Origin of the sequence: Streptomyces sp. NPDC101152 (assembly GCF_044768275.1) — a bacterium.
GTDB lineage: Bacteria > Actinomycetota > Actinomycetes > Streptomycetales > Streptomycetaceae > Streptomyces.
The window spans coordinates 454,397-509,942 of the sequence record NZ_JBIWPO010000001.1; the positions used below are offsets into that span (position 1 = coordinate 454,397).

Below are 55,546 nucleotides of genomic sequence, written 5' to 3' on the forward strand. Positions count from 1 at the left end.
ACGTCTCCGCGTTCATCCCGACCAACGTCATCTCCATCACCGACGGCCAGTGCTTCCTGGAGTCCGACCTGTTCAACGCCGGCCAGCGCCCGGCCCTGAACGTCGGTATCTCGGTCTCCCGTGTCGGTGGCTCCGCCCAGCACAAGGCGATCCGCCAGGTCTCCGGCCGGCTGCGCGTCGACCTCGCCCAGTTCCGTGAGCTGGAGGCGTTCGCCGCCTTCGGTTCCGACCTGGACGCCGCGTCGAAGGCCCAGCTGGAGCGCGGTCAGCGCATGGTCGAGCTGCTCAAGCAGCCGCAGTACCAGCCGATGGCCACCGAGGACCAGGTCATCTCCATCTGGGCCGGCACCACCGGCAAGATGGACGACGTGCCGGTGGGTGACATCCGCCGCTTCGAGAAGGAGCTGCTTGAGTACCTGCACCGCAAGGAGCAGGGCCTCATGACCTCCATCAAGGAGGGCGGCAAGATGTCGGACGACACCCTGCAGGCCATGGCCGACGCGGTCGCGGAGTTCAAGAAGCAGTTCGAGACCGCCGACGGCAAGCTGCTCGGCGAGGACGCTCCGGCCGCTGCCGCCAAGTGACGTAAGGAAGGGACCTGACTCATGGGAGCCCAGCTCCGGGTCTACAAGCGTCGCATCCGATCCGTCACCGCGACCAAGAAGATCACGAAGGCGATGGAGATGATCGCCGCCTCGCGCGTCGTCAAGGCGCAGCGCAAGGTGGCGGCCTCCACGCCTTACGCGACCGAGCTCACCCGCGCGGTCACGGCCGTCGGTACCGGTTCGAACACCAAGCACCCGCTGACCACGGAGGCGGAGTCGGCGACCCGCGCCGCGGTGCTGCTCCTCACGAGCGACCGCGGTCTGGCCGGCGCCTTCAACTCCAACGCCATCAAGGCGGCGGAGCGGCTCACCGCGCGCCTGGAGGCCGAGGGCAAGGCGGTCGACACGTACATCGTCGGCCGCCGCGGTATCGCCCACTACAACTTCCGCGAGCGCGTCATCTCGCACTCGTGGACCGGTTTCACGGACGAGCCCTCGTACGCGGACGCGAAGCAGATCGCGGGGCCGCTCATCGAGGCCATAGAGAAGGACACGGCGGACGGCGGGGTGGACGAACTCCACATCGTCTACACCGAGTTCGTCTCGATGATGACGCAGACGGCGGTCGACGGCCGCCTGCTGCCGCTGCGCCTCGAGGACGTGGCCACCGAGTCCTCCGCGGCCGGCACGGACACGCCCGCGAAGGGCGAGGCCCGTCCGTTGTACGAGTTCGAGCCGTCGGCGGAGGACGTCCTCGACGCCCTGCTGCCGCGCTACGTCGAGAGCCGTATCTACAACGCGCTGCTCCAGTCGGCTGCCTCCAAGCACGCCGCCACCCGCCGCGCGATGAAGTCGGCGACCGACAACGCGGGCGAGCTGATCAACACGCTCTCCCGCCTTGCCAACGCGGCCCGCCAGGCCGAAATCACCCAGGAGATCAGCGAGATCGTCGGTGGCGCGAGCGCCCTGGCCGACGCGACCGCGGGGAGTGACAAGTAATGACGACCACTGTTGAGACGGCCGCTGCCACGGGCCGCGTCGCCCGGGTCATCGGCCCGGTCGTCGACGTGGAGTTCCCCGTCGACGCGATGCCGGAGATCTACAACGCGCTGCACGTCGAGGTGGCCGACCCGGCCAACGCCGGCGAGAAGAAGATCCTGACCCTCGAGGTCGCCCAGCACCTGGGTGAGGGCCTGGTCCGGACGATCTCCATGCAGCCCACCGACGGTCTGGTCCGCCAGGCGACGGTGACCGACACGGGCGCGGGCATCAGCGTCCCGGTCGGTGACTTCACCAAGGGCAAGGTGTTCAACACCCTCGGTGAGGTGCTGAACGTCGACGAGAGCTACGAGGGCGAGCGCTGGTCCATCCACCGCAAGGCCCCCGCGTTCGACCAGCTCGAGTCGAAGACCGAGATGTTCGAGACGGGCCTGAAGGTCGTCGACCTCCTCACCCCGTACGTCAAGGGCGGCAAGATCGGTCTGTTCGGTGGTGCCGGTGTCGGCAAGACCGTGCTGATCCAGGAAATGATCATGCGTGTCGCCAACCTCCACGAGGGCGTCTCCGTCTTCGCGGGCGTCGGCGAGCGCACCCGTGAGGGCAACGACCTCATCGCGGAGATGGAAGAGTCCGGCGTTCTGGACAAGACCGCGCTGGTCTTCGGCCAGATGGACGAGCCCCCGGGCACCCGTCTGCGCGTCGCGCTGGCCGGCCTGACCATGGCCGAGTACTTCCGTGACGTCCAGAAGCAGGACGTGCTGTTCTTCATCGACAACATCTTCCGCTTCACCCAGGCCGGTTCCGAGGTCTCCACGCTGCTCGGCCGTATGCCGTCCGCGGTGGGTTACCAGCCGAACCTGGCCGACGAGATGGGTCAGCTGCAGGAGCGCATCACCTCGACGCGTGGTCACTCGATCACCTCGATGCAGGCGATCTACGTCCCCGCGGACGACCTGACCGACCCGGCCCCGGCCACCACCTTCGCCCACCTCGACGCGACGACGGTTCTCTCCCGTCCGATCTCCGAGAAGGGCATCTACCCGGCCGTGGACCCGCTGGACTCCACGTCCCGCATCCTGGACCCGCGGTACATCGCGCAGGACCACTACGACGCCGCGATGCGCGTCAAGACGATCCTGCAGAAGTACAAGGACCTCCAGGACATCATCGCGATCCTCGGTATCGATGAGCTCGGCGAGGAGGACAAGCTCGTCGTCCACCGTGCCCGTCGTGTGGAGCGCTTCCTGTCCCAGAACACCCACGCCGCCAAGCAGTTCACCGGCGTGGACGGCTCGGACGTTCCGCTGGACGAGTCGATCGCCGCGTTCAACGCGATCTGCGACGGCGACTACGACCACTTCCCCGAGCAGGCGTTCTTCATGTGCGGTGGCCTGGAGGACCTCAAGGCCAACGCCAAGGAGCTCGGCGTCTCCTGAGCCCTGTGCTCGTGTGAGGGGGCGGGCGCGTCCCGCCCCCTCTGTCACGCCCACTAGACTTGTAACCAACACCCGGCGAAACCGTCGGGTGGTGACCCGAGGAGCCCCCCCTTGGCTGCTGAGCTGCACGTCGAGCTGGTCGCTGCCGACCGCCAGGTCTGGTCCGGTGAGGCCCGTCTGGTCATCGCTCGCACCCCCTCCGGCGACATCGGCGTCATGCCCGGTCACCAGCCGCTGCTCAGCGTGCTGGAGTCGGGTCCCGTGACCATCCGTTTGAGTGATGGTGGGACGGTCGTCGCCGCGGTGCACGGCGGTTTCATCTCCTTCGCGGACAACAAGCTGTCGCTGCTGGCGGAGATCGCGGAACTCGCGGACGAGATCGACGTCCAGCGCGTGGAGGCGGAACTGGCACGCGCGAAGGCGGAGGGCGACGACGCCGCCGAGCGCCGCGCGGACGTACGACTGCGTACGGCGGCGACGAGCTGAAGCCGCGCGAGACTGTATGACGTCACTCAGCCGCGGTCGGCACCGGAGCAATCCGGAGCCGACCGCGGCTGAGGCAGATATAGGTGTTTTTTCCGTTCCGTTACCTATTTTCGGTACCTAGGAGACGAGGAGGTCGGTGTCGATGGTCCTCGCTCTGACTGTGTGCGGAGTCGTCGTGGCCCTGGTGGTGCTGGGGCTCTTCGTCTTCGGGCTGCGCCGCAGACTGATCCAGCGCTCCGGGGGCACCTTCGACTGTTCCCTGCGCTGGGACGTTCCCGAGAAGACCGACACCAGCGGCAAGGGCTGGAGCTACGGAGTCGCCCGCTACAACGGCGACCGCATCGAGTGGTACCGCGTCTTCTCCTACGCCTACCGTCCCCGCCGCGTCCTGGAGCGCGCCGCGATCGAGGTCGCCGGCCGCCGCCTCCCGGAGGGCGAGGAGGAACTGGCCCTTCTCTCCGACGCCGTCGTCCTCACCTGCCTGCACCGGGGAACGCGCCTCGAACTCGCCATGAGCGAGGACGCGCTGACCGGTTTCCTCGCGTGGCTGGAGGCAGCCCCGCCCGGACAGCGAGTGAATGTGGCGTAGCCACATTCACTCGCTGGGTGGGGTCCCCCCGGACGAAGTCTGGGGGAGCGTCAGCGTGGCTTGATTTAGAGGTTATCGCTGATGGCGCTCACCAGCTCTCCGTTGCTGGTGTCGCCGCTGAACTCCCAGAAGAACGCGCCGCCCAGGCCCTGGGACCTGGCCCAGTTCATCTTCCCGGCGATCGTGCTCGGTGTGTCGTAGGACCACCAGTTGCTGCCGCAGTGGGCGTAGGCCGTGCCCGCGACGGTGCCGGTGACCGGGCAGGACGTCTTGAGGACCTTGTAGTCCTCGATGCCCTGCTCGTACGTTCCCGCCGCGGCCCCCGTGGCGGTGCCGCCGGGCGCGTCCTGGGTCACGCCCGTCCAGCCGCGGCCGTAGAAGCCGATGCCGATGAGCAGCTTGCTCGCGGGCACGCCGATCGCCTTGTACTTGGCGATCGCGTCGGCCGTGGTGAACCCGGCCTTCGGGATGCCGGAGTACGAGGTGAGCGGGGAGTGCGGGGCCGTGGGGCCCTGCGCGTCCCAGGCGCCGAAGAAGTCGTACGTCATCACGTTGAACCAGTTGACGGAGTTCGCGGCGCCCGCGTAGTCGGCGGCCTCGATCTTGCCGCCGGCCGAGCCGTCGGCGGTGACGGCCGCGGTGACCAGCTTGCTCGTGCCGAACTTGGCGCGCAGCGCGGCCAGCACGTTCTTGAAGGCGGCGGCCCCGCTGGTGTCGCAGGACAGGCCGCAGGCGTTCGGGTACTCCCAGTCGATGTCGATGCCGTCGAAGACGTCGGCCCAGCGCGGGTCGTTGACGAGGTTGTAGCAGGAGTCGGCGAAGGCGCTGGGGTTGGCCGCGGCCTGGGCGAAGCCGCCGGACCAGGTCCAGCCGCCGAAGGACCACAGCACCTTGAGGTTCGGGTACTTGGCCTTCAGCTCACGCAACTGGTTGAAGTTGCCCCGCAGCGGCTGGTCCCAGGTGTCGGCGACGCCGCTGACGGACTGGTCGGCGGTGAACGCCTTGTCGTAGTCGGCGTAGGAGTCGCCGATCGCGCACTGGCCGTTCGTCACGTTGCCGAAGGCGTAGTTGATGTGCGTGATCTTCGCGGCCGAGCCGGAGGTCACCAGGTTCTTGACGTTGTAGTTGCGGCCGTAGATGCCCCACTCGGTGAAGTAGCCGAGCTTGACCTTGTCGCCGGTGGGCGGGGGCGTGCTCGGGCCGCCGGTGGTGTGGACCGCGACCGCGCCGCTGGCCGGCCCGGTCTGGTCGGCGGTGTCGCGGGCCTGGACGGTGTAGGAGTAGTCGCTGCCCGCGGTGAGGCCGGTGTCGGTGTACGAGGTCGTGGTCACGGTGGCGACGACCTTGCCGTCGCGCAGGACGTCGTAGTTCTTGACGCCCTTGTCGTCGGTGGCGGCGCTCCAGCTCAGCTTTACCGAGGTGTCGGTGATCGAGGACGCCGTCGGGGTGCCGGGCGCGGAGGGCGGGTTGTCGCCGGGGACGGTGGTGCCGCCGTCACAACTGCCGCCGTTCAGGGTGCAGTTGCTCGGTGCGCCGGAGCCGGTGCCGTTGAAGCCGAAGGAGACGGAGGCGCCCGGGGCGAGGGTGCCGTTGTAGGACTTGTTCTTGGCGGTCCAGTGGGTGCCGGAGCTGGTGACGTCGGCGTCCCAGGCCGAGGTGACGGCGGTGCCGGAGGGGAAGTCCCAGGCGATGGTCCAGGAACTGATCGCCGTGGAGCCGGTGTTGGTGACGGTCCACTTGCCCTCGAAGCCGGTGCCCCAGTCCTGGGTCTTGGCGTAGGTGGCCGTCGCGGTGCCCGCGGCCTGGGCGGAGCTCGCGAGGCCGACCAGTCCGGCCAGCGGGAGCAACAGGGTCGCGAACCCTGCCGCGGCTCGGTGTCTGAAGCGCATGACGCGCCTCCTTAGGGGGAGTTGGGGCGTGACTGAGCCTTCACGCCCACGGTGCCGCGAGAATAGAAAGGTCTGGACCACGGGTCAAGAGGTCTGGACCAATCGCTGTGGGCGACCTCTAGATCCCCAACTCCTGTGCCAGTACGGCGGCTTGGACCCGACTGCGCAGATCCAGCTTCCCGAGCAACCGGCTGACGTGCGTCTTCACCGTCGCCTCGGCCATGTCGAGGCGGGACGCGATGGCCGCGTTGGACAGCCCCTCGCCGAGACAGGCCAGCACTTCACGCTCGCGCCGGGTGAGGACGTCGAGCACCGCCGGGTCCCGCGACGGCCGTACCGGCCTGGCGGCGAACTCGGCGATCAGGCGGCGGGTGACGGCCGGGGCGACGATCCCTTCTCCGCGCGCGACCGTCCGCACCGCGTCCAACAGGTCCTTCGCCTCCGTGCTCTTGAGCAGGAAACCCGCGGCGCCCGCGCGCAACGCCCCGAACACGTACTCGTCGAGATCGAAGGTGGTCAGGACGAGAACGTCCGCGAGCCGCTCCTCGACCACCGTCCGGGTCGCCGACACACCGTCCAGACGCGGCATCTGAACATCCATCAGGACCAGGTCCGGCCGCACCTCCCGCGCCAGCGCCACCGCCCGCTCGCCGTCCGGCGCCTCGCCCACCACCTCGATGTCGGGCGCGCTGCGCAGGATCAGGACCAGCCCGGCGCGGACGGCGGACTGGTCCTCGGCGACCAGGACGCGGATCATTCGACGGCTCCTTCGGCGAGGGGAAGAGCGGCGTGCACGGCCCACAGCCCGCCGTCGGGACCGGCCTCGAACGTGCCGCCCAGCAGCGCGGCCCGCTCCCGCATGCCGGTGAGTCCGGCGCCGGACCCGGGTGCGCGCGGGCCGCCCCGCTCGCCGTACGGGCTGGTCACCCGGATGTCGAGGTGGCCGTCGCGCCGGGTGAGCGTCACCGTGACCCGGCCTGGGCAGGCGTGCTTGAGGGCGTTGGTCAGGGACTCCTGGACGATGCGGTAGGCGGCGAGTTCGACGGGGGTGGGTACCTGGCCGTGCCCGGCTTCGAGGGCGACGTCGAGGCCGTTGGCGCGGGCGGTGTCGACGAGGGCGGCGAGGCCGTCGAGGGAGGGGACCGCGCTGGGCTCGCCGTCGCCGTCCCGCAGGATGCCGATCAGCCGCCGCATCTCCGAGAGCCCTGCCACGCTGTTCTCCCGGATGACGGACAGCGCCTCCTCCGAGGTGCCCGGTTCGTCGATCGACAGCGCGGCCGTGGAGTGGATGGCGATCGCGGAGAGGTGGTTGGCGACCAGGTCGTGCAACTCGCGTGCCATCCGGGCCCGTTCGGCGGCGACGGCCTGCGCCCGGTCCATCTCCGCGAGCAGCGCGGTCTGTTCGGCGCGCAGCCCGGCGGCCTCGGCGGCGTCACGGTGATTGCGGACGATCCAACCGGTGGCCGCCGGCGCGAACGCCACGATGCCGGTCACCACCCCGATCAGCAGCGCCTGGGGCACCCGCCACACCGCCAGCGGCACCAGCGAACCGGCCACCGTGAGCAGCCCGGTGATCCACGGGATGCGCCGCGCTGAGGCGGGCGAACCGTACAGGACGGCCGCGTACACCAGGTCGGTGAACATCAGCACCGTGGCCAGGCTGCCCTGGGTCACCACGTCGGCGCAGACAGCGGCCGTGCCCGTCAGCAGGGCGGTGCGCGGGGCGGTGCGGCGCAGCAGCTCGCACGCGGCCGTCACGGTCAGCGGCAGCAGGATCGGCCAGGGCCCGTCGAAGAGCGTGACCGGGTCGGAGGCCGGCCGGGTGGTGGAGCCGATGCCCGTCAGCAGCAGCCCGCCGAGCAGCCCGCCCACCGCGACGAACACGTCGAAGCGGTGTGGTCGCGGCAGTCGGAGGGCCATACCCCCATCCAACACGCCCCGCCCACCGCCCGCCTGCTCCCCGGGAACGGTCCCCGACTGCATCTTTCGATGTACCGCGACCTCCTCAGCGACGACGACGAAAGTCGCCGCGACCGCCGGGAGCCTGGAGGTAGGAGGGAAGGAGCGGATCGTGGTCGTCGGGCTGGTCATCGCGTGCGAGGTCGCGTTCTGGGTGCTGCTGGCCGCCGGGCTGGCCGTGCGCTATCTGCTGAAGTGGCGCCGCACGAGCGTGGCCCTGCTGCTGTGCGAGCCGCTCCTCGAGCTGGTCCTGTTCGCGGTGACGGCCGAGGACCTGAGGAACGGCGCGAAACCCAGCTGGGAGCACGGCCTGGCCGCCCTCTACATCGGCTACACCGTCGCCTACGGCCACTACACGATCCGCTGGCTGGACGGCCACGCCTCCCATCGCCTGGCCGGCGGCCCCCGCCCGCCCGGGCCACCCCGCTACGGCCTGCCCCGCGCCCGCCACGAGGCCGCCCTCTGGCTGCGCACCCTCCTCGCCGCGGCCATCGCCTGCGCCCTGCTGCAGGCGGCGATATGGTACGTCGGCCCCGGCGACACCTCGTCCCTGCGTGCTTTCCAGTGGGCGGCCCTGCGGGCCCTGGCCATCCACGGCCTGATCGCCCTGACGTACCTGCTCTGGCCGAAGAAACAGCCGCCCGCCCCGCGCAGGACCGTACCCTGACCGGGCGGTGAGTGAGGGAGAGGCGCATGGGTGAGGCGGAACGGGCCGGGGCCGTGCTGGTCGTGGACGACGACGCGGCCATCCGGCGCTCGCTGGAGCGCGGGCTCAGGCTGAGCGGATTCCGGGTCCGCACGGCGGAGGGCGGGCGCGAGGCGCTGGCGGTGATCCAGGAGACGCCCCCCGACGTGCTGGTCCTCGACGTGTCGATGCCCGGCATGAGCGGCATCGAGGTGTGCGAACGGCTCCGGGCCGACGGACTGGACCTGCCCGTGCTGATGCTCTCCGCGCTCGACGAGACCGCCGACCGCATCGCCGGGCTCCAGGCGGGCGGCGACGACTACCTGGTCAAGCCGTTCGCCCTGCAGGAACTGGTACTGCGCCTGCGCGCGCTGCTGCGCCGCCGGCCGCCCGCGGGGGAGGTGCTGCGGGTCGCAGGCCTGGTGATCGATCCGGGCGCCCGCACCGCCGAGCGCGACGGGCGGCCGCTGGAGCTGACCCGCCGCGAGTTCGAGCTGCTGGAGGTGCTGGCGCGCAACGCCGGGCTCGTCCTGACCCGCGACCAGCTGCTGGAGCGGGTGTGGGGCTACGACTTCGACGTCCGTACCGACGCCGTCGACACGTTCGTCAGCTATCTGCGCCGCAAGCTGGAGGCAGACGGGCAGCCCCGGCTCGTCCACACCGTGCGCGGCGTGGGCTTCGTCCTGAGGGAAGACCGGTGAGGCTCTCCACCCGCATCGGGCTCGCCGTCGGCCTCACCGTGCCGCTGCTCGTGCTGGCCTCCGGCTGGCTGCTGCTGCGGCTGGTCAACCACGACCTGCACCACGCCGAGGACCAGCACCTGCGCACCCGCGCCACCGCCATGGTCCCCGAGGCCCGCGCCCTGCTGCGGGCCAGCGTCAACGGCCGGCCCAAGGTCGCCGACACCCGCGAACGCCTGCTGTTCAGCGCCGCCCTCGACGTCGGCGTACGGATGATCGGCCCCGACGGCACCTTCAGCGGCGGCCCCCAGCCGGACGCCTCGGTGCCGTTGCCCGAGGGCACCACCGGACCGGTCACCGTCCGGGCCGCGGGGGAGAGCTGGCGGGCGCTGGCCCGGCCGATCAGCACCCCGCGCGGTTCGGGCACCCTCTGGGTCTTCTCGCCCAACGCCGCCGACCAGGCCCAACTCCGGCTCGTACGGCATCGGGTGGCCGTGACCACCCTGCTCGCCGTGCCGCTGTCCGGCCTGCTCGCCTGGGGCGTCGCCACCGGCGCGACCGGCCCGCTGCGCCGCCTCGGCCGCCGTACCGCCGGACTCGACCCGCGCACCAGCCCGGCCCGCCTCTCCGACCAGCCGAGCGGCGTCACCGAGGTCGACGAGCTGGCGGCGACCCTGCGCACCGTCCTCACCCGCTACGACGAGCAGGCGGCCCGCACCGCCGAGGCGCTGGACACCGCCCGCTCCTTCTCCTCCGCCGCCGCCCACGAACTGCGCACCCCGCTGATGAGCATGGGCACCAACCTCGACATCCTCGCCGCCCACCCCGACCTGCCCGAACCGGACCGCACGGAGGTCCTGGCCGACCTGCGCACCGAACACGCCCGGCTGCTGAACCTCCTGGTCATGCTGCGCGAGCTGGGCCGCGGCGACCTGGTGGAGGCGGAGGCCTTCCGCACCGTGGACGTGTCCGAGGCGGCCGACGCCTGCGTGGCCGAGGCCCGGCGCCGCGCCCCCGACGCCCGGATCGACCTCGCCGCGGAACCCGGGGCGACGGTGCACGGCTGGGAACCGGGCCTGCGCCTGCTCCTGGACAACCTGCTGGCCAACGCCCTGGCGCACGGGCGGGACGCGGCGGGCCGGGCGACGGTGACGGTCGGCGTGCGCAGGACCGGCGACGAGGTCGTCGTCACCGTCGACGACCAGGGCCCGGGGGTGCCTCCCGAGGCCCGCGCCCGGATCTTCGAGCGCTTCCAGCGCGGACCCGACAGCTCCGGTTCCGGGCTCGGCCTGACCCTCGTCGCCCAGCAGACGGCCCTGCACGGCGGGAGCGTCACGGTCGAGGACGGCCCCTCCGGCGGGGGCGCCCGCTTCGTCGTGCGCCTGCCGTCCACCGGCGGCCCGCTGCCCGCGCACCGCGGCTGGCTGATCGACACAGCCGGGACAAACCGGTCACAGAGTTTCCCCAAAGAGGCTCCCTAGCCTCCCCGGCAGGCGGACGGACGCAGGGGGCCGTCCGCGGAACGGAGGCTGAGATGTACGTACGACGACACCGGCGCACGCTCCTCGTGGGAGCGGCCGTGGCGACGATCCTGGCGGGCGGCACCGGGGCGGCGGTGGCCGAGAGCACCCCGGCGCCCGCGCCCACGGCCAAGTCGGCTCCGGCCGGGGACGGGGCGAAGGCCCTGTGCAAGCGGGCCCCGAAGATCGAGCACCGCATCGACCGGGCGCTCAAGCGCCTGAACGCGGGCGCCGACCGGCGCGGCTCGATCGCCCGGCTGCAGCAGCGCGTGGACAAGGCGAAGGCGGCAGGACACAGCGAGATCGCCACCTATCTCCAGGACAAGCTGACCTTCCGCAAGTCGCTGGTGACGACCCTGCAGCAGCGGCAGAAGGACCTGGCCGGCGTGCAGACCTGGTGCAAGGACAACAACGGCGGCGCGAGCTGATGCGCCCGAGGCTCGCGGCCGCCGCGGTCGTGCTCCTCGTGGGGCTGACCGCGGGCTGCGCGCACGACGGCGGCACGCCCCAGAAGGCGGCCGCCACCCCCTCCGGCTACTCGGAGATGCAACAGAAGGTGGCCGCGGCCGAGTCCGCCGTCGCACAGGCGGACAAGGACGCGGCCCAGGACCACTGAGAGGAGGGCCGGGCGGGGAGCGCCCGGACTCAGCGCTCCCCGCCCGGCGTCCACAGGACGTCGCCGACGTCCTTGTTGGCCGTGCGGGCCAGAATGCTGCATCTTCCGGGGGTGAGCCCCCGGACCCCCGGCCGGAGCGGCATGTTCGTCAGCGCTCCCCGCCCGGCGTCCACAGGACGTCGCCGACGTCCTTGTTGGCCGTGCGGGCCAGAATGCTGCATCTTCCGGGGGCGACCCCCGGACCCCCGGCCGGAGCGGCATGTTCGTCAGCGCTCCCCGCCCGGCGTCCACAGGACGTCGCCGACGTCCTTGTTGGCCGTGCGGGCCAGAATGCTGCATCTTCCGGGGGCGACCCCCGGACCCCCGGCCGGAGCGGCATGTTCGTCAGCGCTCCCCACCCGGCACCCACAGCACGTCCCCCACGTCCTTGTTGGCCGTGCGGGCCAGAATGAACAGCAGGTCCGACAGGCGGTTCAGATAGGTCGCGGTGAGCGGGTTCATCGCCTCGCCGTGCACCTCCAGCGCCGCCCACGTCGAGCGCTCGGCCCGGCGTACGACCGTGCAGGCCTGGTGCAGCAGGGCCGCCCCCGGCGTACCGCCCGGCAGGATGAAGGACCGCAGTTTCTCGAGCCGCTCGTTGAAGCGGTCACAGTCCGCCTCTAGTTTGTCGATGTAGAACTGCTCGACCCGCAGGGGCGGGAACTCGGGGTTCTCCACGACCGGGGTGGACAGGTCGGCCCCGACGTCGAACAGGTCGTTCTGGACCCGGGTGAGGACCTTGACGACCTCCTCCTCAAGGCCGCCCAGCGCGATCGCCGTACCGATCACCGCGTTCGCCTCGTTGGCGTCCGCGTACGCGGAGATCCGCAGATCGGTCTTGGCGACCCGGCTCATGTCACCGAGGTTGGTGGTGCCCTTGTCGCCGGTCTTCGTGTAGATGCGCGTCAGATTGACCATATGGCCAGCGTAATGACGCCCGGGCCGCCCGGAACCGACGTGTGCCGACCGTCACGGCGACAGCGGGGAGGCGGGCGCCGCCCCAGGGGTACCGGCAGCATCAGGCCGGACGGCAGCATCGACGGCATGGTCGCCGAATCTGATGGCCGGTCAGATCGCCCGGGTGCACACCGCCACCTCCGCCATCGCCGCTCAACTACGCCGTCCGAGGGGCCCCGTGACCCGCGTCGGTGTGATGTCCGTCAGATGAGACGTGACTCGCGTTACTAACCGGTCACACAGCTCCCCACGAGCGCTAAGGTCCGCCGGAGAGGCAACCTGAAAAGGGTGTAAGGCGTTTCAAAGGGGAGTCGCGAACGTGCCACGGAAGCTTGCCGTCATCGGTGCCGGCCTGATGGGTTCCGGTATCGCCCAGGTCTCCGCGCAGGCGGGCTGGGACGTCGTGCTGCGCGACGTCACCGACGAGGCACTGAACCGTGCCGTCGGCGGTATCCAGGCGTCCTACGACAAGTTCGTGAGCAAGGGGAAGCTGGAGGCGCACGACGCCGACGCCGCCCTGGCCCGGATCACCACGACCACCGACCTGGACGCCGTCGCCGACGCCGACGTCGTGGTCGAGGCCGTCTTCGAGAAGCTGGAGGTGAAGCACGAGATCTTCCGCGCGCTCGACAAGACCGTGCGCGAGGACGCCGTGCTCGCCTCGAACACCTCCGCCATCCCGATCACCAAGATCGCGGCGGCCACCGAACGCCCCGAGCGGGTGGTCGGCGTGCACTTCTTCTCACCGGTCCCGATGATGCAGCTCGTCGAACTGGTCCGCGGGTACAAGACGAGCGACGAGGCCCTCGCCACCGCGCGGGAGTTCGCCGAGTCCGTCGGCAAGACCTGCATCGTCGTCAACCGGGACGTCGCGGGGTTCGTCACCACCCGCCTCATCTCGGCGCTCGTCGTCGAGGCGACCAAGCTCTACGAGTCCGGCGTGGCGAGCGCCGAGGACATCGACCTCGCCTGCAAGCTGGGCTTCGGCCACGCGATGGGCCCGCTGGCCACGGCGGACCTGACCGGCGTCGACATCCTGTTGCACGCCACCAGCAACATCTACACCGAGTCGCAGGACGAGAAGTTCGCGCCGCCGGAGCTGATGCGCCGGATGGTTGACGCCGGTGACATCGGACGCAAGAGCGGGCAGGGCTTCTACTCGTACTGAAAACACCGGTACGTCCAGCCACTGAAACCGCACAAGCCCCAGGAGTCTCACTCCTGGGGGTGAATTCGGTATCGGTTCGCTTACAGACGGCAACCTGGTCGCCGCTGAAGCAGTCAGACGTGGCACAGCCACCGTCACGGAGTACGTCACCGCACTCACGGGGAGCGCATATGTACATCAGGGGCGACCACGCCGAGCTGGTCGTCGGGGGCCGCCTCGACGTCCGCAGCGCGGCGGACGCCCGTACGGTCCTGCACTCGGCCGTCGACGACGGAGTCGGCGACCTGGTGCTCGACCTGTCCGAACTGGACTCCTGGGACGCCACCGGGCTCGGGGTGATCATGGGCGTCCACCGACGGGCCGGCCGCTGCGGCCGGCGCCTGGTGCTGCGCGAGGTGCCGCCGCAGATGCAGCGTCTGCTGGTGGCCACCCGGCTGCACCGGATCCTGGCGATCGAGGGCGGCATCGGGGTCGAGTCCCTGCCCCGCGTCTGACCCCGGCGCAATCCTCATGAGACTGTGACGTCTCGGGCGGGTCGGTACCCCGGGCTGTCGGAGATACTGAGCGAAGGTTTAGGGTTCGGTCGCCCGCCACCCTGAGAACCCTCGAGCGGGCACCGGACCAGAAGCGACAGCGAGGTGTGCGGCAAGGCCGGGAGGGGCTGTATCGGCACACGAGCGCTTTTGGGGGGCTTGAACCTATGGACCCGAACAACCGGGGACCCGAGGAGTACGGCCATGACGGCGACGGCGACATGCCGCGCCCGCGCCCGCCCAGGGACTCCCTCACATCCGACTTCGGCCAGCACACGCCCGCGTTGGCCCGCACGGTACAGCTGGTCACCGGCGACCACCTGCTCACCGTCAACCCCGTCGACGGCAGCGAGATAGAGGCCTGCCCGCCCGGCGAGCGCCCGGGCCGGCCCGAGAAGCTCACCGCGGCCGAGCGCGTCGAGGCGGACCGCGCCGCCAGGGCGCCCGTCCCGCCGGGACCCAGCCGGCCCGCCCTGTCCCTCCTGGAGCGTCAGGACGACCGCGAACGCCTGGTCCGCCTCCTGGCCCGCGGCCGTTCCGTACGCCTCACCGGCCCGGCCGGCTCCGGCCGCAGCGCCCTGCTCGACCTGGTCGCCGAGGACTGCTCGGACCTCGCCCCCGACGGCGTCGTCCGCCTCAGCGGCTTCCACCGCGGCGCCGAGGACCTGCTGTACGACCTCTTCTACAGCGTCTACAACGCCCCCCTGCACCGCCCCGAGCGGGACGAACTGCTCGGATACGTCCGCGAGATCGGCGCCGTCGTCGTCCTGGACGACATCGAGTTCGGCGGTGCCGCGCTCGACGAGCTGATCGACGCGACGCCGGAATGCGCCTTCCTGATCGGCGCCACCCCCGACGTGCCGGCGCCGTCCGCCGACTCCCCCGTCGAGGAGGTCCTGCTCGGCGGCCTGGAGCGCGCGGGCGGAGTGGAGATCATCGAGCGTGCCGTCGGCCGGGTCCTCACCGAGGAGGAGGCCAACTGGGCCGGCGACCTCTGGTTCGAGTCGGAGGGCCTGCCCCTGCGGTTCGTCCAGGCCGGTGCGCTGCTGCGCCAGCGCGACCAGCAGCGGGCCGGCGCGTCCGCCGTCGACGAGTTCGGCGTCTTCGCCGACGCTCTGCCCGTCGACGCGCCGTTCGAGACGCCCTTCGGCGCCGAGGACGGCGACGAGATACCCCTGCCCTCGCTCGGCGAGGCCGCCGCGCCCGCGCCGTTGCTCGCCGCCCGGCTCAGCGACTCGGCCCGCGCCACCCTGCGGTTCGCCGTCGCGCTCGGCGGTGAGGTCCCGCACCAGGCCCATCTGCCCGCCCTCGTCGGCGACACCCACGCGGACGCCGCCCTCGGCGAACTGGCCTCCTGCGGCCTGGTCTCGGCCGTCGGCTCCCGCTACCGCCTCGCGGTCGGCGTACTGCAGCAACTGGAGGCCGCCGGGTACGGCGACGACGTCGAGGCCCGCGCGCTGACCGCCGCCCAGCACTACGCCTGGTGGGCCGGGCACCCCTCGGTCACCCCGGAACGCGTGTGCGCCGAGGCCGACGCCCTGCTCGCCGCCCTCACGCTCCTGGTGCCGGGCACGACCCCGCCCGCCGAGGGCGAGGAGGCGGTCACCGTCCAACTGGCCCGCACGGCCGCGCCCGCCTTCGCGGCGGGGCTGCACTGGACCGCCTGGGACCGGGCCCTGCGGGCCGGTGCCGAGGCCGCCCGGCTGGCCGGAGAGGTGGCCGAACAGGCCTACTTCCACCATGAGCTGGGCATCCTCGCGATCTGCTGCGGGGAGTTCGAACGGGCCCGCACCGAGCTGGAGACCTCCCTCGGACTGCGCGGCGCCACCTCCGACAAGCGCGGCACCGTCGCCGGCCGCCGCGCCCTCGCCCTGGTGGCCGACCGGACCGGCACCGCGCCGGGGTTCGTGCCGACCGCCGGCGAGGAGGTCCCGGACGCGCGGTACGAGGAGTCCCAGTCGCCGCCGGGCGGAGTGCCGGCCGCGTTCGGGGCGGCCCTGCCGGCGCTCCCGTCGAGCGGCGACACCGCGACGATCGTCGTCCACCGCGCGCCCCCGCCCGGTACGCCGCCCAAGGCCCACCGCGCCGGCATCCGCGGGCTCGCCCGGCGCAACCTGGTCGCGGCCGGCGCGGGCGCGCTGCTCGTGGCGGTGCTCGGCACGGTGGTGACGCTGGGCGCCACGTCCAACAACGACGCCACCAACCCCTCGAACAAGGTCGGCGTCAACCCGTCGGCCAGCGCGGGCGTGGACGACGGCTCCCTGGGCGCCGACAAGCCGAAGAACAGCAACGCCGGCGACACGGGCACGGCCACCAGCAGGCCGAGCAACCCGGGCGCCGGCGGCACGTACGGCACCTCGGGCGGCCCGACCGTGCCGTCCGGCGGCAAGACCCCGACGGACAACCCGAGCGGGACGAAGGGGTCGGGGGGCGGTCCGACGACCTCGCCCTCGCACTCGGCGACGTCGAAGCCGTCGTCGAGCCCGAGCAAGTCGTCTTCGCCGTCGACGTCACCGTCGCAGTCGGCTTCACCTTCCGCGTCGGCGTCGCAGTCCCCGTCGCCTGCCCCGCCGACCACCAGCAACTCGGCGAGCGGTCCGGCGTCATCGGCCCCGGCGGTGACGAGCAGCTCGGCGAGTGCGCCGACGCCCAGCAGCGACCGTTCCCCGAGCCGCTCCGCAGGCGCGGTGATCTGAGGCACCCACACCGAAGGGGGCCGGGTTCGTCACGACGAACCCGGCCCCCTCGGCCGTACCGGAGACCCCGCTCAGAACAGGCGCAGCTTGTCGTCCTCGATGCCCCTGAGCGCGTCGTAGTCCAGGACCGTGCAGCCGATGCCGCGGTCCGTCGCGAGCACACGGGCCTGCGGCTTGATCTCCTGGGCCGCGAAGATGCCGCGGACCGGGGCGAGATGGGGGTCGCGGTTCAACAGCTCCAGGTAGCGCGTGAGTTGCTCCACCCCGTCGATCTCGCCCCGCCGCTTGATCTCGATCGCGACGGTCTGTCCCTCGGCGTCACGGCAGAGGATGTCGACCGGGCCGATGGCCGTCATGTACTCGCGGCGGATGAGGGTGTACCCGTCGCCCAGGGTCTCGATGCGGTCGGCGAGCAGTTCCTGGAGGTGCGCTTCCACGCCGTCCTTGATCAGGCCCGGATCCACGCCCAGTTCGTGCGAGGAGTCGTGGAGGACCTCCTCCATGGTGATGATGAGCTTCTCGCCCGCCTTGTTGACGACCGTCCACACGCCCTCGTCGTCGCCCGTGCCCTCCTTGAGCGTGCAGGGCGGGGACATCCAGTTCAGGGGCTTGTACGCACGGTCGTCCGCGTGGATCGACACGCTGCCGTCCGCCTTCACCAGGATCAGGCGGGGCGCCGAGGGGAGATGGGCGGTGAGCCGGCCCGCGTAGTCGACGGAGCATCGGGCAATGACGAGACGCATGGTCGGCAACGCTACTCGACGGGCGAGGGTGCACGCGATTCGCCCCGTAAAACCACTGACCACCCTCGTTCAATTCTGGCTGATTGTGTGCCCAATGAGGTCGCCGCATGTACGCATTCTGCTGGTGCGGTCACCGTCGGTTGCCTACCGTAGGGAACGGGAGGTCGCGAGGCATGCACACAGCGTATCGGCGTCGTGAACTCCCTTATCTGTCCGGCAACCCCCGTCATCGCGGGGGTGCGAGAGGAGAACCCATGTCGCTCGACGTCTCACCGGCCCTACTCGAACAGGCCGAGCGAGGCGAGGTCGACGAAGCAGCTTTCGTCGACTGCGTCCGGACCTCCCTGCCCTACGCATGGGAGATGATCAGCTCCCTGGTGGCCCAGCTGAAGGTGGACGGTGGACAGTTCGCCGACAACCTGACGCCCCCGCCGGACGAGCAGGCACGCGGTCAGCTGCTGCGTGCGCTCGCGAGTGATGCGATACGCGGCGCCCTGCAGCGGCACTTCGGAGTGCGGCTGGCCTTCCAGAACTGCCACCGGGTGGCGGTGTTCCCGTTGGACTCGTCCGTGGACGAGACGCTGGCCCGCTTCACCTCGGTGCGCAGTCAACTGCTCAACCAGTCTCCGGAGCTTCGGGACTGCTGAGCGGCACGACGCAGGCTTGCCGCTCCGTACGCGGGAGGTGCAGTCAGTACCGGAGCGGCAAGCTCCGTGCCGGGCACGGAAGATGGGCCCCGTGCGTGATCAGCCGAGGTGGGGGAGGACCTCCGCGCCCAGCCGCCGTACGTTCTCCTCGGTGGCCGCGAGGTCGCCGGAGCCCTCGACCAGCAGGGCGAAGCGGGAGATGCCGGTCCGCTCGCTGGTGGCCGCGAGTCGGTCCGCGCACAACCTCGGGGTGCCCACCGGGTGCAGCCCGCAGAGCAGTTCGGTGTAGGCCAGCGGGTCGCGCATGCTGCGCTCCCGCCCGTCGACGGTGACATGGGCCTCCAGTCCCTGCTTCAGCCAGCCCGGCATCGCCTTCGTCAGGGCCTCGATCGCGTCCGTGCGCCGGTCCGCGATCTGGCAGATGCCCGCCGAGACATGGCGGGCGCCGAGCACCAGCTCGGGCGGATGCCCGGCCGCGCGCGCCGACTTCCGCCACAGCGCGACCATTTCGGCCTTCTCCTCGTCGCCCACGTGCATCCCGAGCAGCATCGGCAGCCCGCGCCCGGCCGCCAGCCGCACACTGGCCGGGGAGGTGCAGGCGACGACCACCTCCGGGCCCGGGGCGTCCGACAGGGACTCCGACGGCCGGGGGACCACGGGTACCTCACGGAAGGCGAACCGCTCGCCCGCCGCCCCGACCGAGGGTTCGCGCAGCCAACGCACCAGCAGATCGAGTGATTCCGGGAACCCCTTCTCGTACGCGGCGAGACCCGAGCCGAAGACCTCCAGGTCCACCCAGGGGCCGCCGCGCCCCACGCCCAGCGAGAAGCGGCCGCCGGAGGTGACGTGCAGCAGCGCGGCCTGCTCGCCGAGCGCCACCGGGTGGACGGTGGGCAGCACGCTGACCGCCGTGCCGACCCGGAGCCGGCTGGTGCGGCCCAGCAGCAACCCCGCCAGGGTGATCGCCGACGGGCAGGTCCCGTACGGGACGAAGTGGTGCTCGGCCAGCCAGACGGAGTCCAGACCGGCCTCCTCGGCGACCTCGGCCGAGCGGATCGCGCGGTGCAGCGCCTCCCCGTGACCCTGGCCCGGGAACTGGGCCGCCAACACGAATGTTCCTACACGCATTGCTTTTTCCTGCTTTCTTGGCTCCGACGCGGAGCTCCCCCGCCCGGCATAACCGCCTGACACGTGCCGAGGACACGGCCTGACGGAGAGATTTGCGGATTGTCTGCAGAATGGGCGGCCGCAGCGGGGCTTGCACGGGTTGGTCCTCTACGCGTACCCCTGTCCCGGGCCCGTAGGCTGGAGACGGCCCCTGCTTCCTGTATAGCCCCGTGAGGTGTCCCGTGTCCCCGCGTCGCAACCGACCCAAGGGAGCCGATCCGTCGTCCTCGTCCGGCCGCGGCGCCGAGGACGACCGGAGCGGCCGCTACGGCGGCTGGCAGTCGAGCGAGAGCTGGCAGGGCGAGGAGTGGAGCGTGCGGCATGTGGCGGGGGCGAGCGCGCAGGGCAAGACCTACCGCTGCCCGGGCTGCGACCAGTTGATCCCCTCGGGCGTCCCGCACGTGGTGGCGTGGCCGGAGCACTCGGGCGTCGACGACCGCAGGCACTGGCACAAGGCGTGCTGGAACGCGAAGGACCGCCGCACCACGCGGGTGCAGCGGTCCCGTAACGCGCCGAAGTTCTGAGAGCCGGCTACACGTCCCGCTGCTGCAGCAGCCACACCGCGCCGGCGAACGCGGCGGCGGTCACGCCCACGGCGATCCACAGGGGGTCCCAGCCGGTCGGGCCGCCCTGGGTGAGGGACCTGGCGTAGAAGACGCTCATCTGGCTCGGGATCGAGTAGTTGAGCAGGGCGTCGCGCAGCCAGTTCAGGGACGGCGAGAACATGAACAGGGCGAGCACCAGCGGGGCCAGCACCAGGCCGATCATGATGGTGATGGCGCCCGCGGAGTGCCGGATGACCGAGCCGAGGACCAGCGACAGCAGACCGAGCAGGGCGATGTACAGCGAGATGCCGAAGGTGCCCTTCAGCCACTCCTGGACGCTCGGGGACTTGGCGCCGCTGAGGATGGAGACGTCGGCGAGGGCGACGAGCAGCACGGACACGAAGGTGACCGTGAAGGCCACGGCGAAGAACACGATCGCCTTCGCCGCCAGCACGCGGCTGCGGGACGGGCAGGCCGTCATCGTCGTCCGGATCATCCCGGTGCCGTACTCGGACGCCGTGGTCAGCACGCCGAGCGTGATGATGCAGATGCTGCCGAGCAGCAGGCCGAAGACCCCGTAGGACAGCGGGTTGTCGTTCGCCATGCTCCCTTCCGAGGCGTTGGCCCGCACGAGCACGGCGACCAGCAGGCCGATCCCGATCACGAGAACCAGGAACACGCCGAGCGTCCACATCGTGGACCGCACCGATCTGATCTTCGTCCACTCCGAGGCGAGCGCGTGCCCGAGGTGCGTGCGCACCACCGGGATCGGCGAGGTGTAGCCGGCGTACGGCGAACCGAGCGCGGCGGCCTGCGGCATCGGGGGCTGCGGGGTGCTCATCGTGCGTCCTCGGGCTTGGTCAGGTCGGCGGGGGCGGCGGGCTGGGCGGGCGCTTCCGGCGCGGGCGGGGCGACGGCCGGCGGGCCGCTCTGCGGCGCCTGGGGGGCCGGCTGGGCGTACGGGTTGGGCCCGGCCGCCCCCGGCGCGCTCGGAGCGCCGTACGGGCTCACGGGGGGCTGCCCCGCGCCGCCGTGGGGACCCGGCATCGCGAAGGGTTGGCCGCCCTGCGCGGGCGGCGGCGGGGCGTACCAGCCGGGCTGGCCCTGGCCGGGTACCGGCATCGGAGGCTGGACGCCGGGCGGGAGGGGCTGCATCAGGCCCTCCTTCTGGTCGGTGGTCGAGCGGTAGTCGACCGCGCCCTGCGTCATCCGCATGTACGCCTCCTCCAGCGAGGCCTGATGCGGCGACAGCTCCCACAGCCGTACGTCGGTCTCGTGCGCGATGTCGCTGATGCGGGGGAGCGGCAGTCCCGTGATCCTGAGCGCGCCGTCCTGCTCGGGCAGCACGTGCCCGCCCGCCTCGGTCAGCGCGGACGTCAGCTTCTCCCGCAACTGCGGCTCGGTGTCCGGCGTCCGCACGCGCGCGAAGTCGGCGGAGTTGGCCGAGATGAAGTCCTTCACGCTCATGTCGGCGAGCAGTTGGCCGCGCCCGATGACGATGAGGTGGTCGGCGGTCAGCGCCATCTCGCTCATCAGGTGCGAGGAGACGAAGACCGTACGGCCCTCCGCCGCGAGCGCCTTCATCAGGTTGCGCACCCACAGGATGCCCTCGGGGTCGAGCCCGTTGACCGGCTCGTCGAACAGCAGCACCTGCGGGTCGCCGAGCAGCGCGGCCGCGATGCCGAGCCGCTGCCCCATGCCGAGCGAGAAGCCCTTGGACCGCCGCTTCGCCACGTCCTGGAGGCCGACCACGCCGAGCACCTCGTCGACCCGCCGGGCCGGGATGCCGGACAGCTGGGCCAGGCACAGCAGGTGGTTGCGGGCCGAGCGGCCGCCGTGCACGGCCTTGGCGTCGAGCAGCGCGCCCACCTGGCGGGGCGCGTTCGGCAGCTTGGGGTACGGGTAGCCGCCGATCGTCACCTGCCCCGCGGTGGGGTTGTCCAGCCCGAGGATCATCCGCATCGTCGTCGACTTGCCGGAGCCGTTGGGCCCCAGGAAGCCGGTGACGGCACCGGGCCGTACCTGGAACGAAAGGTTGTACACAGCGGTCTTGTCGCCGTACCGCTTGGTCAGGCCGACAGCCTCGATCATGCTCCGCACCCATCGAAAGGTTCAGGACAGCGGGGCACACGCCCCCCGTAAGGGTTAGGAGGATATCGAGGCGCTGACGGTTCCGCTCAAGAGGAGGTAAAAGACCGGCCGCGAAGAGGCCCGTACCTCCGGGGGAGACGGTACGGGCCTCTGGACGTGCTGGTGGTTACCGGGACTGCTGCGCCGGCACCCCGCGGGAGATCGGCTCGTCCTCGGCCGGCGAACCGGCGGCGGCCACCGCGGCACCCGTGAGCGTGGCGAGCATCTCGCGGACGTTCGTCAGCTGGGCGTTGATGGAGTCGCGGCGGTTGGTCAGCGCCGCGAGCTCGCGCTCGGACTCCGAACGGATGCGGTCGGCCTTGGCGTTGGCGTCGGCCACGATGTCCTCGGCCTGGCGCTGAGCGGTCTCCACCGTCTGGCGGGCGCGGCGCTCGGCGTCGGTGCGCAGCTTCTCGGCCTCCAGGCGCAGCTGCTCCGCGCGGTGCTCGATCTCCGCGAGACGCTTCTCCGCCTTCTGCTGACGCGAGGCCAGGTCGCGCTCGGACTGCTCGCGGCGCTTGGCCAGGTTGGTCTCGAAGTCGGCGGCGGCCTGGGCGGCCTTGGCACGGGTCTCCTCGAAGAGGGCGTCCGCCTCCTCGCGCTTCGACTGCGCGTCCTTCTGGGCCTCGGAACGCAGCTGCGAGGCGTCACTCTTGGCCTTCTCGACGATCCGGACGCCCTCGTCCTCCGCCTTGGCCTTGCGCTCCGCAGCGAACGACTCCGCGTCGTTGCGGACCTGCTGGGCCGCCGACTCGGCGAGCTCGCGGTGCTGCTCGGCCGCGCGCCGGGCCTCCTCGCGCAGATCCTTGGCCTCTTCCTCGGCGAGGCGGAGGATCTTCTCGACACGCGCGCCGAGGCCGGCGTACGACGGTTCCGCGTCGCTTACCTGCGCCTGTGCGTTCTGCGTCTCGAGGTGGAGCTCCTCGATGCGCTTTTCCAGAGCGGTGATGCGGGCGAGAGCACTGTCACGGTCGGAGACGAGCTTGGAGATGCGTTCGTCCACCTGAGCGCGGTCGTACCCACGCCGCACAAGCTCGAAGCCGTAGGGGGAAGTGTCGCTCATGGGGTTCCTGTCAAATGAGACCGGTGAGGTGATAGGGGGAATCCTAGGGGCCGAAGCGGTGTGTCATCGAGCGGATACGTGTTTGATCTGGAGAATGACACCCCTTTTGAGTGGCTGAGGCCAGGACGGCTTGCCAGAAACCAGGTCAAAGGCCCCAACCGGTACCGGATTTCCACCCGTCGACCAGGTGTCCGACTAGCCCTCCGACGGCTTACCCGAACGAGGGGCGCCCACCGTCGCGCCCGCCTTGACGCCGCCGTCCTTGCCCGCCGACGGAGCCTCGAAGGACTCCAAGGCCTCGAGCACGTCCTGGACACGGGAGATCTCGGCGTTGATGTCCTCGCGCCGCCGCACCAGGACCTCCAGCTCGCGCTTGCCCTCCTCGACCGTGCGCCGGGCCTCGCGGATCGCCTCGGCCTTGAGCTCCTCGGCCTCCTTGATGAGCGCCGCCTTCTTCTGCTCGGCCTCCTTCAGCAACCCCTCGGCCTTCTTCACGGCCGCGATCCGCACCTTGCCCGCCTCGGAGTTGGCTTCCGAGACCAGCTCCTTGGCCTTCGCCTGCGCCTTGCCCAGCTGCTCCTCGGCGGCCTTGATGAGCGCGTCGCAGCGGTCGCCCGCCGCCTTCATCGTCTCGGCCGACTCGCGGCGGGCCCGCTCGTGCAGCGCCTCGATCTCACCCGTGATGCGGTCGCGCAGCTCCTCCGCGCGTTCACGGATCTGCGTGGCGTCCCGGCGGGCGCCGACGAGCAGCTCGTCCGCGTCCGTACGGGCCTTCTCCACGCGCGCGTTGCCCTCGAGCGTGGCCTGGGACACCAGTCGGTCGGCCTCGGTGCGGGCCGCGCCCACCATGGCGTCGGCCTGCGCCTCCGCCTCCGCGGTGGTCTGGTGCGCCTGCTGTTGTGCCTCGGTGAGCAGCTTGTCGGCCTCCGCCGCGGTCTCCGTGATGAGCGTGTCGACCTGCTCGGCCACGTCCTGACGCCGTTTGGCCGCGTCCTTGCGGGCCTCGTCCAGCGTCCGTTCGGCCTCCTCGCGCGCCGCGTTGACCAGCCGCTCGGCCTCCGCCGCCGCCTCCGCGGCGACCCGCTCCGACTCGCCGCGCACCCGCTCGGCGTGCTGCTGCGCCGCCCCGACGGTGTCCGCGGCCTCGGCGCGCAGGCGCTCGGCGTCCCCGGTGGCGTCCGAGATCAGCCGCTCGGCCTTGGCGACCGCCTCGGCCCGCACCCGCTCGGCCTCGGCGACCGTGTCGGCGCGGAGCTGATCGGTGTCGCGGATCGTCTCCGTGGTCAGCCGCTCGGCCTCGCTGCGCGCCTCGGTGATGAGGGCGTCGGCCTGCGCCGCCGCGTCCGACCGGATGCGGTTGGCGTCCTCCCGGGCCTCCGCCCGGGTGCGCGCGGCGGCCTGGTCGGCCTCGGCAAGGGCGTCCGAGGCCTCCGTACGCACGCGTTGGGCGTACTCGGCCGTCTCCGAACGCAGTTGCTCCGCCTCCGCGATCGCCTCCGAGACGGTGCGCTCGGCGAGCGCCTTGGCGGCGTCCGTCTCCGTGGCCGCCTCGCGCCGGATGCGCCCGGCGTCCTCACTGGCCCGCTCCCGCTCGGCGTAGGCGTCGGCGCGGACCCGGTCCGCCTCCTCCTGCGCCTCGCGCCGGGTGCGGTCCGCCGCGTGCTCGGCGGCGCTGCGCAGCCCGGTGATCTCCTCCTGGGCCTGCTCGTGCAGCCCGGCCACCGATTCCCGTACCTGCTGGGCGTGCTGATCGGCGGCCGACACCATCTCGGTCGCGCGCCGGTCGGCCTCCTCGACGAGGCGGACGGCCTCGGCCTGCGCCTCCTCGACCCGCTTGCGGGCGGAGGCCAGCAGTTCCTCGCTCTGCTCGCGGGCCCGCTCGCGCTCCTGCCCGGCCTCGGAGCGCGCGGCACCGAGGGTGTCCTCGGCCTCGCGCCGACGCCGGTTGGCCTCCTCCTGCGCGGCGGCCAGCGTCTCCGACGCCTCCGCGCCCAGCCGCTCGGCGGCGGCCAGCGCCTCCGCCCGTACCCGGTCGGCGGTGTCCTGCGCCTCCGACTTCAGCCGCTCCGCCTCGGCCGCGGCCTCCGACCTCAGACGTACGGCGACGGCCTCGCCCTCGGCCCGCGAGGCGGACGCGTCCGAGGCGGCCTCGTCCCGCAGCCGGTCGGCCTCCGCCTCGGCCTGCTGCTGGAGCGTACGGATGCGCTCGGCGGCCTCGGCGCGCAGCCGGTCCGTCTCCTCGCCGGCCTCGCGACGGATGCGGGAGGCCTCCTCGCGGGCCTCGGTCAGCGCCTGCTCGGCGGTGGCGAGGCGCTCCTCGGCCTCCGTGTGCAGCCGCGTCAGTTCCTCGGCGGCCTCCGCCCGGCGAGCCTCAATCGCCCGCTCGGTCTCCTCGCGCAGCTCACTCGCGGCCCGCTCGGCGTCCGCCTTGATGCCCTCGGCCTGCTCGACGACCTCCTCGCGGTGCCGTTCCGCCTCCTGGCGGGTGCGCTGCAGGGTCTCCTCGGCCTGCCGGCGCAGGGTGGTCGCCCGCTCGATGGCCTCGGTGCGGACCTTCTCGCTGTCGGTCGTCGCCTTCTGGCGCAGCTCGTCCGCGTCCTGCTTGGCCTTCGCCAGCAGTTCCTCGGCGGTCTTGGCCGCCTCCTCGATCTGCTGGACGGCCTCCTTGCGGGCCTCCGCGCGGATCTTCTCGCCCTCGGCGACCGCCTCCGAGCGCAGCTGCTCCGCCTCGCCGCGCAGCCGGCGGGCCTCCTCCTGCAGCTCGACCGTCTTGGCGCGGTACTCCTTGGTGTCGTCCTTGGCCGCGCCCTTGAGCTGCTCGGAGATGTCGTGCGCCTCGGCACGCAGCCGGTCCGCCTCCGCCTCGGCCTCGGACCGGATCCGCTCGGCCTCCTCGGCGGCGGCCTTGGTGGTCTTCCGCGCGTCCTCCTGTGCCCGGTTGAGGACGTCCTCGGCGGTCTTGGCCGCCTTCGACAGCTGGGTCGCGCTCTCCTCGGCGGTGAGCGTACGAGCCTTCTCGGACGCCTCCGCGACGATCCGCTCGGCCTCCGCGCGGGCGTCCGCGACGACCTGCTCGGCGTCCTCCTTGGTGGCCTCGGCCTCCTTGGTGGCCTCGCTGACCAGCCGGGCGACCTGCTCCTTCGCCGTCCGCGTGCGCTGCTCGTTGGCCGACTCGGCGCTCGCCAGGGCCTTCTCGGCCTGCGCGGTGGCCTCGGTGACCAGCTTGTCGGCCTCGGCCTGCGCCTTGCGCAACGCCTCCTCGGCCTGCGCCATCCGCTGCTCGGCGGCCCGGCTCAGCTCCTGCGCCTGGCGGCGGGCGCTGTCCGACTCGGTGGCGGTGGAGGTACGCAGCTGCTCGGCGTGGTCGGTGGCCTCCTGGGCCTGCGTGGAGGCCGCGTTCAGCAGCCGCTCGGCGTCCGCGCGGGCCCGGCGCAGGATCTGCTCGGCCTCCGCGCGGGCCGCCTCGGCGTCGCCCTGCAGGCGCTCCCGCGCCTCCCGGGTCAGCCGCTCGGCCTCCGCGCGGGCGGCCGCCAGGGCCTGCTCGGCCTCGGCACGGGACTCCTCCAGCAGCCGGCGCGCCTGCGACTCCGTCCGGGCCCGCAGCTGCTCGGCCCACGCCACGTTCTCGTTGACGTGCGACTCGACGGTCTGCCGGCGCTCCGACAGCTCCTGGTCGAGCTGCTGGCGTCGGGTGACCGCCTCCTGGTGCAACTCGGCCTGCAGCCGCGCGGCCTGCTCGGCGTGCTCCTGAAGGATGCGCTGGGTCTGCGCCCGGGCCTGGCTGAGCTCCCGCTCGGCGTCCTGGCGCAGCTGGTCGGCCTGGATCTGGGCGTTGCGCAGCAACTGCTCGGCCTGGTAGCCGATGTCGCCGCCGCCGAAGTCGGGTCGGGACATGATGGTGCGACGCGCCTCGTGCAGCTTGGCGCGCAGCACCTCGACCTGGTAGCCGAGGTCCTCGGCGTGCTGGATCGCCTTCTCCCGCTCGGTCTTCAGCCGATCCATCTCGGCCTCGAACCGAGAGAGGTGGTCGACGTCAGCCGCCGGCTCTCGCTCCTGGCGTTCGTAGCCCCGCACTGCGCGGTCCCATCCGTCCCCTGGTCGCAGGTCTGCCCATACGAGCTCCGTCCTCCGCCGAACGGGGCCCCCGGGGAATGGTGTCAGATCAACGGCGGAGCATGGGCTGCTGCCCCGACGCTCGTCCCCCGAAACCCGGACCCCGGCGTGCGGTCACCCGTGTTGTGGCGGCGACCGCCCCCAACCCTACCGGCCCCTATGTACGGGGGTCAGTGCTCAGGTGACTCAACAGGCGCCGAAGTGACCAGTTCTGTCAGTACGCCGTGGCAGTCCTTGGGGTGCAGGAACGTGATCCGTGACCCCATGGAGCCGCGTCGCGGCTCTTCGTACAGTACGCGTACCCCCTTGTCCTTGATGTCGGCCGCGTCCGCGTCCACGTCGGCCGTACCGAAAGCGATGTGGTGGACGCCCTCGCCGTTCTTGTCGAGCCACTTCGCGACGGTCGAGTCCGGCCGCGTCGGCTCCAGAAGTTGCAGGTAGGAGGCTCCGCCGTCCGAGGTCTCGTTGATCTTGAGCATGGCCTCGCGGACGCCCTGCTCCTCGTTGACCTCGGTGTGGAACACCTCGAAGCCGTACGTGGCCCGGTAGAACTCCACGGTCCTGTCCAGGTCGAAGCAGGCGATCCCGATGTGGTCGATTCGCGTCAGCATGGAATTCAGTGCAGCGCCCCGGCGATGGTTACGCAACGTGCGCGCGATCACACCGACGGCCGGGTGACGGCACGGAGTGCCACTCAGTACATTCGAAGTAAACCCTCGTTCACTCCTCGGCAGTGCAGCCGGTAAGGGGATCGCAGCTCATGTCTGGATCGAACAGCACGACCTCGGTGATCGTCGCGGGCGCCCGTACGCCCATGGGACGGTTGCTGGGCTCGCTGAAGTCCTTCTCCGGAGCCGACCTCGGTGGCTTCGCGATCAAGGCCGCCCTCGACCGTGCGGGGATCGGTGGCGACCAGGTGCAGTACGTCATCATGGGCCAGGTGCTCCAGGCCGGGGCAGGGCAGATCCCGGCACGCCAGGCCGCCGTCAAGGCCGGCATCCCGATGAACGTGCCGGCGCTCACCGTCAACAAGGTGTGTCTGTCCGGCCTCGACGCCATCGCGCTCGCCGACCAGCTGATCCGCGCCGGCGAGTTCGACGTGGTCGTCGCCGGCGGCCAGGAGTCCATGACCAACGCCCCCCACCTGCTGCCGAAGTCCCGCGAGGGCTTCAAGTACGGTGCGATCGAGATGCTCGACGCCATGGCCCACGACGGCCTGACCGACCCCTGGGAGAACATCCCGATGGGCCAGTCGACCGAGAAGCACAACACCCGCCTCGGCATCCAGCGCCCCGAGCAGGACGAGATCGCCGCCCTGTCCCACCAGCGCGCCGCCGCCGCCCAGAAGAACGGCATCTTCGAGGCCGAGATCACCCCGGTCGAGATCCCGCAGCGCAAGGGCGAGCCGGTCGTCTTCAGCAAGGACGAGGGCATCCGCGCCGACACCACCGCCGAGTCCCTCGGCAAGCTGCGCCCCGCCTTCGCCAAGGACGGCACCATCACCGCCGGCACCTCCTCGCAGATCTCGGACGGTGCGGCGGCCGTGGTCGTGATGAGCAAGGCCAAGGCGCAGGAGCTGGGCCTGGAGTGGATCGCCGAGATCGGCGCCCACGGCAACGTCGCCGGCCCCGACAACAGCCTGCAGTCCCAGCCGTCCAACGCGATCCTGCACGCCCTGAAGAAGGAGGGCCTGGAGGTCGGGGACCTGGACCTCATCGAGATCAACGAGGCCTTCGCGGCCGTCGCGGTCCAGTCAATGAAGGACCTCGGCGTGTCCACGGAAAAGGTGAACGTGAACGGCGGAGCCATCGCTCTCGGCCACCCCATCGGCATGTCCGGCGCCCGGCTCGTCCTGCACCTGGCCCTGGAGCTCAAGCGCCGGGGCGGCGGGATCGGCGCGGCCGCGCTGTGCGGCGGCGGCGGTCAGGGTGACGCGCTGATCGTCCGGGTACCCAAGGCCTGAGACCCTCCCTCGTAGTACCTCTGAGAACGGAGCTGTGATGCAGGACGTCTCCACACTCGTCGCCCAGGCGAGGGAGGGCCGGCCGCGGGCCGTGGCCCGGCTGATCTCCCTGGTGGAGGGGGCGTCCCCGCAGCTGCGGGAGGTCATGGAGACCCTGGCCCCGCTGACGGGCAACGCGTACGTGGTCGGCCTGACCGGCTCGCCCGGCGTGGGCAAGTCGACCTCCACGTCCGCGCTCGTCACCGCGTACCGCAAGCAGGGCAGGCGGGTCGGCGTCCTGGCCGTCGACCCGTCGTCCCCGTTCTCCGGCGGTGCCCTGCTCGGCGACCGCGTCCGGATGTCGGAGCACGCCTCCGACCCCGGCGTCTACATCCGCTCCATGGCCACCCGAGGCCACCTCGGCGGCCTCGCCTGGGCCGCCCCGCAGGCCATCCGCGTGCTCGACGCGGCGGGCTGCGACGTGATCCTGGTCGAGACGGTCGGCGTCGGCCAGTCGGAGGTGGAGATCGCCTCCCAGGCCGACACCTCCGTCGTCCTCCTCGCCCCCGGCATGGGCGACGGCATCCAGGCGGCGAAGGCCGGAATCCTCGAGATCGGCGACGTGTACGTCGTCAACAAGGCCGACCGGGACGGGGCCGACGCCACCGCCCGCGAGCTCAACCACATGCTGGGCCTCGGCGAGTCCCGCGGCCCCGGCGACTGGCGCCCGCCGATCGTCAAGACGGTCGCCGCCCGCGCGGAGGGCGTCGACGAGGTGGTGGAAGCCCTGGAGAAGCACCGCGCGTGGATGGACGAACACGGCGTCCTCGCCGAGCGCCGGCTCGCCCGCGCCGCCCGCGAGGTGGAGACCATCGCGGTGACGACCCTGCGCGAGCGCATCGGCGACCTGCACGGCGACCGCCGGCTCAGCGCCCTGGCGGAACGGATCGTGGGCGGCGAACTGGACCCCTACCGCGCCGCGGACGAACTGGTGGCGGGCCTGACGCAGAGCTGACGCCCGCCGCCACCGCATGGCAACTCCCGCTGCCCCCTGATACGTTGACAGACATGTTCCTCCTCTTGGCATAGGGCCGCCCCGGCCCGCGACGACCGTGAACGCACGGTCCGCGCGGGCGACAAGGCGACCCCTGTTCGGCCTCGAGTCGAGGAACCTCCGTGTCTTCCACACCCGTCGCAGGGCGGCCGTCGTACGCCGTCGTCCTCCGCGTTCCGCATGCCCGCCGCACCTTCGCCGCCGCGCTGCTCGCCCGGCTGTCGTACGGCGTCGTCCCCCTGTCCGTGATGCTCGCCGTGACCCGGGCCACCGGGTCCTACGCCGTGGCGGGCACCGTCATGGCGTTGTTCAGCGGCACCAGCGTCTTCCTGTCGCCCGCGCGGGCGACCCTGATCGACCGGCACGGGCCGCGCCGGGTGCTGGTGCCGATGACGGCCGCCCACGCCTCACTGCTGTGCCTCCTGACCGTGCTGGTCTGGCGTCCCGGCGTCCCGTCCCTCGCCCTCGGCGCCGTGACCGCCGCGGCGGGTGCCTGCACCCCGCCCCTGGGCCCGACCATGCGCGCCGTCTGGGGCCGCCTTGCACCCGACCGCGCGCTCCTGCAGCGCGCCTACAGCCTCGACGGCGTCGCCGAGGAACTCCTCTTCGTCTCGGGCCCGCTGCTGGTCGGCGTGCTGGTGGGCGTGGCCGCACCGGCCGCGGGCATCGCCTTCGGCACTGCGCTGATGCTCGCGGGGACGGCGGGGTTCGTGAGCTCGCCCGCGGTACGCGCCATCGGGCCCGGGCCCGGGCGTGGTGGCCCTGACCGGCCGGGCGCCGCTTCCCGGGGTGTGCTGCGGGGCATCGCCCAGCCCGTCGTTGGTGCCGTCGGTGTGGGGCTCGCGCTCGGCGCGGTCGATCTGGTGGTCGTCGCCTTCGCGGGGCAGCGGGGCTACGGCGACAACGCCGTTGCCTGGACGCTCGCCGCGCTGTCCGCCGGGAGCGCGGTCGGCGGGCTGCTCAACGGGGCCGTCGCCTGGCGTGTCCCGGCGCGGACGCGGTTGCCGCTGACCGCCGCCGGCCTGGGCCTTGCGCTGCTCGCCGCCGGCTTGGCGCCCGGGCTCGGCACGCTCGCCGCCGCCCTCGCGGTCGCCGGGTGCTTCGTCGCTCCGGCGCTGACCACCGCCTACCTCGTCGCCGACGAGGCCGCCGCCCCCGAGGCCCGGGTGCGGGCCGGCGCCTGGGTCAACACGGGCGTCAACGCGGGCAGTACGGGCGGCGCGGCCGGTGCCGGACTTCTGCTGGGCGGGCTGCCGACCGCGCTGTGCTTCGCGGCGGCGGGAGGCGCGGCGCTGCTGACCGCCCTGGCCACGGCACGGAGTGCCCCGGAGCGCGCCACGGCGGGCGGAGCCCGGAGCGGACTCCGCCCGCCGATCGTTCAGCCGGAGGACTGACACAGACTGAGCCGGACGGCTCAGCCGGATGGCTCAGCCGGATGGCTCAGGGCCGTCCACGCTGCCCGCGCAGGTGCTCCGCGATGGGCTTCAGGGCCTTGTCGAGCTCCGACAGGGCCTCGGGGTCCAGCAGGTCGATGAAGTGCCGTCGTACGGACGCCACATGATGGGGCGCGACCTTCTGCATCATCTCCATGCCGTGCTCGGTCAGCACCGCGTAGAGCCCCCGGCGGTCGGACTCGCAGTTCTCGCGCCGGACCAGGTTCGCGTTCTCCATGCGCGTGATCTGGTGGGAGAGGCGACTCTTGGACTGGAGGGTGGCGGAGGCGAGGTCACTCATCCGCATCCGCACGTCCTCCGACTCGGAGAGGTTCACCAGGATCTCGTAGTCGTTGATCGTCAGCCCGAACGGCTGGAGGTCCCTCTCGAGCTGGTACGTCAACAGCCTGTTGACCTCCAGGTGGGTGCGCCAGGCGCACTGCTCCGCATCGGTCAGCCAGCGTGTGGCCGTCTCGGTCTCCATGAATGAAGTCTACCTAAAATGTTGAAAGGCGAACTAGTGAGGGTGGTGTGGCGCCGTGCACACGTTCGACGTCACACTCCGCAGACTACCGCTCACAGCCCGAAGCGACGCTGCAGGTCGCCCAGCTGTCCGGGAAGGCGCGGTACCCCCGCCTGCTGTCCGGGGCCTGTGAAACCCCCACCGCCACCGGGCACCCCGGGCTCCTGCGGCACCACCCCCGTGGCCTGCTCGGCCATCAGGGTCTCGGACGACTGGAGCAGCACCGTGCCCGCCCCGACGAACTCGAACTGGTGCTCCTCCCCGGAGGCCCCGCCGAGGCCCGTCATCGCACGTAGACCGCCCAGTACGCCCGTCAGGTAGCCGTGGTCGTAGTGGTGGCACGGCGAGGGGCAGTCGGCCCACCCGACGAGCGCCTGCGGGTCCACCCTGATCGGCGGTTCCATGAACACCACCGGCCCGTTGGACGCGGCCACGAACTTTCCGGTTCCGATGAGGGTCAGGAAGCCCGGCACGATCGACTGCTTGAGCGCGAGACTTGGCTGAAAAGCGAGCAGGTTGCCCGAGCGAATGGTCAGATTGCCGTCGTCCAGGTCGTAGGAGTTCACATCAAATGCCCGGTCGGCGAGGAGCATCTTGCCCGAGCCCTCCGCCACCACCCAGTCGCTGGCGTGCAGAGGCGAATGGAAGGACGTACGGACGATCCGGTCCAACCGGCCGTGCCCGACGCCGTTGAACTCCATCTGTCCGTAGTAGGCGATCATCTTCCCCTTCTGCAGGAACCACTGGCTCCCCTTGAGCTCCACGCAGAAGGTGTACTTGTTCACGTTGTCGTCGACCGGCAGGGACATCGGGTCGTAGATGGTCGGGCCGCCGCCCGGAGCCCCGTACATGCTCACAGCTTCTCCTCGGAGGCCTGGACGTAGACCGCGCCGTTGCCGCTCAGCTCCAGTTGGAAGGCCTCGCCGGAGCCGCGGCCCACCATGTCGCGCCAGCCGAGGGCCGCCGACAGCTTGTTGCGGACGTCGCCGTGGTGGGCGACGTACGCCTGCGGGTCGACGTGGACCGGGCGCTGGGGGGTGATCGGGATCTCGAAGACGCCGCCGTGAGCCATCACGGCGACCGAGCCGTGGCCCTGGAGGGTGGTGGTGAAGAGCCCCTGCCCGGTGACCTGGCCCCGGACCATGCCCATGACCCCGCCCTGCGAGCCCATGAACATCGTGCCCTGCTGGAGCGTGCCCTCGAAGGCGAGCAGACGGTCCGCCTCCACGTACAGGGTGTCGCCGGTGAGGTTGATGACCTGCACGTGGTGACCGCCGTGCCCGAACATCACCGTGCCGCTGCCCTCGACGCTCATCAGGGGCGTCGCCTCGTTGGCGAGCCGCCGTCCGATCATCGACATGACCCCGCCCTGACCGCCCTGGATGTTGGGCGTGAAGGACACCTCGCCCTTGTACGCGAGCATCGCGCCGCGCTGACTGAACAGCCGCTGCCCCGGCACCACCGTGGCCTCGACCATCTTCGAGTTGATCTCACGGAAGGCCATGTCAGAGATCCCCCGCGATCGTGTTCCGCTCGCTCGGCTGCACGTACACCAGCCCGTCCCCCTCGAACCTGATCTGGAAGGCCTCGCCGCCGCCCTCCCCGAAGAACGTGCGGAACGTCACACCCGACTGGAAGGACTGCCGGAGATTGCCCTGGTGGGCGATGTACGCGCCCGGGTCGACGATCAGCGGGTACTGCGCGCTGACCCGCAGCACCACCGCCGGCCCGTCGGACATGATCGCCGCCTGTCCATGCCCCTCGACCGTCGTCGTGAACAGACCGTTGCCCTGGGAGGCCCCGCGCAGCCCGGTGAAGGTCGTGCCGGTCCGCAGCCCGGCGTCGGTCGCGAGCAGGTTGCTCGACTCGACGTACAGCTTGTCCCCCTGGAGGCCCACGAGGTTGATCTCGGAGGCGCGGTCCGCGAACCAGCAGGTCCCGTGCCCCTTCACCTCCATCACCGTCATCTGCTCACCGGTGAGCCGCCGCGTCACCATGCCCCGCAGGCCCTCACCCCCACCACTCAGTTTCTTGAACGCCATCTGACCGTCGTACGCCACCATCGAGCCGTTCTTCGCCTTCACGGCGTCCCCGGTCATGTCGACGGCGAGCACCTTGCTGCCCTGGAGTCGGAACATCGCCACGCTGTGAAGGTAGCGGCAGCGCGGGTGGACGGAACAGATCCCCGGGGTGGAGAGCCACCCTGACCGCACCCCTAGGGGAAGGGTTTGTCACAATGGGCGAACGCTTGTGCTTCCGTTCACAAAGAGCGACCCGTCTCCCACCGAAGGTGACCCGTGGACCTCAAGACCGCCACCGCCCTCCGCCGCCTGCGCCTCGTCTCGGCCCCGGAGGCCGTGTCCTTCCTGCTCCTGCTGATCTGCTCGGTCTTGAAGCGGACCACGGACTTCAACGCGGTGCCCGTGATGGGCATGGTCCACGGCGTCCTGTTCATCCTGTACGTGATCTTCTGGGTCGACGCCTGGAACCGCACCAAGTGGGACAAGAAGACCGCGGCCGTCTACTTCGTCCTCTCGGTCCTGCCCACCGGCGGCTTCTTCGCCGAGCGCAAGCTCAAGCGGGCCGCCGAGGACGAGGTCATCGCCTCGCGCGCCCGCCAGGAAGGGATCGTGAACGCATGATCGTCGCCTTCTCCGTGACGCCGCTCGGTGTCGGCGAGGACGTGGGGGAATACGTCGCCGACGCCGTCCGGATCGTCCGCGAGTCCGGTCTGCCCAACCGCACGGACGCGATGTTCACCTCGATCGAAGGCGACTGGGACGAGGTCATGGACGTCGTCAAGCGAGCCGTCGCCGCCGTCGAAGCACGGGCGCCGCGCGTCTCCCTGGTCCTCAAGGCGGACATCCGCCCCGGCGTGACGGACGGCCTCACCTCCAAGGTGGAGACGGTGGAACGGCACCTCGCCCAGTAGTGCGTCGGCGAACGGCGAACGAAACCCCGGCCCGTGCGGGCCGGGGTTTCTTGTGCCGCATGTTTGAGCGAACGCTCAACCGGGTGGTACTTTCCTGTACAGACTGATTGAGCAGTCGCTCAAACAGCGGCCTGACCTGGGGGATTCACATGAGCCACGCCGGGCTCTACGTAGAGGCACGCATCCACGCCGACCTCGACGAGCTCTGGACCCGCACACAGGACCCCGCCCAGCACCAGCGCTGGGACCTCCGCTTCACCGAGATCACCCACCTCCCGCGCGCCGAGGGGGAGCCGCAGCGCTTCCGGTACGCCACGCGCGTGCTGCCCTTCCTCACCGTCGCCGGCACCGGCGTCTCGGCCGGCGAGCGCGAACGCCCGGACGGCACCCGCACCTCCGCCCTGCGCTTCTCCTCCCCGCACCCGCTCTCCCTCCTCGCCGAGGGCAGCGGCTACTGGCGGTACGTGCCCGACGGCGACGGCGTCCGCTTCCTCACCGGCTACGATTACCGCCCGCGCTGGGGTCGCCTCGGTGCCGTCGCCGACCGCCGGCTGTTCCGCCCGCTGATGGGCTGGGCCACGGCCTGGTCCTTCGACCGGCTGCGGCTGTGGCTGGAGCGCGGCATCACCCCGGAGCGCGCGCTGGCCAACTGGATCACCGAGCTGCTGGTCCGCGCCCTCGTCGTCACCGTCGCCTGCACCGGCCTGGCGCTGGACTCCCTGCCGCGTCTGTTCGGCCCCTTCGCCGCGTCGCTGGCGTACCTGTGCCCGCTGCTGCTGACCGTCGCCGTCTGCGCCGCGCTCTTCAAGGCGCCTCTGTCCCGCACCCCGGCCGCCCGTCGCTGCCTGCGCACACCGCCCACGCGCGCGTGTGCGCCGCGGCTGCTGCGCACCCTGGAGAACCCGCGATGACCTCGATCTTCCGCACCGTGATGGGCGCCGACTTCGATCGCCTCCACCCCCGGCTCCAGCGCCGTTTCTCCGTCGGCCTGACCGGCGGCGAGGCCTGCACCGGCAGGGGCGTGATGGACCGCGTCTGGCACGGCGGGGCCTTCGTCAAGCCGTTCCTGGCGCTCGGCGCCACCCGCAACATCCTCGTCCCGACCCCCGGCCGCGACGTCCCGTTCGTGATCGAGAACGTTCCGTACGCGGACAGCTTCGGCCGTGAGACGGTGAGCTTCGTGCGCACCTTCGACCTGCCCGGCCGCCCCCGCCGCTTCGACGCCCAGATGGTGCTCAGCCCCAAGGGCGACCGCATCCTCGACTACCTCGGCACCCACCAGCACCTGGCCAGCGAACTCCACTTCCACGCCGAACCGGACGGCTCCCTGCGCATCCGCTCCGGCGAACACCGCTTCCGCGAGGGCGCCGTGGACGTACGCGTGCCCGAACTGGTCGGCGCGCGGGCGGAGGTCCGCGAGTCGTACGACGACCGCACCGACCGCTTCCGCATCCGGGTCCGCGTGGTCAACCGCTACTTCGGCCCCCTCTTCGGCTACGAGGGCTCCTTCCGGGCTGAATTCACGGACATCCGCGCCCGCGGTGTGCGCCCCGGACTGCGCCCGGTCCGAGAGGAGTCGCGCGCGTGAGCCCAGAGACGGCCAAGTCCCAGGAGACCAAGACCAAACTCCTTGAGGGCGCCCTGCGCGTCCTGACCGAGCAGGGCATCGCGAAGACCTCCGCCCGCGTCATCGCCGCGGAGGCCGGCGTCAACCAGGCCCTCGTCTTCTACCACTTCGGCTCGGTCGACGAACTCCTCGCCGCGGCCTGCCGGTACGGCGCCGAGCAGGCGGTGGCCCGGTATCGTACCCGCCTGTCCGCGGTCACGTCCCTGTCCGAGCTCCTCGCCGTCGGGCGGCGGATCCACGAGGACGAGCGCGAGGGGGGTCATGTCGCCCTGCTCGGCCAGCTGCTGGCCGGCGCGCAGACGCACGCCACCCTGGGCCCCGCCACCGCGGCCGGGCTCCAGCTGTGGATCGACGAGATCGAGAAGGTCCTCACCCGGGTGCTGGCGGACACCCCCTTCGGCGAGTTCGCCGACCCCACGGGCCTGTCCCGGGCTGTCGCCGCGTCCTTCGTCGGCATCGAACTGTACGAGGGCGTCGACCCGACGGGCGCGCACGCGGCCCTGGACGCCCTGGAGCACCTGGGTGCCCTCGTCGCGGCCCTGGAGGAACTCGGTCCGGTGGCCCAGCGGGCGGTCCGGCACCATCTGCGGCGCACGCAGCGCCGGTGATCCGCACGGCGAGCACCCGGCGACCGAAACGCGAGACGGGGCTGACCAGCATGTGACCGGCCGGTAAGGTCGGTCCCGTGCCGAAGCCGCTCAGTCTCCCCTTCGATCCCATCGCCCGCGCCGACGAACTGTGGAAGCAGCGCTGGGGCAACGTGCCGTCCATGGCGGCCATCACCTCGATCATGCGCGCGCACCAGATCCTGCTCGCCGAGGTGGACGCGGTGGTCAAGCCGTACGGACTGACGTTCGCGCGGTACGAGGCGCTGGTGCTGCTCACCTTCTCCAAGGAGGGCGAGCTGACCATGTCGAAGATCGGCGAGCGGCTGCAGGTGCACCCCACGTCGGTGACGAACACCGTCGACCGCCTGGTCAGGTCCGGCCTGGTCGCCAAGCGCCCGAACCCCAACGACGGCCGCGGCACCCTCGCCTCCATCACCGACAAGGGCCGCGAGGTCGTCGAGGCCGCCACTCGCGACCTGATGGCCATGGACTTCGGCCTCGGTGTCTACGACGCGGAGGAGTGCGCGGAGATCTTCGCGATGCTGCGGCCCCTGCGGGTCGCGGCGCACGACTTCGACGAGGACTGACCCGGCCCAAGATCTCCCGGAACGGGCGGTTACGCTCGACGGCATGAAGAAGAGCGTGCTGACCCGCTACCGCGTCATGGCCTACGTCACCGGTGTGCTGCTGGTCCTGCTGACCCTCGGCGTGATCGCCAAGTACGGGCTCCACGTGAACGGGGCCGACAAGTTCACCACCGTGATCGGCATCGCCCACGGCTGGCTCTACGTCGTCTACCTGGTCTTCGCCTTCGACCTGGGCTCCAAGGCGAAGTGGCCGGTCGGCAAGCAGCTGTGGGTGCTGCTCGCCGGAACCGTCCCGACGGCCGCCTTCTTCGTCGAGCGCAAGGTCACCCACGAGCTGGAGGCGCAGTTCGCCGAGGACTCGCCGGTGGCCGTCAAGGCGTAGTGCTTCCAGGCGTTTACTAGGATGTCCTAGTAAACTCGGGGGGCATGGACGCTCACGCGATCGAGGAGGGCCGCCGGCGGTGGCAGGCCCGGTACGACGCCGCGCAGAAGCGGGACGCCGACTTCAGCACGCTCTCCGGGGATCCCGTGGAGCCGGTGTACGGGCCCCGGCCCGGAGACGTGTACGAGGGGTTCGAGCGGATCGGGTGGCCGGGGGAGTACCCGTTCACCCGCGGGCTGTACGCGACCGGCTACCGGGGGCGTACCTGGACCATCCGGCAGTTCGCCGGGTTCGGGAACGCCGAGCAGACCAACGAGCGGTACAAGATGATCCTCGGCCACGGCGGCGGGGGACTGTCCGTCGCCTTCGACATGCCGACCCTCATGGGCCGGGACTCCGACGACCCGCGGTCGCTGGGCGAGGTGGGGCACTGCGGGGTGGCCGTCGACTCCGCCGCCGACATGGAGGTGCTGTTCCGGGACATCCCGCTCGGTGACGTCACCACCTCCATGACCATCAGCGGGCCCGCCGTCCCGGTCTTCTGCATGTACCTCGTCGCCGCCGAGCGGCAGGGCGTCGATGCGCGCGTGCTCAACGGCACGCTGCAGACCGACATCTTCAAGGAGTACATCGCGCAGAAGGAGTGGCTCTTCCAGCCCGAGCCGCACCTGCGCCTGATCGGCGACCTCATGGAGTACTGCGCCGCCCGGATTCCCGCCTACAAGCCGCTGTCCGTCTCCGGGTACCACATCCGCGAGGCCGGGGCCACGGCCGCGCAGGAGCTGGCCTACACGCTCGCCGACGGGTTCGGGTACGTCGAACTGGGGCTCAGCCGCGGACTGGACGTGGACGTGTTCGCGCCCGGCCTGTCCTTCTTCTTCGACGCGCACGTCGATTTCTTCGAGGAGATCGCCAAGTTCCGCGCGGCGCGCCGGATCTGGGCGCGGTGGCTGCGGGACGTCTACGGGGCCAGGAGCGAGAAGGCGCAGTGGCTGCGTTTCCACACCCAGACCGCCGGGGTCTCGCTGACCGCGCAGCAGCCGTACAACAACGTGGTGCGCACCGCCGTCGAGGCGCTCGCGGCGGTGCTCGGCGGGACCAACTCGCTGCACACCAACGCCCTGGACGAGACCCTGGCGCTGCCCAGCGAGCAGGCCGCCGAGATCGCCCTGCGCACCCAGCAGGTCCTGATGGAGGAGACGGGGGTCGCGCACGTCGCCGATCCGCTGGGGGGTTCGTGGTACGTCGAGCAGTTGACGGACCGGATCGATGCGGAGGCGGAGATGATCTTCGACCGGATCAAGGAGCGCGGGCTGCGGGCGCACCCGGACGGGCGGCACCCCATCGGGCCCATCACCTCCGGCATCCTGCGCGGGATCGAGGACGGCTGGTTCACCGGTGAGATCGCCGAGTCCGCGTTCCGGTACCAACAGGCCCTGGAGAAGGGCGAGAAGAGGGTCGTGGGCGTCAACGTCCACCAGGGTTCCGTCACGGGTGACCTGGAGATCCTGCGAGTCGGTCACGAGGTGGAGCGGGAGCAGGTCCGCCTCCTGGGCGAGCGGAGGGCTGCGCGTGACGAGGGGCGGGTGCGCGCCGCTCTGGACGGCATGCTCGTGGCCGCCCGTGACGGCTTCAACATGATCGAACCGATGCTGGACGCCGTGCGTGCCGAGGCGACCCTGGGGGAGATCTGCGGGGCGCTCAGGGACGAGTGGGGGGTGTACACGGAGCCGCCAGGATTCTGACAGGATTCTGCGGTGTGACGAACCACCCGGTTTGTCTTCTTCACCACCGCCTTCCCCACGCATAACATCGGCTGGTCGAGTGTGCCGACCCATAGGGGAAACTGACGGTGCGTAGTCTCTTCAGGCCCAGGGCCGTCACCGGCGCGCTCGCCCTCGTGGCGGCCCTGGTGGCAGGTGCCTGGTTCGTCCCGCTGGCGTCCGCCAAGGGGCGCCCGCCCGTGCCCAACCCGGTGGCCGAACGGCTGGACGCCTACTGGACCCCGGACCGGCTGGTGGCCGCGCTGCCCGACGACAACGGCGACGACAGACAGGCCGCCTCCTCGGCGGTGGACGGGCCCCGGCCCGGCGAGCACATCCCGCCCAGTCACAACTTCTTCGGCCTGCCCCAGGCCGGCACGTTCTTCTGGATCGACGCCACCGGCACCGGGCGCAGTTGCAGCGGCTCGGTGGTGACCAGCCCCGGCCGCAACCTGGTGCTGAGCGCGGGCCACTGCCTGAGCCAGTACTCGGGCACCGCCCCGCGCCGCAACCTCGCCTTCGTGCCGCAGTACCACGACGGACTCAAGCCGTTCGGCGTCTTCCCGGTCCGTACGGGCGCCATCTACATCGCGCAGAAGTACTACGACCTCGGGGAGGACGCGGGCGCCCAGTACGACGTCGCCTTCGCCGTCACCGAGACGAACGAGAAGGGCGCCCTGCTGCAGGACGCCACCGGTGGGGTGCGGTTGCTCACCGGCACCGGGTACCACCACGCCCCGGTGCGGATGATCGGCTACCCCGGGGGATCGGAGGAGCCGGTCGAGTGCCTGAGCCGGACCACCCGGTGGGACAGCGACGACGCCGCGGACCCGGGCACCTATCTGCGCATAGCCTGCGACGGGTTCGTGGACGGCACCAGCGGCGGGCCGCTGCTGGTGCCCTGGCTGGGCGGCTGGGGGGTGATCGGCGTCATCGGCGGCTACCACACCGGCGGCAACACCCCGCAGGTCTCCTACAGCGCCTACTTCGGCGACAGCGTCCGGTCCCTGTTCGAGGACGCGGTCAACGGGGCCCCGCCGGCGGTCCCGTCCTCCTGAGGCGGTCCTGCGCGTCCGCCTCGAGGCCGCGCAGGAGCAGGTTGGTGAAGGCGCGTACCCAGGTCTCGTCCGCCGGCCGGCCGCTCACCAGGGTGCGGTGGACCACCGCACCCGCCACCACGTCGAAGATCAGGTCGACCGTGCGGGCCGCCTCGTCGGGGTCCGTCTCCGCGGGCAGCTCGCCGCGGCTCTGGGCGCGGGCGCGGCCCTCCAGGACCAGGCGTTTCTGCCGGTCGACGATGGAGGCGCGGACGCGTTCGCGCAGGGCGTCGTCGCGGGTGGCCTCGGCGAGGACCGCCATCAGGCCGCTCTCGGCCTCCGGGCGGGCCAGGATCGCCGCGAACTGCAGGACCACGCCCTCGATGTCGGCGGCGAGGCTGCCGCGGTCGGGCATGACCAGTTCGTCGAAGAGTTCGGCGACCGCGTCGACGACCAGTTCGTTCTTGCCGGCCCAGCGGCGGTAGAGGGTGGTCTTGGCGACGCCGGCCCGGCCGGCCACGTCTCCCAGGGTGAGCTTCGACCAGCCGAGCTCCACCAGCGCCTGACGGGTGGCCGCGAGGATCGCGGTGTCCGCCTCGGTGCTGCGCGGGCGTCCCGAGGCACGGGGGGCGGGAGTGCGGCTCTGCATCCCTCGACCATAACCGGCGGGTGTGGTGACGCCGTGAGGGAGATCACCAGCGGGTGGTACCGGGGAGGCACCCGGTGCCATTACGCTACGACTCGTAGCGAAACCACGAGAGCGTGGCGCGGGGTGGGGACCCGGCGCCGACCACACGCGAGGACGACCGGCTTTCCACAGCGCTTTTCATTCACGCGCGCGGACGGGGGAGGATAGACGCATGCAGCCACGGAACATGTCCATGAGCGGAGTCGTCGACCTCGCCGCGGTGAAGGCGGCCCAGGAGGCCAAGGCGAAGGCGGAGCAGGCGCGCGCCGAAGCCGCCCGGCAGGGCGGCGGCACCGGAGCCGTCTCCCCGGCCGATCTGGTGATCGACGTCGACGAGGCCTCCTTCGAGCGCGACGTCCTGCAGCGGTCCACCGAGGTGCCCGTCGTCATCGACTTCTGGGCCGAGTGGTGCGAGCCCTGCAAGCAGTTGAGCCCGGTCCTGGAGCGGCTCGCCGTCGAGTACGCGGGGCGCTTCCTGCTCGCCAAGATCGACGTCGACGCCAACCAGATGCTGATGCAGCAGTTCGGCATCCAGGGGATCCCGGCGGTCTTCGCGGTCGTCGCCGGCCAGGCGCTGCCGCTCTTCCAGGGGGCCGCCGGCGAGACGCAGATCCGCCAGACCCTCGACCAGTTGGTGCAGGTCGCCGAGGAGCGGTTCGGCCTCACCGGCCTGACGGTCGACCCCGACGCCGAGCCGGGCGGCGCTCCCGCGGGCGCGGAGGCGGTGCCGGCGGGGCCGTACGACGCCCTGCTCGAGGCGGCCGTACAGGCGCTGGACTCGGGGGACTTCGGCGGGGCGGTGCAGGCGTACAAGAACGTGCTGAGCGACGACCCGGGCAACCCGGAGGCCAAACTGGGGCTCGCGCAGGCCGAGTTGCTGCGGCGGGTGCAGGGGCTGGACCCGCAGGCGGTGCGCAAGGACGCGGCGGAGAAGCCGACCGACGTCGAGGCGCAGATCCGTGCGGCGGACCTCGATCTCGTGGGCGGTCATGTGGAGGACGCCTTCGGGCGGCTCATCGACACGGTCCGGCGCACGGCGGGTGACGACCGGGACACGGTACGTCTGCGCCTGCTGGAGCTCTTCGAGGTGGTCGGGGCGGATGATCCGCGGGTGGCGGCGGCCCGGAGGGCGCTCGCGCGGGCGCTGTTCTGACCAGTCGCTAAACACCACGGCATGTGATGCCCGAGTGAAAGATTTGCCGACGAGACGTCAGTGCGGCCGCGCTTTACCAAATCTTGGTAATCGCGGCCGCTGTTACTGGCAGTAAGTTTCGGTCGCAGATCTGTCGGATTCTGTCCAACCATCAATGGTTTTGTTCCTGCCCCCGGCTGCACCCTCCGTCGCCACCCGAGACCTCTGGGTCGTCCTTCGGTTATCCGGCCGTTACTACCCAGTAACGAAGCCCCTTGTGCGGGCGGCGAGAATGCACCACGATCGGCGACGCTCGGTCCATTCCCGTACCCCGACAGCCGGTCGGGCCGCGGGAGTTCCTTGGGTCCCCACCGAGCAGAGCCGGCGTCCCTGGCGCCGGCTCTTGGACAGGGGGGTCTTCGCCCACCCGGCGAAGCCTGTCCGGCAGGGTTGTGCGTGATGCGTGTCAGGCGCGACCAGTGGTTGTCGCTCGGGGGTGATCGCCGGTGATCGGTGCGCGGTTCGCGCCTCCGAGTACGGGCGCTCCCCTTCCCGAGGACGTAGCACTTCTCCCATCCCTGCCCGGCCGAGCCGCCGACTGGAGGCAGCCGGGGCCAGGAGATGTACGTCCGAGAAGGAGGAAATATGGAGTCCCAGGTGCGTGGCGGGACCAGATGGAAGCGGTTCGCTGTGGTCATGGTGCCCAGCGTCGCCGCTACGGCCGCGATAGGTGTCGCCCTCGCGCAGGGCGCTCTCGCCGCGTCGTTCAGTGTGTCGGGCCAGCAGTTCAAGGTCTCGGCCGACTCGCTCGAGGGTGACGGCTTCTCGCAGTACGGAGCCATCGACTCGGGTTACACCCTCGACGGTCAGAAGACCGCCCACCCGGTTGCGGTGTCGGCGTTCAACTCGGCCTCGATCACGAACCTTTGCCAGTCCGTGGTCACCCCGAACATCCCGATCATCGGCAATGTCAGCCTGATCCTGCACGCGGGTGGCAGTGGCACGCCCGTCCAGGCGAGCAAGCTCTACATCGACCTCGATGACCTGAGCGCCGACGCGACGTTCACCAACATCGACATCGGTGTGGCCGCCAAGGACGCCAGCAAGGGTCCCGGCATCAAGAGCGGTGACACCGCGAATCCGTACGGGTTCGCGCAGCAGGCCGACCACGCCTCGCTGACCGGCGTGAAGCAGACGGCGTGGGCGACCACCGCCGGAACCTTCAAGCTCAGCGGGCTGAAGATGTCGGTGCAGACGGGCACCCACGAGTGCTACTGAGCACTTGTTGACGGGCGGGGGAGCCGATGGCGCCCCCGCCCGTCCACCTTCCGCGAGCTTCTTCACACGCACTACAACTCACCACCACAGCACCACCACCAAGCAACGCCGCACCAGGGAGCTGTTTTCCATGAGCGCCGAGACTCCTGCCGTACCCGTCGGCCAGTTCAGTCGCCGGAGGGCGCAGTTCCGCGCCTGGCGGGGCACGCGGCCGTTCTGGGCCGGCCTGTTCGTCATGCTCGGGGGCCTCCCCATCGCCTACTTCCCGTACGCCCACCTCCAGGTGGGCCACCTGACGCTGGCGATGGCGACCACCGCGGGCGCCGGTTCCCTGATCATCGGCGTGCTGCTCGTCGTGCTGGGCTTCAGCCTCTGGTTCCAGAAGCACGTACGGGTCTTCGCGGGCGTCGCGGCGATCCTGCTGGGGCTGGTCTCGATCCCGGTGTCCAACCTCGGCGGCTTCCTGATGGGCTTCCTGCTCGCGCTGGTCGGCGGGGCGATGGCCGTGTCGTGGGCGCCGGGCGCGCCGCCGCAGGAGCAGCCGGTGGAGGAGGACACGACGGGCGCCGGTGACGCGCCCCAGGCGGTGGACTACGACACCGCGATCCTCAAGCCCGTGGCCGGTGAGCCGAACGATCTGTCAGGAACGAGCCCGGCCAACGGGGCGAACGGGAGGCACAGTGCCGGCTGACGAGGTGACCCACGGGACTGATGTGGACGAGTCCCGTGTGAGAACCGGGCCGCGCCACGCGGCCCCCAGGAAGCCGCTGTTCACCAGGTTCCACATGCCCGCCGGCAAGGCGATAGCCATGGCGGCGATGCCGACAGCGGTCATCATGGGGATGGGGTTCACGTCCTCGCTGGCCCTCGCCGACAGCGGTGGCTCCGCCACGACGAACAGTCAGAAGGCCAACGAGTACAAGGACTGTGTCGCGGCGCTGGACGGCTCCTCGGCCTCCCCCTCGCCGTCCGCGTCGGCGAGTTCGAGCCCGTCCGCCGACAAGGCGACGCCCTCGCTCTCGGCCTCGGGCGGCACGTCCAAGAACTCCCCGCAGTCGGACTCGGGCAAGACCTCGTCCGGTTCGTCGGATTCAGGTTCCGGCGACAAGGCGACGCCCAAGCCGTCCGCGTCCGCGAGCAAGTCGTCCGGCGGTGACACCGCTACGCCGACCCCCTCGGTGTCGGCGAGCAGCAGCGGCGGCGGTGGCCTGCTGGACTCCATCGGCAACACGCTCGGCGAGATCTTCACCGGCGGCGGCAAGTCCACGCCGAGCGCGAGCCCGACGCCGTCCGCCTCGTCGACGCCGAGCGCCGGCAAGGACTCGTCGTCGTCGTCATCGTCGTCCTCGGCATCCGGCTCCAGCGTCTCGGACACCGTCAAGGGCGCCACCAAGAAGGTGACCGACACGGTGAACGGCACCGTGAAGGACACCACCAAGGCGGCGGACAGCGCCACCAAGGCGGTCCAGAAGGCGGCCGGTTCGGCCACCTCCTCCGCGAGCCCGTCGCCGAGCTCCAGCACGGACGCGGCGAACTGCCAGGCCGCCACGAAGGACGTCGGCGGCGTGGACAACAAGGTGCCGGTGCCGGACGACCCCTGGTACCTCAGCGCCAGCTCGCTGACGCTCAGCGGCGCCGACTACCAGGGCGTCGTCGAGGTGAGGACGGCCAGCGGGGCCACCAAGAAGGTGCTGAAGTACGTCATCTCGGACGGCACCAAAATCGGCGACCTGCACCAGACGGTCAAGGACAAACAGCAGGGCAAGACCTACCACGTGCAGGCCGCGAAGGGTTCGACGTCCACGATCACCGGCGGCACGACGACGATGTACACGGAGTCCATCTCCGGCAATCTGCTCGGGCTGATCCCGCTCACGTTCACCCCGGACAGCCCGCCGCCGCTGAACATCCCGTTCATCTACTTCACCAATGTCAAGGTCGTCCAGGCCGCCCAGTTCGGCGGCAACCTGCACGTGCCCGGCATGCACGTCTACACGACCGACGGAACCGGCTGAGCGCCGTCACAGACCCGTTCGGGAGCCGCACAAGCGCTGAGGGCGCCCCCTGACCCAGGGGGCGCCCTCAGCGTCGTCCAACGGGCTTCACGGGCCCTGTCAGTTGTTCGTGCCGCCGATGTGGTGGACGCGGAGCATGTTGGTCGTGCCGGGGACGCCGGGGGGCGAGCCGGCGGTGATGATGACGATCTCGCCGGGGCTGAAACGGTTGATCTTGGCGATCTCGGCGTCGACCATGTCGACCATCTCGTCGGTGGTGTTGACGAACGGCACCACGTACGACTCCACGCCCCAGCTCAGGGTGAGCTGGTTGCGGGTGTCCTCGTCGGTGGTGAAGGCGATGATCGGCTGCTGGGCGCGGTAGCGCGAGAGCCGGCGGGCGGTGTCGCCGGACTGGGTGAAGGCCACCAGGCCGCGGCCGCCGAGGAAGTCGGCGATCTCGCAGGCCGCGCGGGCGACCGAACCGCCCTGCGTGCGCGGCTTCTTGCCCGGCACCAGCGGCTGCAGGCCCTTGCTCAGCAGCTCCTGCTCGGCCGCGGCGACGATCTTCGACATCGTCTTGACGGTCTCGACCGGGTAGGCGCCGACGGAGGACTCCGCGGACAGCATGACCGCGTCCGCGCCGTCCAGGATCGCGTTGGCCACGTCGGAGGCCTCGGCGCGCGTGGGGCGGGAGTTGGTGATCATCGACTCCATCATCTGGGTCGCCACGATCACCGGCTTGGCGTTGCGGCGGCACAGCTCGATGAGCCGCTTCTGCACCATGGGGACCTTCTCGAGCGGGTACTCGACGGCCAGGTCACCGCGGGCCACCATGACGGCGTCGAACGCCATCACGACGCCCTCCATGTTGTCCACCGCCTGCGGCTTCTCCACCTTGGCGATGACGGGGACCCGGCGGCCCTCCTCGTCCATCACCTTGTGGACGTCGGCCACGTCCTTGGCGTCGCGGACGAAGGACAGGGCGACCATGTCGCAGCCCATGCGCAGCGCGAAACGGAGGTCCTCGACGTCCTTGTCGCTCAGCGCCGGCACGTTCACGGCCGCGCCGGGCAGGTTGATGCCCTTGTGGTCGGAGACGACACCGCCCTCGATGACGATCGTCTTGACCCGCGGACCCTCGACGTCCAGGACCTTCAGCTCGACGTTGCCGTCGTTGATCAGGATCTGGTCGCCGCGGTCGACGTCACCGGGCAGGCCCTTGTACGTCGTACCGCAGATGGTCTTGTCGCCCGGGACGTCCTCGGTGGTGATGACGAACTCGTCACCGCGCTCGAGCTCCACCGGGCCCTCGGCGAAGGTCTCCAGGCGGATCTTCGGGCCCTGCAGGTCGGCGAGGACACCGATGGCCCGGCCGGTCTCCTTGGCGGCGGCCCGGACGCGGTCGTACCGCCCCTGGTGCTCGGCGTGGGAGCCGTGGCTGAAGTTGAACCGGGCCACGTTCATCCCGGCCTCGATCATCGAGACCAGCATTTCGTGGGAGTCGACCGCGGGGCCGAGAGTACAGACGATTTTCGAACGGCGCATGGAACGATCCTATCGGTTTGTTTCGCCGCGGAATATTCCGTCTGGCGGAAAGAACAAATGGGCAGTGCGGTGCTCATTTGCCGGTTACTGCTCAGTCACTTTTTACGAGCGCGTAGGCCTGCGTGGCGATTTCCAGTTCTTCGTCGGTGGGCACCACGGCGACGGCCACCCGGGCGCCCGCGGGCGAGATCAGCCGCGGCCAGTCGCCGCGTACGGCGTTCAGCTCGCCGTCCACCGCCAGGCCCAGTCCCTCCAGGCCCGCCACCGCCGCCCGCCGCACCTCGCTCGCGTTCTCCCCGACCCCCGCCGTGAAGGCGATCGCGTCCACCCGGCCCAGCACCGCGTAATAGGCGCCGATGTACTTCTTCAAGCGGTGAATGTAGATGTCGAAGGCGAGCTGCGCAGCCTCGTCCCCCGCCTCGATCCGGCGCTGTATCTCCCGCATGTCGTTGTCGCCGCACAGGCCGACCAGCCCGCTCTTCTTGTTGAGAAGAGTGTCGATTTCGTCGATGGACATTCCGCCAACGCGAGCCAAATGGAAGATGACGGCCGGGTCGGTGTCCCCCGAGCGCGTACCCATCACGAGCCCCTCCAAGGGCGTCAGCCCCATGGAGGTGTCCACGCACCGGCCGCCGCGCACCGCGGAGGCGGACGCGCCGTTGCCGAGGTGCAGCACGATCACGTTGACGTCCTCGGGCGCCTTGCCGAGCAGCTTCGCCGTGGCCCGGGACACGTACGCGTGCGAAGTGCCGTGGAAGCCGTAGCGGCGGATGCGGTGCTCGTCGGCGGTGCGCACGTCGATCGCGTAGCGGGCGGCCGACTCCGGCATCGTGGTGTGGAACGCGGTGTCGAAGACGGCGACCTGGGGCAGGTCGGGCCGCAGGGCCGTCGCCGTCCGGATGCCGGTGAGGTTGGCCGGGTTGTGCAGCGGGGCGACCGGGATCAGCCGTTCGATCTCGGCGAGCACGGCCTCGTCGATCACGGTCGGCTCGGTGAAGGTCTGCCCGCCGTGCACCACCCGGTGCCCGATCGCGGCCAGTTCGGGCGAGTCGAGGCCGAGCCCGTCCTTGGCGAGTTCCTCCGCCACGGCCTTCAGGGCGGCGTCGTGGTCGGCGATCGGGCCGGTCCACTCGCGGGTGTCGCCGTCCGCGACGCGGGTGTGCCGCAGCCGCGAGGACTGCTCGCCGATCCGCTCGACGAGTCCCACGGCCAGCCGGCCGCTGTCGCGCATGTCGAGCAACTGGTACTTCACCGACGAGGAGCCGGAGTTGAGGACGAGGACGCGGGTCGCGGTCACGGGGCGGTTGCCTTCTCGGTCGGGGTCTGGGCCTGGATGGCGGTGATGGCGACGGTGTTGACGATGTCCGAGACCAGGGCGCCCCGGGACAGGTCGTTGACCGGCTTGTTGAGGCCCTGCAGCACCGGGCCGACGGCGATGGCGCCGGCCGAGCGCTGCACGGCCTTGTAGGTGTTGTTGCCCGTGTTGAGGTCCGGGAAGATCAGCACCGTCGCCTGCCCGGCGACATCGGACTCCGGCAGCTTGGTCGCCGCGACGGTGGGCTCCACGGCCGCGTCGTACTGGATCGGCCCCTCGATCCTCAGGTCCGGGCGCCGCTCGCGCACCAGCTCGGTGGCCTGGCGCACCTTGTCGACGTCGGCGCCCGAACCGGACGTGCCCGTGGAGTACGACAGCATCGCGATCCGCGGCTGGACGCCGAACTGCTCGGCGGTGGCCGCCGACTGGATGGCGATGTCGGCGAGCTGCTCGGCGTCCGGGTCTGGGTTGACCGCGCAGTCGCCGTAGACCAGGACCTTGTCGGCGAGGCACATGAAGAAGACCGAGGAGACGATGTCGGCGTCCGGCTTCGTCTTGATGATCTCGAAGGCGGGGCGGATGGTCGCGGCCGTGGAGTGCACCGAGCCCGAGACCATGCCGTCCGCCAGGCCCTCCTGCACCATCAGCGTGCCGAAGTAGTTCACGTCGCTCACCACGTCGTACGCGAGCTCGACCGTGACCCCCCGGTGCGCGCGGAAGGCGGCGTACTTCTCGGCGAAGGAGTCGCGCAGCTCGCTGGTGGCCGGGTCGATCAACTGGGCGTCGGCCAGGTCGATGCCGAGGTCGGCGGCCTTCTTGCGGATCAGGTCGACCGGGCCGAGCAGGGTGAGGTCGCAGACCCCGCGGCGCAGCAGCACCTCGGCGGCGTGCAGGACGCGCTCCTCGCTGCCCTCGGGCAGCACGACCCGGCGCCGGTCGGAACGGGCCTGCTCCAGCAGCTTGTGCTCGAACATCATCGGCGTGACGCGGTCGCCGCTGGACGCGGAGACCAGCTTGTTGAGGGCGCCGGTGTCGACGTACCGCTCGAACAGGCCGAGGGCGGTCTCCGCCTTGCGCGGGGTGGCCGCGTTCAGCTTCCCCTCCAGGGAGAAGAGCTGCTCGGCGGTGGGGAAGCTCATGCCGGGCACGGAGAGCACGGGCGTGCCGGGCGCGAGGCGGGCGGCCAGGGTGAGCACGCCGTCGGTGGGCACCTCGCCCAGGGTGAGCAGCACGCCGGCTATCGGCGGGGTGCCCGCGCTGTGCGCGGCGAGCGAGCCGACGACCAGGTCCGCGCGGTCGCCCGGGGTCACCACCAGACAGCCCGGGGTCAGGGCGCCCAGCAGCCTGGGCAGCATCGCCCCGCCGAACACGAAGTCGAGGGCGTCCCGGGCCAGGCCCGAGTCGTCGCCGAGGATCACCTGGGCGCCGAGGGCCTGGCTGATCTGGGAGACGGTGGGCGCCGCGAGCGCGGGCTCGTCCGGTACGACGTAACAGGGCGCCGGCAGCCGGGAGTCGAGCTGCCGCGCGAGCTCCTCCCGGTCCGCGCGCTCGACCCGGTTGGTCACCATGGCCAGCACGTCGCAGCCCAGCCCGTCGTAGGCCCGGTAGGCGTTGATCGTCTCGGCGAGCACGGACTCGGCGGGCTGCTTGCGGCCGCCCACCACGGGAATCACCGACGCCCCGAACTCGTTCGCGAGCCGGGCGTTGAGGGAGAGCTCGTCGGGCAGCTGGGTGTCGGCGAAGTCGGTGCCGAGGACGAGGACGACGTCGTAGTCCCGCGCCACCACGTGGAACCGGTCGACGAGCGTGGACACCAGCTCGTCCGTGCCGCTCTCGGCCTGCAGGGCGGACGCCTCGTGGTAGTCCAGGCCGTAGACGGTGGCCGGGTCCTGGGACAGCCGGTAGCGGGCGCGCAGCAGCTCGAACAGCCGGTCCGGACTGTGGTGGACCAGCGGCCGGAACACCCCCACCCGGTCCACCTGCCGGGTCAGCAGCTCCATGACCCCCAGCTCGACGACCTGGCGGCCGTCGCCGCGGTCGATACCCGTCACGTACACGCTGCGCGTCACGCGTGCTCTCCGTTTCCTCTGGCGTCTGCGGTCGGTGTGGGGGACTAGGGTCCTTCTGACGGATCTCCGCGGCGTCGCGACCCCCGGCACGCACGCCGATCGCACGCACCGGACGCCGCGCCTTCCTCCGCGGAGATCCGTCAGAAGGACCCTAGGGGCACGCGAAAATCGCCCACCGAGGTGAGCGGAACCCTCTTGACAATACCCCCGGGGCTGGATAAGGCGCCCGGCGGCATCCGTCCCCCTCCTGCGGCAGCGTCGCCCCCCTGGTGGGACGTGAAACAATCGGACTGGCTCACCGGTACCGACAGCGAGCAGGAGACACAGCACGATGCGCATCGGAGTTCTCACCGCAGGCGGCGACTGCCCCGGCCTGAACGCCGTGATCCGGTCGGTCGTGCACCGGGCGGTGGACCACTACGGCGACGAGGTCATCGGCTTCGAGGACGGCTTCGCCGGCCTGCTCGAAGGCCGCTACCGCACCCTCGACCTCAACGACGTCAGCGGCATCCTGGCCCGCGGCGGCACCATCCTCGGCTCCTCCCGGCTGGAGCGCGACCGGCTGCGCGAGGCCTGCGAGCGGGCCACCGACATGGTCGAGGAGTTCGGCATCGACGTGCTGATCCCGATCGGCGGCGAGGGCACGCTGACCGCGGCGCGCATGCTGAGCGACGCCGGCCTGCCCGTCGTCGGCGTCCCCAAGACGATCGACAACGACATCTCCTCCACCGACCGCACCTTCGGCTTCGACACCGCCGTCGGGGTCGCCACGGAGGCGATGGACCGCCTCAAGACCACCGCCGAGTCCCACCAGCGCGTCATGGTCGTCGAGGTCATGGGCCGGCACGCCGGCTGGATCGCCCTGGAGTCCGGCATGGCGGCCGGCGCCCACGGCATCTGTCTGCCCGAGCGCCCCTTCGACCCGGCCGACCTCGTCAAGATGGTCGAGGAGCGCTTCGCACGCGGCAAGAAGTTCGCCGTCGTCTGCGTCGCCGAGGGCGCCCACCCCGCCGAGGGCAGCATGGACTACGGCCACGGCGAGATCGACAAGTTCGGCCACGAGCGCTTCCAGGGCATCGGTACGGCGCTGGCGTACGAACTCGAGCGTCGGCTCGGCAAGGAGGCCAAGCCGGTCATCCTCGGCCACGTCCAGCGCGGCGGCGTCCCGACCGCGTACGACCGCGTCCTCGCCACCCGCTTCGGCTGGCACGCGATGGAGGCCGCGCACCGGGGCGACTTCGGCAGGATGACCGCGCTCAGGGGCACCGACATCGTGATGGTGCCGCTCGCGGAGGCGGTGACGGAGCTGAAGACGGTGCCGAAGGACCGGATGGACGAGGCGGAGTCGGTGTTCTAGCCGTACGTTCTACGCGGTGTTGTCCTGGACCGCGGCCCAGAAGTGGTCGACGATGCGGTCCAGGAAGTCCCGTCCGGCGTCGCTCGAGTCGTTCGCCGCACCCGTGTCGCCCCAGGTCAGCGAGGCGGTCATCTGCCCCTGGTAGTCCTGGTGCAACTGCTGCAGCGAGTCCTCCACGAGCCGCCGGTCCAGCGGCACGGTCCTGGCCACCGGCCGTACGTACGCCTGCCAGCGCGTCGTCACCGCGCTGCGCAGCATCTCGGCGAGCTTGGGCTCCCGCCCGGTGACGGTGACGAAGTCCGGCAGCGACAGGCCGAGCAGGTCGGCGAGGACGGCGGACTGGCGGTCGCTGCCGCGCCAGGTGCAGTGCTCCTCCATGTTGAGGTAGGCGAGCAGTTCGAGTCCGACGGTGCGTGCGACCTCCTCGGGCGCGAGGCCGCGCGCGATGCGGTGCTCGCGCAAGGTCCGCGGCTTCCCGATCAGTTCGGCCGGCGAGCACCACAACACGCCCGCGAGGGCACTGAGTTCGGCGTTGGTGGGGGAGGTCACCCCGCGCTCCCAGGCGATCACCAGGTCCGGGGTCGCGTAGGGCAGCCCGAACGAGACACGCAGGCCGTAGGCGACGTGCTCCGGGCCCATGGCGAGCGCGGTGCGCAGGCGGCGGGCGGCGATGGCGTTGAACGGCGGGGGCGGCTGGTGGGCCCGGACGGGCCGGCTGAGGCGGTCGACGGGGGAGAGGTGGGGGTCGGGGCGGTTCGGGTGGGGCGACGGTGGGTGCACGGGGCACAACGTAGGGGTGCCGGGGTGCACTGACTACGGTCTGTTCGGCCAGGAATACGGATTGTAGGAAGGTACGGCTGTGCAGCGTTCCGCGGTCCTCAGAAGCTCTGCGGTCGAACGTCTGCCTGATCCGGCGAGGGTCGCGCCGGGCCGTCCGGGCGGATCGCCGGAAAGAGACGTGATCTTCGCGCATGAGGCGAATGGCAAGGTAGGCGGGCATATGCGCGAGCGGATTCCGGCACCGGACGACCGACATGCCGCTCCCCGGCTCTCGCCCGCGTGCGCGCACCTCGAAGAGGCGTTTGCCACGGTCGACCACTTCGTCGGCCGGGTGGGGAAGCGCGACCGGCGGCTCAATCCCGACGGTGCTCCTTCCGCCCCCGCACCCACCGGTACTGCAACTCCGGCCGCCCCACCGTGCCGTACTGCGGGCTGCGTGCCGCCCGCCCCGCGTCCACCAGGTGCTCCAGATACCGCCGGGCCGTGATCCGGGAGATCCCCACGGCCTCGGCCACCCCGGTCGCCGTCAGCCCTTCCGCCGCGTCCCGCAGCGCCCCGGTGACCCGCTCCAGCGTCGGCCCGCTCAGCCCCTTGGGCAGCGCCGCCGGCGTGGGCGCGCGCAGGGTGGCCAGCGCCCGGTCCACCTCGTCCTGGCCGCTCGCCTCCCCGGCCGCCCCCCGGAACTCCGCGTACCGCACCAGCCGGTCCCTGAGCGTCGCGAAGGTGAACGGCTTCAGCACGTACTGCACGACCCCCAGCGACACCCCCTCCCGCACCACCGTCAGATCCCGCGCCGACGTCACCGCGATCACGTCCGCGTGATGTCCCGCCGCCCGCAACGACCGGGCGAACTGCAACCCGTGCACGTCCGGCAGATGCAGGTCGAGCAGCAGCAGGTCCACCGGCGTACGGTCCAGCAGCCGCCGGGCCTCCGCGCCTGTGTGCGCCTTGCCGACCGCGACGAAGCCCGGCACCCGGCCGACGTACATGACGTGCGCGTCCGCCGCGACCGGATCGTCCTCCACCACCAGCACCCGGATGTCGCTCATGCCTCGCCTCCCGGCACCGGGACGGGCGCCGTCGTACTCAACGGCAACCGCACCTCGAACTCCGCCCCGCCGTCCTCGGCCTCGGCCACCGTCAGCCCGCCGCCGTGCCGGTGCACAGCCTGCCGTACCAGCGCCAGACCCAGTCCCCGGCCCCCCGGCCCGGACGGTTTCGTCGAGAAGCCGCGCTGGAAGACCAGGTCGGCGTGGGCGGGGTCCACCCCGGCGCCCGTGTCCGCCACCCGCAGCACCAGCTCGGAACCCTCCGCGTACGCCGTCACCGTCACCCGGGCCCGCAGACTCCCCTGGGCCGCGTCCACCGCGTTGTCGATCAGGTTGCCGAGGATGGTGACCAGGTCCCGGGCGGGGAGGGCGTCCGGGAGGAGACCGTCGTCCATGCGGCTCTCCTGCGACACCACCAGCTCCACGCCACGCTCGTTCGCCTGCGCCGTCTTGCCCAGCAGCAGCGCCGCCAGCACCGGTTCGCTCACCGCGGCCACCACCTGGTCGGTCAGTGCCTGCGCCAGCTCCAGCTCCGCCGTCGCGAAGTCCACCGCCTCCTCCGCGCGGCCGAGCTCGATCAGCGAGACGACGGTGTGCAGCCGGTTGGCCGCCTCGTGCGCCTGGGAACGCAACGCCTGCGTGAATCCCCGCTCGGAGTCCAACTCTCCCATCAGGGACTGGAGTTCGGTCACGTCCCGGAGGGTGACCACCGTGCCGCGCCGCTCGCCCCCCGACACCGGCGAGGTGTTGACGACCAGCACGCGCTCCGCCGTCAGATGCACCTCGTCCACCCGCGGCTCGGACGCCAGCAACGCCCCCGTCAGCGGGCTCGGCAGACCCAGATCCGCGACCGACGCGCCGATCACCCCCTGCTCGCCCGCCAGCCCCAATAGCTCCCGCCCGCCGTCGTTGATCAGCGCCACCCGGTACTGCCCGTCCAGCATCAACAGCCCCTCGCGCACCGCGTGCAGCGCCGCCTCGTGGTAGTCGTGCATCCGGCTGAGCTCGGCCGCGTTCATGCCGTGGGTGTGGCGGCGCAGCCGGGCGTTGACGACGTACGTGCCGACGGCGCCGAGCGCCAGAGCGCCGGCCGCGACACCGAGCAGCGCCGAGACCTGCCCCCGTACCTGCCTGCTGATGGCCTGCACCTTGATCCCCGCGCTGACCAGCCCGATCACCTTCTGGTTCGCGTCCTTGACGGGGGTGACCGCGCGGACCGACATGCCGAGGGTGCCTTTGTACT

At 71.2% G+C, this 55,546-nt stretch carries 54 protein-coding genes and 1 pseudogene (2 of these 55 cut by a window edge); 32 read left to right on the forward strand and 23 right to left on the reverse strand.

The genetic code is table 11. The annotated features are described in order from the left end of the window. The 5 genes from atpA to ACIRVK_RS02190 all read left to right on the forward strand — a co-directional run. Positions 1-584: the 3' end of a F0F1 ATP synthase subunit alpha gene (gene atpA / locus ACIRVK_RS02170; protein WP_404242999.1), read on the forward strand. Its footprint begins 1,009 nt before the window's first position; the window shows 584 of its 1,593 coding nt (coding positions 1,010-1,593); its start codon lies off the left edge, out of view; it ends in the stop codon at positions 582-584. Between the two features lie 21 nt (positions 585-605). Further along, positions 606-1,544, forward strand: a complete 939-nt coding sequence (locus ACIRVK_RS02175) for a F0F1 ATP synthase subunit gamma (RefSeq protein WP_404243001.1) — start codon at positions 606-608, stop codon at positions 1,542-1,544. Beyond that, positions 1,544-2,980 carry a F0F1 ATP synthase subunit beta gene (atpD, locus tag ACIRVK_RS02180; RefSeq protein ID WP_404243003.1) on the forward strand — a complete coding sequence of 479 codons (1,437 nt, stop codon included), beginning with the start codon at positions 1,544-1,546 and terminating at the stop codon, positions 2,978-2,980. The genes ACIRVK_RS02175 and atpD overlap by 1 nt, the downstream gene beginning before the upstream one ends. A gap of 111 nt (positions 2,981-3,091) precedes the next feature. Continuing rightward, positions 3,092-3,466, forward strand: a complete 375-nt coding sequence (locus ACIRVK_RS02185) for a F0F1 ATP synthase subunit epsilon (RefSeq protein WP_404243005.1) — start codon at positions 3,092-3,094, stop codon at positions 3,464-3,466. Between the two features lie 142 nt (positions 3,467-3,608). Beyond that, the gene (locus tag ACIRVK_RS02190) at positions 3,609-4,055 is read left to right on the forward strand and encodes a DUF2550 domain-containing protein (RefSeq protein WP_059192320.1); all 447 of its coding nucleotides are present in this window, start codon (positions 3,609-3,611) and stop codon (positions 4,053-4,055) included. Positions 4,056-4,120: 65 nt separating this feature from the next. Here ACIRVK_RS02190 and ACIRVK_RS02195 read toward each other — a convergent pair whose 3' ends face one another. The 3 genes from ACIRVK_RS02195 to ACIRVK_RS02205 all read right to left on the reverse strand — a co-directional run bounded on the left by ACIRVK_RS02195 (position 4,121) and on the right by ACIRVK_RS02205 (position 7,864). Then, on the reverse strand, positions 4,121-5,944 hold the full coding sequence (locus tag ACIRVK_RS02195; protein ID WP_404243007.1) for a glycosyl hydrolase family 18 protein: 1,824 nt from the start codon (positions 5,942-5,944) through the stop codon (positions 4,121-4,123). A gap of 118 nt (positions 5,945-6,062) precedes the next feature. Further along, a complete protein-coding gene (locus ACIRVK_RS02200) occupies positions 6,063-6,701 on the reverse strand; it encodes a response regulator (RefSeq protein ID WP_404243008.1) in 639 nt (212 codons plus the stop codon). Beyond that, on the reverse strand, positions 6,698-7,864 hold the full coding sequence (locus ACIRVK_RS02205; RefSeq protein WP_404243010.1) for a sensor histidine kinase: 1,167 nt from the start codon (positions 7,862-7,864) through the stop codon (positions 6,698-6,700). Before ACIRVK_RS02205 ends, ACIRVK_RS02200 begins: the two co-directional genes overlap by 4 nt. A gap of 151 nt (positions 7,865-8,015) precedes the next feature. On the opposite strand from ACIRVK_RS02205, the gene ACIRVK_RS02210 reads away from it, so the two are divergent. The 5 genes from ACIRVK_RS02210 to ACIRVK_RS02230 are packed head-to-tail and all read left to right on the forward strand — an operon-like array spanning position 8,016 to position 11,404. Next, entirely contained in the window at positions 8,016-8,570 is a 555-nt protein-coding gene (locus ACIRVK_RS02210; protein WP_404243012.1) for a hypothetical protein, read from the forward strand. A 26-nt stretch (positions 8,571-8,596) separates the two neighbouring features. Further along, positions 8,597-9,289 (forward strand): response regulator transcription factor, encoded by a 693-nt coding sequence (locus ACIRVK_RS02215; RefSeq protein ID WP_404243014.1) that lies wholly within the window; start codon positions 8,597-8,599, stop codon positions 9,287-9,289. Further along, positions 9,286-10,749: a sensor histidine kinase gene (locus tag ACIRVK_RS02220; protein ID WP_404243016.1), complete on the forward strand. Its 1,464-nt coding sequence runs from the start codon at positions 9,286-9,288 to the stop codon at positions 10,747-10,749. The genes ACIRVK_RS02215 and ACIRVK_RS02220 overlap by 4 nt, the downstream gene beginning before the upstream one ends. Before the next feature lie 53 nt (positions 10,750-10,802). Beyond that, positions 10,803-11,216 carry a hypothetical protein gene (locus ACIRVK_RS02225; protein ID WP_404243018.1) on the forward strand — a complete coding sequence of 138 codons (414 nt, stop codon included), beginning with the start codon at positions 10,803-10,805 and terminating at the stop codon, positions 11,214-11,216. Next, the gene (locus ACIRVK_RS02230) at positions 11,216-11,404 is read left to right on the forward strand and encodes a hypothetical protein (RefSeq protein ID WP_404243019.1); all 189 of its coding nucleotides are present in this window, start codon (positions 11,216-11,218) and stop codon (positions 11,402-11,404) included. The genes ACIRVK_RS02225 and ACIRVK_RS02230 overlap by 1 nt, the downstream gene beginning before the upstream one ends. Positions 11,405-11,552: 148 nt before the next feature. Here ACIRVK_RS02230 and ACIRVK_RS02235 read toward each other — a convergent pair. Beyond that, positions 11,553-11,618: pseudogene (locus ACIRVK_RS02235) on the reverse strand (cob(I)yrinic acid a c-diamide adenosyltransferase); the annotation flags it as partial. A 170-nt stretch (positions 11,619-11,788) separates the two neighbouring features. Beyond that, positions 11,789-12,361, reverse strand: coding sequence for a cob(I)yrinic acid a,c-diamide adenosyltransferase (locus ACIRVK_RS02240; RefSeq protein ID WP_404243021.1), 573 nt, complete (start codon positions 12,359-12,361; stop codon positions 11,789-11,791). 358 nt (positions 12,362-12,719) lie between these two features. On the opposite strand from ACIRVK_RS02240, the gene ACIRVK_RS02245 reads away from it, so the two are divergent. From ACIRVK_RS02245 to ACIRVK_RS02255, 3 genes are all read left to right on the forward strand, one after another. Further along, positions 12,720-13,568, forward strand: a complete 849-nt coding sequence (locus tag ACIRVK_RS02245) for a 3-hydroxyacyl-CoA dehydrogenase family protein (protein WP_404243023.1) — start codon at positions 12,720-12,722, stop codon at positions 13,566-13,568. A 170-nt stretch (positions 13,569-13,738) separates the two neighbouring features. Then, positions 13,739-14,062: an STAS domain-containing protein gene (locus ACIRVK_RS02250; protein WP_133044688.1), complete on the forward strand. Its 324-nt coding sequence runs from the start codon at positions 13,739-13,741 to the stop codon at positions 14,060-14,062. A gap of 206 nt (positions 14,063-14,268) precedes the next feature. After that, positions 14,269-16,797, forward strand: coding sequence for an ATP-binding protein (locus tag ACIRVK_RS02255; RefSeq protein ID WP_404243026.1), 2,529 nt, complete (start codon positions 14,269-14,271; stop codon positions 16,795-16,797). 71 nt (positions 16,798-16,868) lie between these two features. Here the strand turns inward: ACIRVK_RS02255 and nucS are convergent, their stop codons facing one another. Continuing rightward, a complete protein-coding gene (gene nucS, locus ACIRVK_RS02260; protein WP_404243028.1) occupies positions 16,869-17,540 on the reverse strand; it encodes an endonuclease NucS in 672 nt (223 codons plus the stop codon). Positions 17,541-17,794: 254 nt separating this feature from the next. Here nucS and ACIRVK_RS02265 point away from each other — a divergent pair, with 254 nt between their 5' ends. Further along, a complete protein-coding gene (locus ACIRVK_RS02265; RefSeq protein ID WP_404243030.1) occupies positions 17,795-18,187 on the forward strand; it encodes an SCO5389 family protein in 393 nt (130 codons plus the stop codon). A 99-nt stretch (positions 18,188-18,286) separates the two neighbouring features. On the opposite strand, the gene ACIRVK_RS02270 is transcribed toward ACIRVK_RS02265, so the two are convergent. Then, the gene (locus ACIRVK_RS02270; RefSeq protein WP_404243032.1) at positions 18,287-19,315 is read right to left on the reverse strand and encodes an LLM class flavin-dependent oxidoreductase; all 1,029 of its coding nucleotides are present in this window, start codon (positions 19,313-19,315) and stop codon (positions 18,287-18,289) included. A 221-nt stretch (positions 19,316-19,536) separates the two neighbouring features. Here ACIRVK_RS02270 and ACIRVK_RS02275 point away from each other — a divergent pair, with 221 nt between their 5' ends. Continuing rightward, complete coding sequence (locus tag ACIRVK_RS02275) at positions 19,537-19,878, forward strand: ATP/GTP-binding protein (RefSeq protein WP_404243034.1); 342 nt, start codon at positions 19,537-19,539, stop codon at positions 19,876-19,878. A 7-nt stretch (positions 19,879-19,885) separates the two neighbouring features. On the opposite strand, the gene ACIRVK_RS02280 is transcribed toward ACIRVK_RS02275, so the two are convergent. From ACIRVK_RS02280 to mce, 5 genes are all read right to left on the reverse strand, one after another. Further along, positions 19,886-20,740 carry an ABC transporter permease gene (locus tag ACIRVK_RS02280; protein WP_404243035.1) on the reverse strand — a complete coding sequence of 285 codons (855 nt, stop codon included), beginning with the start codon at positions 20,738-20,740 and terminating at the stop codon, positions 19,886-19,888. Then, positions 20,737-21,990, reverse strand: coding sequence for an ABC transporter ATP-binding protein (locus ACIRVK_RS02285; RefSeq protein WP_404243037.1), 1,254 nt, complete (start codon positions 21,988-21,990; stop codon positions 20,737-20,739). The genes ACIRVK_RS02280 and ACIRVK_RS02285 overlap by 4 nt, the downstream gene beginning before the upstream one ends. A 166-nt stretch (positions 21,991-22,156) precedes the next feature. Then, positions 22,157-23,092 (reverse strand): cellulose-binding protein, encoded by a 936-nt coding sequence (locus ACIRVK_RS02290; RefSeq protein WP_133044698.1) that lies wholly within the window; start codon positions 23,090-23,092, stop codon positions 22,157-22,159. Positions 23,093-23,287: 195 nt separating this feature from the next. Further along, positions 23,288-27,166 carry a polarized growth protein Scy gene (gene scy / locus ACIRVK_RS02295; RefSeq protein ID WP_404243039.1) on the reverse strand — a complete coding sequence of 1,293 codons (3,879 nt, stop codon included), beginning with the start codon at positions 27,164-27,166 and terminating at the stop codon, positions 23,288-23,290. Between the two features lie 209 nt (positions 27,167-27,375). After that, on the reverse strand, positions 27,376-27,816 hold the full coding sequence (gene mce / locus ACIRVK_RS02300; RefSeq protein WP_404243041.1) for a methylmalonyl-CoA epimerase: 441 nt from the start codon (positions 27,814-27,816) through the stop codon (positions 27,376-27,378). 149 nt (positions 27,817-27,965) lie between these two features. Here mce and ACIRVK_RS02305 point away from each other — a divergent pair, with 149 nt between their 5' ends. From ACIRVK_RS02305 to ACIRVK_RS02315, 3 genes are all read left to right on the forward strand, one after another. Continuing rightward, positions 27,966-29,168, forward strand: coding sequence for an acetyl-CoA C-acetyltransferase (locus ACIRVK_RS02305; protein ID WP_404243043.1), 1,203 nt, complete (start codon positions 27,966-27,968; stop codon positions 29,166-29,168). 37 nt (positions 29,169-29,205) lie between these two features. Next, positions 29,206-30,162, forward strand: coding sequence for a methylmalonyl Co-A mutase-associated GTPase MeaB (gene meaB, locus ACIRVK_RS02310; RefSeq protein ID WP_404243045.1), 957 nt, complete (start codon positions 29,206-29,208; stop codon positions 30,160-30,162). A 161-nt stretch (positions 30,163-30,323) separates the two neighbouring features. Beyond that, entirely contained in the window at positions 30,324-31,595 is a 1,272-nt protein-coding gene (locus tag ACIRVK_RS02315) for an MFS transporter (protein ID WP_404243047.1), read from the forward strand. Positions 31,596-31,641: 46 nt separating this feature from the next. Here ACIRVK_RS02315 and ACIRVK_RS02320 read toward each other — a convergent pair whose 3' ends face one another. From ACIRVK_RS02320 to ACIRVK_RS02335, 4 genes are all read right to left on the reverse strand, one after another. Further along, positions 31,642-32,118, reverse strand: a complete 477-nt coding sequence (locus tag ACIRVK_RS02320; protein ID WP_404243049.1) for a MarR family winged helix-turn-helix transcriptional regulator — start codon at positions 32,116-32,118, stop codon at positions 31,642-31,644. A gap of 92 nt (positions 32,119-32,210) precedes the next feature. Next, positions 32,211-33,008 carry an AIM24 family protein gene (locus tag ACIRVK_RS02325; RefSeq protein ID WP_404243152.1) on the reverse strand — a complete coding sequence of 266 codons (798 nt, stop codon included), beginning with the start codon at positions 33,006-33,008 and terminating at the stop codon, positions 32,211-32,213. Between the two features lie 2 nt (positions 33,009-33,010). After that, positions 33,011-33,661 carry an AIM24 family protein gene (locus tag ACIRVK_RS02330; RefSeq protein ID WP_404243051.1) on the reverse strand — a complete coding sequence of 217 codons (651 nt, stop codon included), beginning with the start codon at positions 33,659-33,661 and terminating at the stop codon, positions 33,011-33,013. 1 nt (position 33,662) lies between these two features. Then, positions 33,663-34,295, reverse strand: coding sequence for an AIM24 family protein (locus ACIRVK_RS02335; protein WP_404243154.1), 633 nt, complete (start codon positions 34,293-34,295; stop codon positions 33,663-33,665). A gap of 159 nt (positions 34,296-34,454) precedes the next feature. Here ACIRVK_RS02335 and ACIRVK_RS02340 point away from each other — a divergent pair, with 159 nt between their 5' ends. The 9 genes from ACIRVK_RS02340 to ACIRVK_RS02380 all read left to right on the forward strand — a co-directional run bounded on the left by ACIRVK_RS02340 (position 34,455) and on the right by ACIRVK_RS02380 (position 41,114). After that, positions 34,455-34,799 (forward strand): DUF3817 domain-containing protein, encoded by a 345-nt coding sequence (locus tag ACIRVK_RS02340; protein ID WP_404243053.1) that lies wholly within the window; start codon positions 34,455-34,457, stop codon positions 34,797-34,799. Continuing rightward, positions 34,796-35,089 carry an MTH1187 family thiamine-binding protein gene (locus tag ACIRVK_RS02345; protein WP_240868586.1) on the forward strand — a complete coding sequence of 98 codons (294 nt, stop codon included), beginning with the start codon at positions 34,796-34,798 and terminating at the stop codon, positions 35,087-35,089. The genes ACIRVK_RS02340 and ACIRVK_RS02345 overlap by 4 nt, the downstream gene beginning before the upstream one ends. 149 nt (positions 35,090-35,238) lie before the next feature. After that, a complete protein-coding gene (locus ACIRVK_RS02350; protein WP_404243055.1) occupies positions 35,239-36,000 on the forward strand; it encodes a hypothetical protein in 762 nt (253 codons plus the stop codon). Beyond that, entirely contained in the window at positions 35,997-36,677 is a 681-nt protein-coding gene (locus ACIRVK_RS02355) for a DUF4166 domain-containing protein (RefSeq protein WP_404243057.1), read from the forward strand. Before ACIRVK_RS02350 ends, ACIRVK_RS02355 begins: the two co-directional genes overlap by 4 nt. Next, entirely contained in the window at positions 36,674-37,324 is a 651-nt protein-coding gene (locus ACIRVK_RS02360; protein WP_404243059.1) for a TetR/AcrR family transcriptional regulator, read from the forward strand. The genes ACIRVK_RS02355 and ACIRVK_RS02360 overlap by 4 nt, the downstream gene beginning before the upstream one ends. 77 nt (positions 37,325-37,401) lie before the next feature. Beyond that, positions 37,402-37,911, forward strand: coding sequence for a MarR family winged helix-turn-helix transcriptional regulator (locus ACIRVK_RS02365; RefSeq protein ID WP_404243061.1), 510 nt, complete (start codon positions 37,402-37,404; stop codon positions 37,909-37,911). 43 nt (positions 37,912-37,954) lie between these two features. Next, complete coding sequence (locus ACIRVK_RS02370) at positions 37,955-38,293, forward strand: DUF3817 domain-containing protein (protein WP_404243063.1); 339 nt, start codon at positions 37,955-37,957, stop codon at positions 38,291-38,293. Positions 38,294-38,337: 44 nt separating this feature from the next. Beyond that, positions 38,338-40,038, forward strand: coding sequence for a methylmalonyl-CoA mutase (locus ACIRVK_RS02375; protein WP_404243065.1), 1,701 nt, complete (start codon positions 38,338-38,340; stop codon positions 40,036-40,038). A 107-nt stretch (positions 40,039-40,145) separates the two neighbouring features. After that, complete coding sequence (locus ACIRVK_RS02380; protein WP_404243067.1) at positions 40,146-41,114, forward strand: trypsin-like serine peptidase; 969 nt, start codon at positions 40,146-40,148, stop codon at positions 41,112-41,114. Here ACIRVK_RS02380 and ACIRVK_RS02385 read toward each other — a convergent pair. Continuing rightward, positions 41,080-41,742, reverse strand: coding sequence for a TetR/AcrR family transcriptional regulator (locus tag ACIRVK_RS02385; RefSeq protein ID WP_404243069.1), 663 nt, complete (start codon positions 41,740-41,742; stop codon positions 41,080-41,082). The genes ACIRVK_RS02380 and ACIRVK_RS02385 overlap by 35 nt on opposite strands. Positions 41,743-41,953: 211 nt before the next feature. On the opposite strand from ACIRVK_RS02385, the gene ACIRVK_RS02390 reads away from it, so the two are divergent. The 4 genes from ACIRVK_RS02390 to ACIRVK_RS02405 all read left to right on the forward strand — a co-directional run bounded on the left by ACIRVK_RS02390 (position 41,954) and on the right by ACIRVK_RS02405 (position 46,206). Continuing rightward, a complete protein-coding gene (locus ACIRVK_RS02390; protein ID WP_404243071.1) occupies positions 41,954-42,934 on the forward strand; it encodes a tetratricopeptide repeat protein in 981 nt (326 codons plus the stop codon). A 624-nt stretch (positions 42,935-43,558) separates the two neighbouring features. Then, a complete protein-coding gene (locus ACIRVK_RS02395; RefSeq protein ID WP_404243073.1) occupies positions 43,559-44,191 on the forward strand; it encodes a DUF6230 family protein in 633 nt (210 codons plus the stop codon). Positions 44,192-44,321: 130 nt separating this feature from the next. After that, on the forward strand, positions 44,322-44,882 hold the full coding sequence (locus tag ACIRVK_RS02400; RefSeq protein WP_404243075.1) for a DUF6114 domain-containing protein: 561 nt from the start codon (positions 44,322-44,324) through the stop codon (positions 44,880-44,882). Further along, the gene (locus ACIRVK_RS02405) at positions 44,872-46,206 is read left to right on the forward strand and encodes a hypothetical protein (protein ID WP_404243077.1); all 1,335 of its coding nucleotides are present in this window, start codon (positions 44,872-44,874) and stop codon (positions 46,204-46,206) included. The genes ACIRVK_RS02400 and ACIRVK_RS02405 overlap by 11 nt, the downstream gene beginning before the upstream one ends. 99 nt (positions 46,207-46,305) lie before the next feature. On the opposite strand, the gene pyk is transcribed toward ACIRVK_RS02405, so the two are convergent. From pyk to pta, 3 genes are all read right to left on the reverse strand, one after another. Next, positions 46,306-47,733 carry a pyruvate kinase gene (gene pyk / locus ACIRVK_RS02410; protein ID WP_404243079.1) on the reverse strand — a complete coding sequence of 476 codons (1,428 nt, stop codon included), beginning with the start codon at positions 47,731-47,733 and terminating at the stop codon, positions 46,306-46,308. A gap of 91 nt (positions 47,734-47,824) precedes the next feature. After that, complete coding sequence (locus tag ACIRVK_RS02415; RefSeq protein WP_404243081.1) at positions 47,825-49,030, reverse strand: acetate kinase; 1,206 nt, start codon at positions 49,028-49,030, stop codon at positions 47,825-47,827. Then, positions 49,027-51,117, reverse strand: coding sequence for a phosphate acetyltransferase (gene pta, locus ACIRVK_RS02420; RefSeq protein ID WP_404243084.1), 2,091 nt, complete (start codon positions 51,115-51,117; stop codon positions 49,027-49,029). The genes ACIRVK_RS02415 and pta overlap by 4 nt, the downstream gene beginning before the upstream one ends. Positions 51,118-51,448: 331 nt before the next feature. Here pta and ACIRVK_RS02425 point away from each other — a divergent pair, with 331 nt between their 5' ends. Beyond that, positions 51,449-52,474, forward strand: coding sequence for an ATP-dependent 6-phosphofructokinase (locus ACIRVK_RS02425; protein WP_404243086.1), 1,026 nt, complete (start codon positions 51,449-51,451; stop codon positions 52,472-52,474). Positions 52,475-52,483: 9 nt separating this feature from the next. Here the strand turns inward: ACIRVK_RS02425 and ACIRVK_RS02430 are convergent, their stop codons facing one another. The 3 genes from ACIRVK_RS02430 to ACIRVK_RS02440 form a co-directional block, all read right to left on the reverse strand. Beyond that, positions 52,484-53,146, reverse strand: a complete 663-nt coding sequence (locus tag ACIRVK_RS02430) for a helix-turn-helix domain-containing protein (RefSeq protein ID WP_404243156.1) — start codon at positions 53,144-53,146, stop codon at positions 52,484-52,486. 461 nt (positions 53,147-53,607) lie between these two features. Beyond that, positions 53,608-54,303, reverse strand: coding sequence for a response regulator (locus tag ACIRVK_RS02435; protein ID WP_404243088.1), 696 nt, complete (start codon positions 54,301-54,303; stop codon positions 53,608-53,610). Beyond that, positions 54,300-55,546, reverse strand: the 3' portion of a protein-coding gene (locus ACIRVK_RS02440; protein ID WP_404243090.1) for an ATP-binding protein. The gene runs 388 nt beyond the window's last position; the window shows 1,247 of its 1,635 coding nt (coding positions 389-1,635); the start codon falls outside the window, past its right edge — the gene reads right to left on this strand; its stop codon occupies positions 54,300-54,302. Before ACIRVK_RS02440 ends, ACIRVK_RS02435 begins: the two co-directional genes overlap by 4 nt.

Coding starts and splice junctions, on each gene's coding strand:
- ACIRVK_RS02215 (WP_404243014.1), top strand. CDS start 8,597: ATGGGTGAGGCGGAACGGGCCGGGGCCGTGCTGGTCGTGGACGACGAC.
- ACIRVK_RS02265 (WP_404243030.1), top strand. CDS start 17,795: ATGTCGCTCGACGTCTCACCGGCCCTACTCGAACAGGCCGAGCGAGGC.
- ACIRVK_RS02230 (WP_404243019.1), top strand. CDS start 11,216: ATGCGCCCGAGGCTCGCGGCCGCCGCGGTCGTGCTCCTCGTGGGGCTG.
- ACIRVK_RS02395 (WP_404243073.1), top strand. CDS start 43,559: ATGGAGTCCCAGGTGCGTGGCGGGACCAGATGGAAGCGGTTCGCTGTG.
- ACIRVK_RS02250 (WP_133044688.1), top strand. CDS start 13,739: ATGTACATCAGGGGCGACCACGCCGAGCTGGTCGTCGGGGGCCGCCTC.
- ACIRVK_RS02385 (WP_404243069.1), bottom strand. CDS start 41,742: ATGCAGAGCCGCACTCCCGCCCCCCGTGCCTCGGGACGCCCGCGCAGC.
- ACIRVK_RS02400 (WP_404243075.1), top strand. CDS start 44,322: ATGAGCGCCGAGACTCCTGCCGTACCCGTCGGCCAGTTCAGTCGCCGG.
- ACIRVK_RS02190 (WP_059192320.1), top strand. CDS start 3,609: ATGGTCCTCGCTCTGACTGTGTGCGGAGTCGTCGTGGCCCTGGTGGTG.
- ACIRVK_RS02345 (WP_240868586.1), top strand. CDS start 34,796: ATGATCGTCGCCTTCTCCGTGACGCCGCTCGGTGTCGGCGAGGACGTG.
- ACIRVK_RS02425 (WP_404243086.1), top strand. CDS start 51,449: ATGCGCATCGGAGTTCTCACCGCAGGCGGCGACTGCCCCGGCCTGAAC.
- ACIRVK_RS02435 (WP_404243088.1), bottom strand. CDS start 54,303: ATGAGCGACATCCGGGTGCTGGTGGTGGAGGACGATCCGGTCGCGGCG.
- ACIRVK_RS02285 (WP_404243037.1), bottom strand. CDS start 21,990: ATGATCGAGGCTGTCGGCCTGACCAAGCGGTACGGCGACAAGACCGCT.
- ACIRVK_RS02335 (WP_404243154.1), bottom strand. CDS start 34,295: ATGTTCCGACTCCAGGGCAGCAAGGTGCTCGCCGTCGACATGACCGGG.
- mce (WP_404243041.1), bottom strand. CDS start 27,816: ATGCTGACGCGAATCGACCACATCGGGATCGCCTGCTTCGACCTGGAC.
- ACIRVK_RS02375 (WP_404243065.1), top strand. CDS start 38,338: ATGGACGCTCACGCGATCGAGGAGGGCCGCCGGCGGTGGCAGGCCCGG.
- atpD (WP_404243003.1), top strand. CDS start 1,544: ATGACGACCACTGTTGAGACGGCCGCTGCCACGGGCCGCGTCGCCCGG.
- ACIRVK_RS02350 (WP_404243055.1), top strand. CDS start 35,239: ATGAGCCACGCCGGGCTCTACGTAGAGGCACGCATCCACGCCGACCTC.
- ACIRVK_RS02325 (WP_404243152.1), bottom strand. CDS start 33,008: ATGTACGGGGCTCCGGGCGGCGGCCCGACCATCTACGACCCGATGTCC.
- ACIRVK_RS02270 (WP_404243032.1), bottom strand. CDS start 19,315: ATGCGTGTAGGAACATTCGTGTTGGCGGCCCAGTTCCCGGGCCAGGGT.
- ACIRVK_RS02200 (WP_404243008.1), bottom strand. CDS start 6,701: ATGATCCGCGTCCTGGTCGCCGAGGACCAGTCCGCCGTCCGCGCCGGG.
- ACIRVK_RS02195 (WP_404243007.1), bottom strand. CDS start 5,944: ATGCGCTTCAGACACCGAGCCGCGGCAGGGTTCGCGACCCTGTTGCTC.
- nucS (WP_404243028.1), bottom strand. CDS start 17,540: ATGCGTCTCGTCATTGCCCGATGCTCCGTCGACTACGCGGGCCGGCTC.
- ACIRVK_RS02225 (WP_404243018.1), top strand. CDS start 10,803: ATGTACGTACGACGACACCGGCGCACGCTCCTCGTGGGAGCGGCCGTG.
- ACIRVK_RS02255 (WP_404243026.1), top strand. CDS start 14,269: ATGGACCCGAACAACCGGGGACCCGAGGAGTACGGCCATGACGGCGAC.
- ACIRVK_RS02390 (WP_404243071.1), top strand. CDS start 41,954: ATGCAGCCACGGAACATGTCCATGAGCGGAGTCGTCGACCTCGCCGCG.
- ACIRVK_RS02305 (WP_404243043.1), top strand. CDS start 27,966: ATGTCTGGATCGAACAGCACGACCTCGGTGATCGTCGCGGGCGCCCGT.
- ACIRVK_RS02355 (WP_404243057.1), top strand. CDS start 35,997: ATGACCTCGATCTTCCGCACCGTGATGGGCGCCGACTTCGATCGCCTC.
- ACIRVK_RS02370 (WP_404243063.1), top strand. CDS start 37,955: ATGAAGAAGAGCGTGCTGACCCGCTACCGCGTCATGGCCTACGTCACC.
- ACIRVK_RS02175 (WP_404243001.1), top strand. CDS start 606: ATGGGAGCCCAGCTCCGGGTCTACAAGCGTCGCATCCGATCCGTCACC.
- ACIRVK_RS02280 (WP_404243035.1), bottom strand. CDS start 20,740: ATGAGCACCCCGCAGCCCCCGATGCCGCAGGCCGCCGCGCTCGGTTCG.
- ACIRVK_RS02330 (WP_404243051.1), bottom strand. CDS start 33,661: ATGGCCTTCCGTGAGATCAACTCGAAGATGGTCGAGGCCACGGTGGTG.
- ACIRVK_RS02320 (WP_404243049.1), bottom strand. CDS start 32,118: ATGGAGACCGAGACGGCCACACGCTGGCTGACCGATGCGGAGCAGTGC.
- meaB (WP_404243045.1), top strand. CDS start 29,206: ATGCAGGACGTCTCCACACTCGTCGCCCAGGCGAGGGAGGGCCGGCCG.
- pyk (WP_404243079.1), bottom strand. CDS start 47,733: ATGCGCCGTTCGAAAATCGTCTGTACTCTCGGCCCCGCGGTCGACTCC.
- ACIRVK_RS02205 (WP_404243010.1), bottom strand. CDS start 7,864: ATGGCCCTCCGACTGCCGCGACCACACCGCTTCGACGTGTTCGTCGCG.
- ACIRVK_RS02240 (WP_404243021.1), bottom strand. CDS start 12,361: ATGGTCAATCTGACGCGCATCTACACGAAGACCGGCGACAAGGGCACC.
- ACIRVK_RS02290 (WP_133044698.1), bottom strand. CDS start 23,092: ATGAGCGACACTTCCCCCTACGGCTTCGAGCTTGTGCGGCGTGGGTAC.